47 protein-coding genes, 2 tRNA genes and 1 pseudogene are annotated in these 56,864 nt (G+C 71.3%); 26 read left to right on the forward strand and 24 right to left on the reverse strand.

Going from position 1 to position 56,864, the window contains the following annotated elements; translation table 11 throughout:
- Positions 1-73: 73 nt before the first annotated feature.
- From K8638_RS03420 to K8638_RS03430, 3 genes are all read right to left on the reverse strand, one after another.
- Positions 74-1,603, reverse strand: a complete 1,530-nt coding sequence (locus tag K8638_RS03420; RefSeq protein ID WP_223752949.1) for a hypothetical protein — start codon at positions 1,601-1,603, stop codon at positions 74-76.
- 89 nt (positions 1,604-1,692) lie between these two features.
- Positions 1,693-3,684 (reverse strand): hypothetical protein, encoded by a 1,992-nt coding sequence (locus K8638_RS03425; RefSeq protein WP_223752950.1) that lies wholly within the window; start codon positions 3,682-3,684, stop codon positions 1,693-1,695.
- Positions 3,684-6,191, reverse strand: coding sequence for a bifunctional UDP-sugar hydrolase/5'-nucleotidase (locus K8638_RS03430; RefSeq protein ID WP_223752951.1), 2,508 nt, complete (start codon positions 6,189-6,191; stop codon positions 3,684-3,686). The genes K8638_RS03425 and K8638_RS03430 overlap by 1 nt, the downstream gene beginning before the upstream one ends.
- A 143-nt stretch (positions 6,192-6,334) precedes the next feature.
- Here K8638_RS03430 and K8638_RS03435 point away from each other — a divergent pair, with 143 nt between their 5' ends.
- From K8638_RS03435 to K8638_RS03465, 7 genes and pseudogenes are all read left to right on the forward strand, one after another.
- Positions 6,335-7,015, forward strand: coding sequence for an NUDIX hydrolase (locus tag K8638_RS03435; RefSeq protein WP_223752952.1), 681 nt, complete (start codon positions 6,335-6,337; stop codon positions 7,013-7,015).
- Positions 7,016-7,113: 98 nt separating this feature from the next.
- Complete coding sequence (locus K8638_RS03440; RefSeq protein ID WP_223752953.1) at positions 7,114-8,577, forward strand: MFS transporter; 1,464 nt, start codon at positions 7,114-7,116, stop codon at positions 8,575-8,577.
- A 74-nt stretch (positions 8,578-8,651) separates the two neighbouring features.
- Complete coding sequence (locus K8638_RS03445; RefSeq protein ID WP_223752954.1) at positions 8,652-10,217, forward strand: hypothetical protein; 1,566 nt, start codon at positions 8,652-8,654, stop codon at positions 10,215-10,217.
- 54 nt (positions 10,218-10,271) lie between these two features.
- Positions 10,272-11,018 (forward strand): hypothetical protein, encoded by a 747-nt coding sequence (locus tag K8638_RS03450; RefSeq protein ID WP_223752955.1) that lies wholly within the window; start codon positions 10,272-10,274, stop codon positions 11,016-11,018.
- 135 nt (positions 11,019-11,153) lie between these two features.
- A complete protein-coding gene (pdhA, locus tag K8638_RS03455; RefSeq protein ID WP_223752956.1) occupies positions 11,154-12,278 on the forward strand; it encodes a pyruvate dehydrogenase (acetyl-transferring) E1 component subunit alpha in 1,125 nt (374 codons plus the stop codon).
- Positions 12,279-12,322: 44 nt separating this feature from the next.
- Positions 12,323-13,318 (forward strand): annotated as a pseudogene (locus tag K8638_RS03460) (pyruvate dehydrogenase complex E1 component subunit beta); the annotation flags it as partial.
- Between the two features lie 6 nt (positions 13,319-13,324).
- Positions 13,325-14,950 carry a pyruvate dehydrogenase complex dihydrolipoamide acetyltransferase gene (locus K8638_RS03465; protein ID WP_223752958.1) on the forward strand — a complete coding sequence of 542 codons (1,626 nt, stop codon included), beginning with the start codon at positions 13,325-13,327 and terminating at the stop codon, positions 14,948-14,950.
- A 64-nt stretch (positions 14,951-15,014) separates the two neighbouring features.
- Here the strand turns inward: K8638_RS03465 and K8638_RS03470 are convergent, their stop codons facing one another.
- On the reverse strand, positions 15,015-15,257 hold the full coding sequence (locus tag K8638_RS03470; RefSeq protein ID WP_223752959.1) for a hypothetical protein: 243 nt from the start codon (positions 15,255-15,257) through the stop codon (positions 15,015-15,017).
- Between the two features lie 189 nt (positions 15,258-15,446).
- Here K8638_RS03470 and K8638_RS03475 point away from each other — a divergent pair, with 189 nt between their 5' ends.
- The gene (locus tag K8638_RS03475) at positions 15,447-15,743 is read left to right on the forward strand and encodes a DUF2795 domain-containing protein (protein WP_223752960.1); all 297 of its coding nucleotides are present in this window, start codon (positions 15,447-15,449) and stop codon (positions 15,741-15,743) included.
- A 244-nt stretch (positions 15,744-15,987) separates the two neighbouring features.
- Complete coding sequence (locus K8638_RS03480; protein WP_223752961.1) at positions 15,988-17,145, forward strand: sensor histidine kinase; 1,158 nt, start codon at positions 15,988-15,990, stop codon at positions 17,143-17,145.
- Here K8638_RS03480 and K8638_RS03485 read toward each other — a convergent pair.
- A complete protein-coding gene (locus tag K8638_RS03485; RefSeq protein WP_223752962.1) occupies positions 17,117-17,701 on the reverse strand; it encodes a hypothetical protein in 585 nt (194 codons plus the stop codon). The two genes, K8638_RS03480 and K8638_RS03485, sit on opposite strands and share 29 nt — an antisense overlap.
- Positions 17,702-17,770: 69 nt before the next feature.
- Between K8638_RS03485 and K8638_RS03490 the strand changes: the two genes are divergently transcribed.
- Positions 17,771-18,742: a response regulator gene (locus K8638_RS03490; RefSeq protein WP_223752963.1), complete on the forward strand. Its 972-nt coding sequence runs from the start codon at positions 17,771-17,773 to the stop codon at positions 18,740-18,742.
- 114 nt (positions 18,743-18,856) lie between these two features.
- On the opposite strand, the gene K8638_RS03495 is transcribed toward K8638_RS03490, so the two are convergent.
- The 4 genes from K8638_RS03495 to gltX all read right to left on the reverse strand — a co-directional run bounded on the left by K8638_RS03495 (position 18,857) and on the right by gltX (position 21,078).
- A tRNA-Glu gene (locus K8638_RS03495) sits at positions 18,857-18,928 on the reverse strand.
- A gap of 111 nt (positions 18,929-19,039) precedes the next feature.
- Positions 19,040-19,110 (reverse strand) — tRNA-Gln (locus tag K8638_RS03500).
- 60 nt (positions 19,111-19,170) lie between these two features.
- Positions 19,171-19,581 carry a hypothetical protein gene (locus K8638_RS03505; protein ID WP_223752964.1) on the reverse strand — a complete coding sequence of 137 codons (411 nt, stop codon included), beginning with the start codon at positions 19,579-19,581 and terminating at the stop codon, positions 19,171-19,173.
- A gap of 57 nt (positions 19,582-19,638) precedes the next feature.
- Positions 19,639-21,078, reverse strand: coding sequence for a glutamate--tRNA ligase (gene gltX / locus K8638_RS03510; RefSeq protein ID WP_223752965.1), 1,440 nt, complete (start codon positions 21,076-21,078; stop codon positions 19,639-19,641).
- 99 nt (positions 21,079-21,177) lie between these two features.
- Here gltX and K8638_RS03515 point away from each other — a divergent pair, with 99 nt between their 5' ends.
- Genes K8638_RS03515 through K8638_RS03530 form a run of 4 tightly spaced genes read left to right on the forward strand, consistent with a single transcriptional unit; the run spans position 21,178 to position 24,305 of the window.
- Positions 21,178-21,744 (forward strand): hypothetical protein, encoded by a 567-nt coding sequence (locus tag K8638_RS03515; protein WP_223752966.1) that lies wholly within the window; start codon positions 21,178-21,180, stop codon positions 21,742-21,744.
- The gene (locus K8638_RS03520; protein WP_223752967.1) at positions 21,741-22,634 is read left to right on the forward strand and encodes a myxosortase-dependent metalloprotease, MXAN_2677/MXAN_2678 family; all 894 of its coding nucleotides are present in this window, start codon (positions 21,741-21,743) and stop codon (positions 22,632-22,634) included. Before K8638_RS03515 ends, K8638_RS03520 begins: the two co-directional genes overlap by 4 nt.
- Positions 22,631-23,578, forward strand: coding sequence for a myxosortase-dependent metalloprotease, MXAN_2677/MXAN_2678 family (locus K8638_RS03525; protein WP_223752968.1), 948 nt, complete (start codon positions 22,631-22,633; stop codon positions 23,576-23,578). Before K8638_RS03520 ends, K8638_RS03525 begins: the two co-directional genes overlap by 4 nt.
- 10 nt (positions 23,579-23,588) lie before the next feature.
- A complete protein-coding gene (locus tag K8638_RS03530) occupies positions 23,589-24,305 on the forward strand; it encodes an HAD-IB family hydrolase (RefSeq protein ID WP_223752969.1) in 717 nt (238 codons plus the stop codon).
- A 55-nt stretch (positions 24,306-24,360) separates the two neighbouring features.
- Here K8638_RS03530 and K8638_RS03535 read toward each other — a convergent pair whose 3' ends face one another.
- Positions 24,361-26,415, reverse strand: a complete 2,055-nt coding sequence (locus K8638_RS03535) for a protein kinase (RefSeq protein WP_223752970.1) — start codon at positions 26,413-26,415, stop codon at positions 24,361-24,363.
- A 247-nt stretch (positions 26,416-26,662) separates the two neighbouring features.
- On the opposite strand from K8638_RS03535, the gene K8638_RS03540 reads away from it, so the two are divergent.
- The 6 genes from K8638_RS03540 to K8638_RS03565 are packed head-to-tail and all read left to right on the forward strand — an operon-like array spanning position 26,663 to position 33,759.
- Complete coding sequence (locus K8638_RS03540; protein ID WP_223752971.1) at positions 26,663-27,226, forward strand: chemotaxis protein CheW; 564 nt, start codon at positions 26,663-26,665, stop codon at positions 27,224-27,226.
- The gene (locus K8638_RS03545; RefSeq protein WP_223752972.1) at positions 27,223-28,575 is read left to right on the forward strand and encodes a protein-glutamate O-methyltransferase CheR; all 1,353 of its coding nucleotides are present in this window, start codon (positions 27,223-27,225) and stop codon (positions 28,573-28,575) included. Before K8638_RS03540 ends, K8638_RS03545 begins: the two co-directional genes overlap by 4 nt.
- A gap of 33 nt (positions 28,576-28,608) precedes the next feature.
- The gene (locus tag K8638_RS03550; protein WP_223752973.1) at positions 28,609-30,219 is read left to right on the forward strand and encodes a methyl-accepting chemotaxis protein; all 1,611 of its coding nucleotides are present in this window, start codon (positions 28,609-28,611) and stop codon (positions 30,217-30,219) included.
- A 29-nt stretch (positions 30,220-30,248) separates the two neighbouring features.
- Positions 30,249-30,626, forward strand: coding sequence for a PleD family two-component system response regulator (locus K8638_RS03555; RefSeq protein WP_223752974.1), 378 nt, complete (start codon positions 30,249-30,251; stop codon positions 30,624-30,626).
- Positions 30,627-30,630: 4 nt separating this feature from the next.
- On the forward strand, positions 30,631-31,209 hold the full coding sequence (locus K8638_RS03560; RefSeq protein WP_223752975.1) for a chemotaxis protein CheW: 579 nt from the start codon (positions 30,631-30,633) through the stop codon (positions 31,207-31,209).
- Between the two features lie 9 nt (positions 31,210-31,218).
- Entirely contained in the window at positions 31,219-33,759 is a 2,541-nt protein-coding gene (locus K8638_RS03565) for a response regulator (protein WP_223752976.1), read from the forward strand.
- Between the two features lie 22 nt (positions 33,760-33,781).
- Here K8638_RS03565 and K8638_RS03570 read toward each other — a convergent pair whose 3' ends face one another.
- Positions 33,782-34,822: a HAMP domain-containing sensor histidine kinase gene (locus tag K8638_RS03570; protein ID WP_223752977.1), complete on the reverse strand. Its 1,041-nt coding sequence runs from the start codon at positions 34,820-34,822 to the stop codon at positions 33,782-33,784.
- A 288-nt stretch (positions 34,823-35,110) separates the two neighbouring features.
- Between K8638_RS03570 and K8638_RS03575 the strand changes: the two genes are divergently transcribed.
- From K8638_RS03575 to K8638_RS03590, 4 genes are all read left to right on the forward strand, one after another.
- Positions 35,111-37,102 carry an alginate lyase family protein gene (locus K8638_RS03575; RefSeq protein WP_223753398.1) on the forward strand — a complete coding sequence of 664 codons (1,992 nt, stop codon included), beginning with the start codon at positions 35,111-35,113 and terminating at the stop codon, positions 37,100-37,102.
- A gap of 64 nt (positions 37,103-37,166) precedes the next feature.
- The gene (locus K8638_RS03580) at positions 37,167-38,495 is read left to right on the forward strand and encodes a nucleotide sugar dehydrogenase (protein ID WP_225936985.1); all 1,329 of its coding nucleotides are present in this window, start codon (positions 37,167-37,169) and stop codon (positions 38,493-38,495) included.
- A gap of 188 nt (positions 38,496-38,683) precedes the next feature.
- Positions 38,684-40,360, forward strand: a complete 1,677-nt coding sequence (locus K8638_RS03585; RefSeq protein ID WP_223753400.1) for a TldD/PmbA family protein — start codon at positions 38,684-38,686, stop codon at positions 40,358-40,360.
- 120 nt (positions 40,361-40,480) lie between these two features.
- Entirely contained in the window at positions 40,481-41,401 is a 921-nt protein-coding gene (locus K8638_RS03590) for an OmpA family protein (RefSeq protein WP_223752978.1), read from the forward strand.
- A 10-nt stretch (positions 41,402-41,411) separates the two neighbouring features.
- On the opposite strand, the gene K8638_RS03595 is transcribed toward K8638_RS03590, so the two are convergent.
- From K8638_RS03595 to K8638_RS03605, 3 genes are all read right to left on the reverse strand, one after another.
- On the reverse strand, positions 41,412-43,274 hold the full coding sequence (locus K8638_RS03595) for a hybrid sensor histidine kinase/response regulator (RefSeq protein WP_223752979.1): 1,863 nt from the start codon (positions 43,272-43,274) through the stop codon (positions 41,412-41,414).
- 139 nt (positions 43,275-43,413) lie between these two features.
- Positions 43,414-44,337 carry a hypothetical protein gene (locus tag K8638_RS03600; RefSeq protein ID WP_223752980.1) on the reverse strand — a complete coding sequence of 308 codons (924 nt, stop codon included), beginning with the start codon at positions 44,335-44,337 and terminating at the stop codon, positions 43,414-43,416.
- Between the two features lie 5 nt (positions 44,338-44,342).
- Entirely contained in the window at positions 44,343-45,278 is a 936-nt protein-coding gene (locus K8638_RS03605) for a metalloenzyme (RefSeq protein ID WP_223752981.1), read from the reverse strand.
- Positions 45,279-45,309: 31 nt separating this feature from the next.
- Between K8638_RS03605 and K8638_RS03610 the strand changes: the two genes are divergently transcribed.
- Positions 45,310-46,395 carry a DUF4388 domain-containing protein gene (locus tag K8638_RS03610; RefSeq protein WP_223752982.1) on the forward strand — a complete coding sequence of 362 codons (1,086 nt, stop codon included), beginning with the start codon at positions 45,310-45,312 and terminating at the stop codon, positions 46,393-46,395.
- 18 nt (positions 46,396-46,413) lie between these two features.
- On the opposite strand, the gene K8638_RS03615 is transcribed toward K8638_RS03610, so the two are convergent.
- The 7 genes from K8638_RS03615 to K8638_RS03645 form a co-directional block, all read right to left on the reverse strand.
- Positions 46,414-47,562 (reverse strand): GTP-binding protein, encoded by a 1,149-nt coding sequence (locus K8638_RS03615; protein WP_223752983.1) that lies wholly within the window; start codon positions 47,560-47,562, stop codon positions 46,414-46,416.
- Positions 47,559-48,710: an anhydro-N-acetylmuramic acid kinase gene (locus tag K8638_RS03620; RefSeq protein ID WP_223752984.1), complete on the reverse strand. Its 1,152-nt coding sequence runs from the start codon at positions 48,708-48,710 to the stop codon at positions 47,559-47,561. The genes K8638_RS03615 and K8638_RS03620 overlap by 4 nt, the downstream gene beginning before the upstream one ends.
- A 37-nt stretch (positions 48,711-48,747) precedes the next feature.
- On the reverse strand, positions 48,748-49,692 hold the full coding sequence (gene murQ / locus K8638_RS03625) for an N-acetylmuramic acid 6-phosphate etherase (RefSeq protein WP_223752985.1): 945 nt from the start codon (positions 49,690-49,692) through the stop codon (positions 48,748-48,750).
- Between the two features lie 16 nt (positions 49,693-49,708).
- Complete coding sequence (gene rpmB, locus K8638_RS03630) at positions 49,709-49,900, reverse strand: 50S ribosomal protein L28 (RefSeq protein ID WP_169347799.1); 192 nt, start codon at positions 49,898-49,900, stop codon at positions 49,709-49,711.
- Between the two features lie 106 nt (positions 49,901-50,006).
- Positions 50,007-51,536, reverse strand: a complete 1,530-nt coding sequence (locus tag K8638_RS03635; RefSeq protein ID WP_223752986.1) for an NAD(P)-binding protein — start codon at positions 51,534-51,536, stop codon at positions 50,007-50,009.
- A 141-nt stretch (positions 51,537-51,677) separates the two neighbouring features.
- Complete coding sequence (locus K8638_RS03640) at positions 51,678-52,214, reverse strand: hypothetical protein (RefSeq protein ID WP_223752987.1); 537 nt, start codon at positions 52,212-52,214, stop codon at positions 51,678-51,680.
- Between the two features lie 455 nt (positions 52,215-52,669).
- Positions 52,670-53,356, reverse strand: coding sequence for an HAD family phosphatase (locus tag K8638_RS03645; RefSeq protein ID WP_223752988.1), 687 nt, complete (start codon positions 53,354-53,356; stop codon positions 52,670-52,672).
- 82 nt (positions 53,357-53,438) lie between these two features.
- On the opposite strand from K8638_RS03645, the gene K8638_RS03650 reads away from it, so the two are divergent.
- Positions 53,439-54,521 (forward strand): enoyl-CoA hydratase/isomerase family protein, encoded by a 1,083-nt coding sequence (locus tag K8638_RS03650; RefSeq protein ID WP_223752989.1) that lies wholly within the window; start codon positions 53,439-53,441, stop codon positions 54,519-54,521.
- Positions 54,522-54,544: 23 nt separating this feature from the next.
- On the opposite strand, the gene K8638_RS03655 is transcribed toward K8638_RS03650, so the two are convergent.
- The 3 genes from K8638_RS03655 to purM are packed head-to-tail and all read right to left on the reverse strand — an operon-like array spanning position 54,545 to position 56,750.
- Positions 54,545-55,054 (reverse strand): DUF523 domain-containing protein, encoded by a 510-nt coding sequence (locus tag K8638_RS03655; protein ID WP_223752990.1) that lies wholly within the window; start codon positions 55,052-55,054, stop codon positions 54,545-54,547.
- Positions 55,051-55,716 carry a phosphoribosylglycinamide formyltransferase gene (purN, locus tag K8638_RS03660; protein WP_223752991.1) on the reverse strand — a complete coding sequence of 222 codons (666 nt, stop codon included), beginning with the start codon at positions 55,714-55,716 and terminating at the stop codon, positions 55,051-55,053. The genes K8638_RS03655 and purN overlap by 4 nt, the downstream gene beginning before the upstream one ends.
- Positions 55,713-56,750, reverse strand: coding sequence for a phosphoribosylformylglycinamidine cyclo-ligase (purM, locus tag K8638_RS03665; protein ID WP_223752992.1), 1,038 nt, complete (start codon positions 56,748-56,750; stop codon positions 55,713-55,715). The genes purN and purM overlap by 4 nt, the downstream gene beginning before the upstream one ends.
- Positions 56,751-56,864: the final 114 nt, after the last annotated feature.

The raw sequence follows: 56,864 nt of genomic DNA on the forward strand, positions 1-56,864 counted from the left end.
GCACCGAACGAATCAACTTCGCTCGTCCTTTGAGCATGCCGGCCTTCACCTTTAGCTAATTTCCCGAAGCTGTTTAGAAGCGCGCCTGCAGCAGGGTGTTGAAGCCCAGCGCGTGCGGGTCCTCGAACGTGGGCTGGGCCACGCCGGTGACGTCGTCCCGGAACGTGGTCCGGTTGTTGTCGTACGTGTAGTAGACCTCGCCCACGGCGGCCACGGACTCGGACAAGTCCCAGCGGAAGGTGGCCTTCGCGGAGAAGATGGGCTCCGCCTCGCAGATGGCGCCGCCGCAGCGCTCCGGCAGGATGCTGAGCTGATTCACGTCACGCACCACCACCGTGCGCGTGCCGATGAGGTTCTCCGGCGGGTTGTTGCCGCCCACCACCGGGGTGGGGCTGCGGAACGAGGCCGGCTGCTGCACGCCCAGGATGAAGCCCGGCGTGAAGTGCAGCTGGGGGAAGTGGTAGTCCGCGCCCAGCGCCAGGAACATCTCCGGGTTCAGCGCCGTGCCCTCGGGGAAGTCCTGGAACGGGGGGAAGCCCGGCACGTCGAACTGGATATAGGAGAGGCTGCGGTACAGGCCGAGCAGGCTGAGGCGCAGGAAGTTCCACTTCGCGCGCGCCTGCAGCGCCAGCGCGGTGGCGTTCTGCGGCACGGTGGCGCCGAACTCGTCCGGGTCCTCCAGCGTCTGCGAGAGGAAGCTGCCCTCCAGCGACACGGAGTAGGACAGGCCGCCCGGGTACTGCTCCGGGGCGAAGAAGCGCTGGAACATCTCCGGGTCGTTCTTGTAGAGCCGGAAGTCCACGCTGATGCCCACCGGCACACCCACGTGGTAGACGACCTGGCCGGACACGCCCGCGGCATTCACCGGCGCCTCGATGCCCAGCGTGGCCAGGCCGGGCACCAGGCCCTTCTGGAAGTAGCCGGCGCCAGCCTCCACGCGCAGCGTCTCCAGGATGTCCCAGCCGGCACCGGCCAGGACACCGTAGAGCGTCTCCTCCTCGAGGATGAGCTCGTTCTGCACCAGCGCCGTCTTGCCGCCCACGTACGCGTACCACTTGTCACGCGTGAGCTGCAGCTTCACGCCCGGCACGCCGTTGGCCTGCGAGCGGGTGGTGAACGCGCTGCTGCCGCCCCAGGAGATGCGGTAGGCGTAGCCCAGGCGGAAGCGGTCCGCGGACACCGGGAAGCCGACGAGGGAGAGGCCCTCCTTCTCGCCCCAGCCCGGCGGCTGGTAGTTGAGGCGGATGTAGCTGGAGTTGTCGCGGATGTCGACGCCACCCGACGGGCGCTCCAGCACCAGCAGCGTCAGCGCCGCCTCGGTGGTGAGCCCCTCGAAGAACGCGGGCGCGCGCTTGTAGAGCACCACGTTCGACAGCGACTCGAAGCCGGAGAACCGGGTGTTGAAGTTGTCGTAGAACTGGGTGTTCTGGTTACCCGCGCCAAAGCGTGCGTTGGGGCTGTTGGGCGTCGTCTCGCCCGAGCCCGCAAGCACGTTGTCATCCGCGAAGACGAACGACAGGCGCGTGTCGACGAAGTCACCGGCCCAGGCGGGCGCACTCAGGGAAAGCAGCCCGGTCAGGGCCAGCGTCTGCAGCGTTTTCAATGTCCCTCTCCACGAAGCGGCCCGGGGGGAACCGCTCCTCCCCGCGCCCCGGCTCTCACCGGAGCGCGAACTTCTTCAACAGATGACGGTTACGGGTTGGCGCAAGGTTCGATGGGCCGCGGGCACTGCATGCCCGGGCCGGGGTGACAGCAGAGGTCGTCCTGGTCGCGAGGCAGCACCATCCACCGCGGGCGCGCGGCGCTGACCTGGCGCAGGTGGCCGGTGACGTCGAAGGTGGCCGCGCGCAGGTAGCGGCACTGCTGGGCGCGGCCCGTGTCCGGGTCGTCCTCGCGGCAGTCCACCACCAGGTCCGGCACCGCGTCCTTCGTCACCACGTTGATGCGGGTGCGCGAGTCCGCGCCCACCTTGCACGTCACCGCGCCGTTGGCCTCATTCTGGGCGGAGACCCACATGAAGGCCTGCGAGGCCGCCAGCGTGTGCTCGAACACGGTGTTCGCCTCCACGGGCACGTCGTCGCTTTCCGGCACGCTGCCGCCGCCACCGAAGCGCAGCAGCGCGGCCTTGTCGCACCAGACGTGCACCTTCATGCCGGGGACCAGCTCGCCGGAGACGGCCCAGGTGGTGGTGTCCGGGTTGCCGTCCACCGCCGCGGTGACGGACTTCACGCGGGCCGGCACCGAGCCGTCCAGGTTCGCCTCGGGCGCGCCCGTGGGGTTCATCTCCACCACGAACTGGCCGAAGCTCTCGAAGGTGTTCCGCTCCGTGCAGAGCTGGCCGGCGAACCGGCCGATGCCCAGCGTGCAGTCGATGTTGCACTGGCGCTCGGGGACGTCCGGGTCGCTGGGGCTGTCCGCGCCGCACCCGCCCCACGTCCCGCCACGCGTGTCCGCGCAGAAGAAGGGCACCTGGCCGTTGCCGTTGGCGTCACAGCTGTTGAAGACGCGCGGGAACTTCACCCGGCGAATCTTCACCAGCGAGGACTCCAGGCTCTCCATCTTGTAGTTGCCGTAGCTGTAGCCGCACAGCGGGTCGGTGATGTACGGCGAGCCGCTGTAGCCGCACAGCCGGCCGTTGATTTCCACCGGCTCCACGAGCTTCAGGTACTTGTCCCACTCGGTCTGGGGCAGCAGGCGCACGCGCTCGCGCACGCTCCACGAGGGGAAGGTGAGCTGCGTGGTGGCGGTGAACTCCTGCACCGAGCCGGCCACCGTCCACAGCAGGTCGCCCGGGTCCAGGCCCTCCGGGAAGGAGTAGTTGTAGATGTAGAGCGAGTTGAACCGGCCCGGCAGGTAGCCGGACGGCTCGGGCGTCTGGATGTTGGCGCCCTGGATGCCCGCCTCCCGCACGCGGCAGGAGGTGATGTCCGTCACGAAGAAGCCGCCGGGGTCCGTGCCCGTCACCAGCAGCGTGAGCGGCTGGTCGTTGTTCGGGTCGTCCGAGGCGCAGTTCTGCCGGAGGGCCGGCCCGGACTCGGGGCTGCGGCCGATGCGCATGTACGTGCCCTTGTAGGCCGTCTCCTGGTTGCCGTTCTGCGGCGTCTGCACCGCGGCGATGGTGGGCTCCTCGAACAGCAGCGTCCGGGACAGGCCCGTGGCATGGGTGCGCGTCGCCGGCTCCTCCGGGAGGTCGCCGGTCACCACCTCGCCCTCGGCGTAGTCCACCTCGGGCGGCTCGTCCTGCACCCACACGTGCATCTCGCCGTAGAGCTGTCCGGCGCGCACGGTGGCGGAGCCCTTGCCGCCCTCGAGCTTCGTCCAGCGGTACTTGTACTCGCCGGTGAGGTTGCCCGGGACGACGCGGAAGGACACCGGGCCGTTGAAGGACTCCATCAGCTGCCCGTTGACGTCCAGCGCGGTGATGTCGAGGTCGATCTCCACCGTGCCGCGGGGGATGAGGTACCGGCACCCCTCGGTGCCGCGCACCTCCTCGGGAACCTGGCCCTGGCCGCCATGGCGGGTAGCGCAGGCGTTCTCCACCGGCAGCATGCTGCGCGGGGTGGTGGCGGTGGAGTAGAGGCCCTTCACCTCCACCTGGAAGGTGCCGATGCCCTTGGGCTGTGCCGTCTCTTGGGTATAGCAGCCGGCCGCGGCGAGGGCCGACACGAGCACGAGTCGCTTCATCACTTCACCCTCCGGCCGATGCGGCCGTCTTCCACCGCGTCGGCGATGGACATGGAGGTGGGGTTCTCACAGAAGTTGCGCAGCTGCGGCGTCACGGTGCCGCACACGGGGTTCGTTCCGGCGAGCACATCCCGGCAGCTGCACCGCCCGGTGTAGGGGCCGGCGGCCGGTGCGCAGAAGGCCTGCACCTCGGCGGACGTGTCGAACTCGGACGGCACATTGCAGCCCTCGGGGTTGTAGCCGCGGTCGTCGAGGTCCCCGCAGGTGCAATTCTCGCCCACCTGCTTCCCGGCGACGCAGGCCAGCCGGGCCTGCTCGGGCGTGGTGACGTCCGGCGCATTGCAGCCCGCGGGGTCGAACCCCCGGCGGAGCAGGTCACCGCACGAGCAGTCACCCACCTTCACCGCGAGCTCGTCCTTGAAGGACTTCGCCGCGCGGCAGAAGCCCACGACCTGCTCGTCCACCACCCACTGCCCGTTGATGAGGTTGCCGCAGCGGGCGCCCGTCTTGGAGGTCTCCCGGCCCGCGAGGATGTCCTCGCAGGTGCAGAAGCCCTGCATGTAGCCGATGAGCGAGTCGCGCAGGGAGATGCCCGTCTCGATGCGCGTGGTGTTGCGCTTGAGCACGTTGAAGCCCGAGCCGCCCTTGGCGATGTAGTCGTTCACGGCAATCTTGTACGTGCCGTTGGGGTCCAGCGGCTTGCCGTTGATGACGATGTCCGTGCCCGGGTTGGCGTAGCAGCGGCCCTCGCCCGCGATGGAGGTCTCGTCCTCGATGCACTGCCAGGGGGCGTGGCCCGTGCGGTCCTCCTGGGGGCAGTCCTCGCCGCGCCGCGCCCGCTCGCAGGGGATGCGCAGGTCGTTGAGCTGCACCTGGGCGCAGTCCATGGTGAAGCGCGCGCCGGAGATCTGCGCCTGGCTGACGCAGCCGCGCTCGGAGGAGCGCTCGGCCACGAAGTTGAACATCTCCTGCATCTCGGCGCCGGAGAGGTACATGATGTTGATGGTGTTCTCGAAGGGGAACACGTTGAACATCGACTCCTGCGTCACCACGCCGGCGTAGAGGTTGTCGCGGATGCCCAGCGAGTTGGTGAGCGCCATCTCCGCCTCGACGCGGCGGCGCTTGCGCATGGAGTCCGCGGCGACGTTGCCCAGCGGCGAGTCCCCGCCCGTGGAGTTGTTGCGGCGCTGCACGTCGCGCGGGGCGTAGGAGAAGATGTTGGTGAGCTGCAGCTTCATGTCCATGCCCAGGATGTAGGGCTGGAGCAGCTGCGTGGTGTCCCGGTCCTCCTGGTCACGGCAGCGCTGGATGGCCGCGCGCACCTTCTCCTCCTGGATGAACTGGCCCTCCTCCCAGAAGATGTCCGGGTCGTAGCGGTAGTTGCGCATGGCGTCGTCGCACCAGAGCGCGTCCATGGGGAAGACGCGGTAGTCCTGGGTGACGACCTCGGCGCCCTCGCCCTGGCCGAGCTCCTCCGGCATCTTCACCACCAGGTCCAGGCGGCCCACGTACTTGGCGAACGCGCCGGAGTGCGCCAGCACCACCTGGCGGCCGCTGGGGTCCGACAGGAGCTGCGGCGGGTTGAGCACCACGTGCAGGTGGCCGCCCAGCACCACGTCCACGCCGGACACGCCGGGGATGAACACGCGCACCACCGACTTCTCGTCGCCTTCGGGGCCGAACCACTCCAGCACCTGCCAGGGGTTCTTCGAGCGCTGGACGAAGCTCCTGGCGCGGCCGTACTCGTAGTAGGCCTCATAGCCCTGGATGACGTCCTGGTCCTCGGTGAGGCCCAGGTGGCTGACGATGACGATGAGGTCCGTCACCGGGCGCAGCAGCTCCACGTACGCGCGCACCACCTCGTTCTGCTCCAGCGGGGTGGCCTGCAGGCTGTTGCCGCCCTCGACGATGGAGTTGAGCGAGGAGATGTTGGCCATGCCGATGACACCGACGCGCACGCCCTTGACGTTGCGGATGGTGTACGGCTCCGTCTCCAGCGCCGTCTGGTTGCTGCCCACCTGACGCCAGTCGCTCCAGATGTAGTTGGCGGCCAGCAGGGGGAAGGTGGCGTTGTCGCGCGCGCGCTGGGTGAAGTTGAGCGCGCCTGCGTCGAACTCGTGGTTGCCGACGACGGCCGCGTCCAGGCGCGACTGCGAGAGGAACTTGAACTCCGCCTCGCCCGTATTGATGTTGAAGATGGGCGCGCCCTGGAAGCAGTCGCCCGAGTCCAGGTGGATGACCCGGTCGCCCTTTTCGCGCTCCCGCTTCAGCAGCGCCGCCATGCGCGTCGCGCCGCCGAAGGGACCGGCCTCCGGGATGAGCCCCAGGTCCTGGTCCGTTCGCAGCGGGGCGAAGTCATAGGGGATGAGGCGCGAGTGGATGTCCGAGGTGTGGAGGAGCGTCAGGCGCACCTCCTGCCCCTCGAGGTGGTAATCCTGGCCTTCCACCACCGGCATGCATGAAGCCGTAGCCAGGGCGCAGGAGAGGCCGAGCAGGACGCGACGCATCAGAAGAGATTCCGTGTTTCAGGGGGTAGACGACGGTAAAGCCGGCGCAACGTACGGGATCATCCTCTGTCGGGCAAGCAACGCAGCCACGGCATTCCTACTCTGTCGCCATGGCGTCCCAATCCCCAGGAGAGCAGGCAGGCATGAAGCAAAGCCGTTCCAGTGTCACTGACATCGAGATCATCGAGGATTTCTCGGCTACCGCGCGCTGCGACGAGGGCTTCCTGCGAGTGCGGCGCCTGCGGTGCCGGAACCGGCGCGCGGACGGGTCCTCCTCTCCGGTGTACCGGGTGGACGTGGTGGACCGGCCCCGGCTGGACGCGGTGGCGGTGCTTGTCTTTCGACGTGGTGCGTCGGGGCTGGAGGTGCTGACGCGGATGAACCTGCGGCCCGCGGCGTACTTCCGGAAGGACAACCGGGGGGCGATGACGGTGCCGGACCCGTCCTCGGGCTACCTGCGGGTGGAGGAAATCGTCGCGGGGCTGCTGGAGCCGGAGGACAAGGGCGAGGAGGGCCTGAAGCGGCGCGCGGCGGAGGAGGTGCGCGAGGAGGCCGGCTACGCGGTGCGGCCCGAGGACATCCACCTGCTGGGGGGCTCGTTCTTCCTGGCGCCGGGCATCCTGTCGGAGAAGGTGTTTCCGGCGGCGGTGGACGTCACGGGGCTTACGCCGCTGGAGCCCGAGGGAGACGGCTCGCCGCTGGAGGAGGGCACGCAGCTGCACTGGCGCCCCATTCAAGAGGTGCTGGACGCGTGCCGCCGTGGGGACATCCCGGATGCGAAGACGGAAGTGGCCCTGACGCGGCTGCTTGCCCGCCAGGCTTGAGGCGCCGGACCGTCCAACGGCGCGCGGCTTGGGTTTCGCCGGGCCGCGCGCCGGGGTAGGGTGCGCGGCGTTTCGTCACCCACCGCAGAGGTTGCTGCATGTCGTCGCTGCCCCCCTGGCTTGCCCAGCTCCTGCCCATCCTCATCCTGCTGGGGGCCATCGCCCTCGTCCTGGCGCGCCTGCCCAAGGTGGAACTGGGGCACACGGACGCGTTCCGCCGCCGCCGCTTCTTCAACTGGTTCCCGCTGGGCATGACGTACGCGTTCCTCTACATGGGCCGCTACAACGTCAACGTGGCCACCAGCGCGCTGGGCGGCCGCACCAGCAACGCGGACTTCGGCACCATCTTCGCCTGGGGCACGCTCGTCTACGGCTTCGCCTTCCTCCTCAACGGTCCGCTGACGGACCGGCTCGGAGGGCGGAAGACCATCCTCATCTCCGCGGCCGGCTCGTCGGCGGCCAACGTCGCCATGGGCGGCGTGGTGTACGCGGTGCTGACGCAGGACTGGCAGCCGCCGGGGGGCCTCGTGGCGACGCTGTCGTTCCTCTACGCCGTCAACATGTACTTCCAGAGCTTCGGCGCGGTCTCCATCGTCAAGGTGAACGCGTCCTGGTTCCACGTGCGCGAGCGCGGCCTGCTGGGCGGCGTGTTCGGCATCCTCATCTCGCTGGGCGTCTACTTCGCCTACGACTGGAGCCGGCTCATCGTGAAGGCGGCGCCCACGTACTGGGCCTTCTTCGTGCCGGCCGCCATCCTCGCGGCCTTCGTGGTGCTGGACTTCTTCATCATCCGCGACACGCCGAGCCACGCCGGGCACCCGGACTTCGACACGGCGGACGCGTCCTCCGGGGACACCGGGCCCCAGCTCGGGTTGGGGGCGGTGCTGATGCGGATGCTCGGCAACCCCACCATCATCGTCATCCTCTGCATCGAGTTCTGCAGCGGCTTCATGCGCAACGCCATCATGCAGTGGTACCCCAAGTTCGCGAAGTCCACCGGCATCAGCGAGTCGTTCGTCGCGGCCAACTGGGGCATGCTGCTGTGCGTGGCCGGCATCACCGGCGGCATGTTCGCCGGCGTCATCAGCGACCGCATCTTCGACTCGCGCCGCGGTCCCGTGTCCTTCGTGCTCTACGCGGGCATGTCCCTGGGCGCGGTGGCTACCCTGTTCCTGCTCAACAGCGTGGCGCTGGGGTGGACGGTCATCTTCATGTCCCTGTGCGTCATCGGCGTGCACGGCATGCTGTCCGGCACGGCCAGCATGGACTTCGGCGGCAAGAAGAACGCGGGCGTCGCGGTGGGCATCATCGACGGCGCCGTCTATGCGGGCACCGCCCTCCAGTCCATCCTCCTGGGCAGGATTCTTCCCAGCGGCGAGCTGGCGAAGGACCCGTCCAACTGGGGCAACTGGCCGTATGCCATGCTGCCGCTGTCCTTCGCGGGCCTGCTGCTGGCCACCCGGGTGTGGAACGCGAAGCCCCAGCCCAGGGCCGCGCCGGCTCCCGCCACCCTCCCGGTGCCCGCGGAGACGCCGGCCTCCCGGACCGGGACGCGGGGGTAGATGCTTCGTGCTTCAACGGACGTGTCACGGCCGGGTCACTCCCGTGTGACAGACAGGTGACGTAGAGTGCGGGTGTGACCCAGGCACCCGCACCCTTGCAGAGCCGCTTCGAGGTCCACGACCGGAAGCAGTTCGAGATAAAGCTCGAGTACCAGCCCTCGGGCGTGGATGAGACGCGCTACGTCGTGGAGGCGTACCTCTTCCTGCCCGGGAGCCTGAACATCGACGCGGAGACGTACCCGCGCGCGGACTTCTACGCGGACATCCACAACTACGTGCGCTTCAAGACGCCGGTGATGGCGGTCGAGGAGCTGCTGACGTCGGACGCCTCGCCGCTGGTGAGGCTGGAGGCGTGGCTGCGCACGGGGATGGGCACGGAAGGGGACGTCGTCTACCAGGCGAAGCTGCTGTCGTGCGTGCTGCGCGGGACGCTGCGCCGGTTCGCCGTGGACGTGGAGTCCCGCTGCGAGGGACGCACCCCCCCGCCGGCCGAGGCGGGCGCGGCGCTGGAGGCGGACGTCCGGGCGATGCAGGCCGGGGTGACGCGGGTGCTGGAGCGCTTCCGCGCGTGGCTGCGCGCCGTGGGGGAGTTGCGGCTGCAGGAGCGCTCGCGCGCGTCGCTGCGGCTGGTGGACGAGTACGTCAGCCTGCTGGTGGAGGGCGGCTTCCGGCGCTCCGTGGCGGACATGAAGGCGCTGCCGCGCGAGGAGCCGTGGCTGGGGCTGCGCAAGGGGCTGATGGAGGCGGTGCTGCGCGAGGAGGCGTACCGCAAGGAGCACCAGCTTCGCAGCGTGCTGAGCCCCACCGGGGACAACGAGGAGTACATCCAGCGGCTGGGCTTCCTGAAGAAGTTCTGCATGAACGTGCTCTTCCTGTCCTCGAAGCGGAAGCAGAAGCGGCAGGGCTTCGAGGAGATGCTGTTCGCGTTCGCCGCGGGCGTGGCGATGACGTTCGCCACCGCGGTGGCCTTCTGGGCGCAGGCGAGATTCGCCCAGGCGAGCCTCAACTTCTTCCTCATCCTCGTCGTCGGCTACATGGTGAAGGACCGCATCAAGGAGGGCCTGCGGCGGATGCTCAGCCGCGTGGCGGCCACGCACCTGGCGGACCGGACGGCGGACCTGGTGGACCCCGTCACCGGGCGCGCCATCGGCACGTGCGAGGAGCGCGTGGACTACGGCTCCGCCGTGAAGGTGCCGGAGTCCGTGGCGGCGCTGCGCCACCGCGATGACCTGCTCACCGCGACGCAGGGCGAGCTGTCGGAGACGGTCATCCGCTACCGCAAGCACATCGACCTGGACGCGCGGCTGCTGCCACGCACGGAGCGCGGCCTGTCCGGCGTCACCGACATCCTCCGGCTGAACGTGGGGCGCTTCCTGCGCGACATGGACGAGCCGGAGCTGGCGCTGGAATACGTGGACCTGGAGGACCTGTCCGTGGGCCTCATCCGTGGCGCGAAGCGTTATCCAGTGGACGTGGTGTTCCGCTTCACCGTGGAGGAGGAGGAGAGGGACCGGCGGCAGGAGACGACGCAGCTCGTCCGGCTGGTGCTGGACCGCAATGGCATCCAGCGCATGCAGCACTTCCTGGAGCCGTCTCCGGGGACGCCGCCTGGGCCCGTGCCCTGGCGGTCGGCCGCCTGAGCGGCGCGGTTTCGGCGGCGCCCTCGCGCGGGCGCGGGTAATCTCCCCGCGCTCATGGCCTACGACGACTTCAAGAAGCGCATCCGTGACGACTGGCGGGACACCCTGCGTGGCATCCTGACGCGGGCCCGCTCGCTCGGTCCCCGGGGAGTGCTGGCGTTCGACCTGGACTCCACCCTCTTCGACAACCGCCCCCGGCAGGCCCGCATCCTCCGCGAGTACGGCGCCTCGCGCGCCCTGGACGCACTGAGCGTCTGCGCGCCCCACCACTGGGTGACGGGCTGGGACATGCGCGAGGCCATGCGGGCCTGTGGCCTGGACGAGGCCCAGATTGAGGCCCACTTCCCCGAGGCCCGCCGCTTCTGGGTGGAGCGCTTCTTCACCAGCGACTACTGCCTGGAGGACGTGGCGATTGAAGGCGCCGCCGCGTTCACCCACGCCGTGGTGGCGACGGGCGCGCTGCTCGTCTACGTGACGGGCCGGCACGAGGGCATGCGGACGGGCTCCGTCTCCTGCATGGAGAAGCACGGCCTGGCGCTCCCGGACGAGCAGCGGGTGCACCTCTTCATGAAGCCCACGCTCAAGGAGGACGACGACGCCTTCAAGCGCGACGCCCACGCGAGGCTGGGCCGGCTGGGGGCCGTGGTGGCCGCCTTCGACAACGAGCCCACCCACGCCAACGACTACCGGCGGAAGTTTCCAGAGGCCACCGTCATCCATCTGGCGACGGACCACTCGGGCCGCCCCGTGGAGTTGCTGGACGGCGTCATTTCCGTCCCGCACTTCGCACTCGATTCGTGACGCACCGCGCCTGAAAGACAGGCGCGGCACAGAATGGTTTGTATCGCTTTGAAGTCCCCCAGCCGCGCGCTATGAGGCGCACGGCATTCGCCGCCCCGGGAATGACAGGGGCGGCCTGCATGGAGGCATTCCGCGGTGGCCAGCCCGTACTCGAAGGAACAGCTGTTGACGATGTACCGGAAGATGTACCTCATCCGCCGCTTCGAGGAGCGCGCGGGTCAGCAGTACACGCTGGGGAAGATCGCCGGCTTCTGCCACCTCTACATCGGCCAGGAGGCCGTGGCGGTGGGCCCCAACGAGGCCCTCCGTCCGGACGACTACATGCTGAGCGCGTACCGCGACCACGGCCAGCCGCTGGCCCGTGGCAGTGACGCGGGCATGGTGATGGCGGAGCTGTTCGGCCGCGGCACCGGCTACAGCAAGGGCAAGGGCGGCTCGATGCACATCTTCGACATCGAGCACCACTTCTACGGCGGCTACGGCATCGTCGGCGGGCAGATTCCGCTCGCCGCGGGCATGGCCTTCGCCAGCCGCTACCGGAACGAGGACCGCGTCACGGTCTGCTACTTCGGCGACGCGGCCGCCAACCAGGGCTCCTTCCACGAGACGTTCAACATGGCGTCCAAGTGGAAGCTGCCGGTCATCTACATCTGCGAGAACAACCGCTACGGCATGGGCACGGCCATCTCCCGCACGTCCGCGGTGCCCGAAATCCACAAGCGCGCCGCGGCCTACGGCATGCGCGGCGAGCCGGTGGACGGCATGGACTGCCTGAAGATGTACGAGGCGGTGAAGGACGCCGCCGCGTACTGCCGCGCGGGCAAGGGCCCCGTGCTGCTGGAGGCCAACACGTACCGCTTCCGCGGCCACTCCATGGCGGACCCCGCCACCTACCGCTCCAAGCAGGAGGTGGAGGAGGAGCGCAAGAACGACCCCATCCCCAAGCTGCGCGACTACACGCTCAAGCAGGGGCTGGCCCAGGACGCGGAGTTCGAGGCGATTGAAGAGGAAGTGAAGGCGGTGGTGGATGCCGCGGTGAAGTTCGCGGACGAGTCCCCGGAGCCTGGCCTGGACGAGCTGTGGCGGGACACCATCGTCGCGGAGGGCGAGGAGGACGTGCGTCCCCGCGAGCGCGTGCTGGGCGTGAAGGTGACCCACTGGCCGAAGTACCCGAGCGGCCAGGAGCTGAAGGTGACGTGGGACCTCGAGCCCCGCGAGCAGGCCGAGCAGGCTGACAAGAAGGCGGGCCTGAGCCGCTAGCGCTCCCTCGCCCTGGACCCCAACCCTTTTTCGATTTCCCTTCGGAGCCGACGATGCCCGAGTTGATGTACCGCGAGGCGCTGAACCAGGCGCTCGCCGAGGAGATGGAGCGCGACGCCAACGTCTTCCTGATTGGTGAGGAGGTGGGCCGCTACAACGGCGCCTTCAAGGTGTCGCAGGGACTGCTGGACCGGTTCGGGAGCGCGCGCATCATCGACGCGCCCATCTCCGAGCTGGGCTTCGCCGGCATGAGCGTGGGCGCGGCCATGGTGGGCCTGCGGCCCGTGGTGGAGATGATGACCTGGAACTTCGCGATTCTCGCGATGGACCAGATCGTCAACAACGCGGCCAAGCTGCGGCACATGTCGGGCGGCCAGCTCCGCTGCCCGATTGTCTTCCGCGGTCCCGGCGGCGCGGGCGGCCGGCTGTCCAGCCAGCACAGCCAGGCGCTGGAGGCCAACTACGCCCACTTCCCGGGCCTGAAGGTGATTGCCCCGGCCACCCCGGCGGACGCCAAGGGCATGCTCAAGGCGGCCATCCGGGACGAGAACCCCGTCATCATGTTCGAGGGCGAGCGGCTCTACGCGCTCAAGGGCGAGGTGCCCGAGGGCGAGCACGTGGTGCCCATCGGCAAGGCGGACGTGAAGCGCGAGGGCACGGACGTCACCATCATCACCTGGAGCCGCATGTACTACTTCTGCATGGAGGCGGCCGAGCAGCTCGCCCAGGAGGGCATCTCCGCGGAGGTGCTGGACCTGCGCACGCTGAGGCCGCTGGACGAGGAGGCCATCCTCGCCAGCGTGCGGAAGACGAACCGCGTGGTCATCGTCGAGGAGGGTTGGGCCCTCGCGGGCGTGGGCGCCTCGGTGGTGGACATCATCCAGTCGAAGGCGTTCGACGACCTGGACGCGCCGGTGGAGCGCGTGACGGGGCTCGACGTGAACATGTCCTACGCGGCGAACCTGGAGAACGCGACCCAGCCGGACGCGCCCAAGATCATCGCCGCGGTCAAGAAGGTGCTGTACCGCGAGGGAGCCTGAACGCGTATGGCCATACCCATCCAGATGCCCAGCCTTTCCCCGACGATGAAGGAGGGGAAGATCGTCAAGTGGCTCAAGAAGGTGGGCGACAAGGTCTCCTCCGGTGAGGCGGTCGCCGAGGTGGAGACGGACAAGTCCAACCTCGAAATCGAGGCCTACGACGACGGCTACCTCCTGCAGATTGTCGTCGGCGAGGACCAGATGGCCGCCGTGGGCGCGCCCATCGCGTTCCTCGGCGCCAAGGGGGAGAAGGTGGAGGCCGGCAAGGCCGCCGCCGCGCCTGCTCCGAAGCCCGCGGAGGCCCCCGCCGCCGCGAAGCCTCCGGCCCCGCCGGCCCCCGCTCCCACGCCTCCCGCCGCGCCTGCCGCCGGTGGTGGCGGCCGTATCGCCGTGGCCATGCCGTCGCTCTCCCCGACGATGAAGGAGGGGAAGATCGTCAAGTGGCTCAAGAAGGTGGGCGACAAGGTCTCCTCCGGCGACGCCATCGCCGAGCTGGAGACGGACAAGTCCAACCTCGAAATCGAGGCCTACGACGACGGCACGCTGTCGGAAATCGTCGTCGGTGAGAACCAGACGGCGGCCGTGGGCGCGCCCATCGCGTACCTCACCGGCAAGGCGGGCAAGGCGGCTCCGGCTCCGGCGGCCGCCCAGGCTCCGGCGGCTCCGGCTCCCGCCGCGAAGGCGCCCGCGGCTCCGGCCGGTGGGCAGGTGGTGCCGCTGCGCCGCGAGGAGCCCGCCGTGGCGGGTGGGCGCCGGCTGCGTGCCAGCCCGCTGGCGAAGAAGATTGCCCGCGAGCGGGGCCTGGACATCACCCAGGTGCACGGCTCCGGCCCCTCGGGCCGCGTGGTGAAGCGCGACATCGAGGAGGCGCTGGCCAGGGGCGTCGCGGCTCCGGCGGCGGCGAAGAAGGCCCCGGCGGCGGTGCCCGGCGCGCGTCCGGCACCCGGCGTCCGGCCCGAGCCGCAGGTGGTGCCCCTCACGTCCATGCGCAAGGTCATCGCGCAGCGGATGACCGAGGTGAAGCCCGGCGTGCCGCACTTCTATCTCACCATCGAGGTGGAGATGGACGCCGCGGTGAAGGTCCGCGAGGAGGCCAAGGCGATGGACCTCAAGGTCTCCGTCAATGACCTCATCGTGAAGGCCGTGGCCATGGCGGTGCGCCGCTACCCGAAGATCAACGTGTCCCTGCAAGGGGACCAGGTCGTCCAGTACAACACCGTGGACGTGGGCATCGCGGTGGCGCTGGAGGAGGGCCTCATCACCCCCATCCTCCGCGACGCGGACCAGAAGGGGATGCAGGCCATCTCCACCGAGGTGCGCGAGCTGGCCGAGCGCGCCCGCAAGCGGGCCCTCAAGCCGGACGAGTACACGGGCGGCTCCATCACCGTCAGCAACCTGGGCATGTACGGCATCGACCAGTTCGTCGCCGTCATCAACCCGCCGCAGGCGTCCATCCTCGCGGTGGGCGCGGTGGCCGACAAGGCGGTGGTCGTCAACGGGCAGCTCGCGGTGCGCAAGATGATGACGGCCACGCTGTCGTGTGACCACCGCGTCATCGACGGCGCCATCGGCGCCGAGTTCCTGCGCGAGCTGCGCGGCCTGCTCGAGCACCCCACGCGGCTGCTCTTCTAGGCCGTTCTCACCCGCCCCCGTGTTCCCTCGCCAGAGGGGCACGGAGGCGGGGCAGGGGAGCGCGCTACTCCCGCGTCGGCTCCTTCGACTCCTCCATCTCCTGCTCGAGCCGGCGCTGGGCCTGTGTCACCTCCGCCTGCTCCTCGCGCGGGGTACCGGTGGGCAGGTCATGCTCCTCGCCTCGCGAGCGGCCTTCGATTCCGGGCCAGGGCTCTGGCCGCGTGGCCTGCACGTGCTCGATGTGCTCCACGTAGCCCCTCTCTCCGCCCGCGTCGCGCTTCTCCGGGCCCGCCTTCTTCTTCGCCATGGTGCTCGTCCTCCCTCGCTGGAATGGACTCCGACTCACTCCGTGGCGGTAACGGTGGGACGCCTCCCGTGGGCTGACCACCCGCGAGCAGGCGGTATGGCTCGCTCCCACGCCTGCCGGGCGTGCATGGCAAAAAAGCCCGGCAGCCGACCCGGTTCGCTGCTTAACTTCGTCCCAATGAATGACGACATGACACGCGAACGGCTTGCCCAGGGTGTGTCGGAGTTGGAGTCCCGCGTAGGCCAGCCGCAACCCCTTGCCCAGTCGCTGCACGAGGCGCTGCTGGGCGCGGTGTTCCCCCTCACCGCCGATGAGCTGACGTGGGTGGCCCGTGAGAACGAGGCGCCCCCCGTCCTGCTCTCGCTGCTGGGCGGCCTCCCCCGGGGGCTCTTCGCCTCCCTGGACGCCGTGGCCGTGGCCCTGGAGGGGGGCCTGTCCGTCAGCGACGCTCCCTTGGCGCGGGCGCCTGACGCCCCCACGCGCTGAAACCCGCCGCGCGCGGACGAGGCTGACAGCTTCGCAAATCCCGCGAGTGCTCCAGCCTTCACTGACACTGCAGGATTTCCTGGGGAGCCCCCCTTCTCACGGAGGGAGGGCGGGGGATGCGGCGCGTCAGGCACTCCCCGTATGCTGGGGGCGCGCCGCACCCGGAGAACGGAAGTGGGAGGAGGCGCTATCCTAGGCCCTACCAGCCTGGCCCCCTTGGGACACCCTGGCCAGGAGGAGCGTCATGAACCCGTCTGAACTCCCCGCGGTGCTCTACGTCGACGACGACGCCCTGAACCTGCGGGTCTTCGACGCGAACTTCGGGCAGCGCTTCCGCATCTTCCGCAGCTCGTCTCCGAGCGAGGCGCTGGCGTTGCTGGAGCAGCGCCGGGGTGAGATTGGCGTCATCCTCTCGGACCAGCGCATGCCTGGCATGACGGGCGTGGAGCTGCTGGAGCGCGCGCGCACCATTGCCCCTGACGCCAAGCGCATGCTGGTGACGGCGTACGCGGACATGCAGGCCGTCATCGACGCGGTGAACCGCGGCCAGGTGACGCGCTACTTCGTCAAGCCGTGGGACCGGGCGGAGCTGCAGGCCGCGCTGGACGACGCGCTGAAGATTGCCCGGCTGGAGCTGCGCATCCGCGAGGTGGAAGGGCGGATGATGAAGTCCGAGCGTCTGGCCACGCTGGGGCAGGTGACGGCGGGCATCGCCCACGAGCTGATGGGGCCGGTGGGCTACCTCTCGCAGAACGTGGTGTCGCTGCAGCGCGACCTGGGCAGCGTCATCCAGTACGTGTCGCGCCACCTGCAGTCGGACCCGAACCCGGCGGTGGCGGAGACGGTGGAGGATTTGCCCGCGCTCATCAAGGACCTGGCGGACGGCGCCGAGCACCTGCGGCAGGTGGCGCTGGGGCTGCGCGCGCAGGCGCGCGGCGAGGACATGGAGTCCACCGCGGACGTGTCGGAGGTGGTGTCCTTCGCGGTGAAGCTGGCCCGCGCCGAGGTGCGCGACAGGGCGCGGCTGACGAGCAACGGCGACCCGGTGCGCGTCACCTTCGGGCCGGTGAAGCTGTGCCAGGTGGTGCTCAACCTCATCGTCAACGCGTCGCAGGCCATGGCGGGCACGGGCCGGCAGGGCCTCATCGAGGTGCGGTGGACGGTGCGTCCGGAGGACGTGGTGCTCACCGTGGCGGACAACGGCTGCGGCATCCCCCTGGAGCTGCAGGACCGCGTCTTCCAGCCGCTCTTCACCACCAAGCCGGTGGGCATCGGCACCGGCCTGGGCCTGTCCATCTGCAAGGAGCTGGTGGCGCAGTTCGGAGGGACGCTGCGGCTGTCCTCCACTCCCGGTGAGGGCACGGAAATCGAAATCACCCTCCGGCGAGCCCCGCCCCTCTGAGTCCGAAGGCGTTGCTCAACATGCGCCACACGCGGCGCAGCGTCTCGCCCTCGGCGGGACGCACGTGCTCCACCAGCACCGCGCGGCGCGCGGGCTCGCCCTCCGGCGCGTACTCCACCACCAGCGCGTAGCGGGGGCCGGGGCGCTCCACCACGTGCACGGCCTTCACCGCGTCGAAGGGCACCAGCTCCGCGCGCGTGGCCCCGGGCGTCCACGCCAGCCGCTCCACCCGGAGCGACTCCGAGCGGAAGTGCAGCACGAAGCGGCGCCGGCCCAGCCGGGACTCCAGCCGCAGCGCCAGGCCCACCAGGAGCGCCGCGAGCACGGCCAGCGCCACGGAGGCGGCCGGCACCGCCCCGGCCTCCAGCCCCGCCAGCACGGCCGCGCCCACGGTGCAGCCGAATGCCACTCCCACGCACAGTCCGGGCAGCAGCCGCCGCTCCCACGGGGGAGGCAGGGACTCGCCCACCAGCCGGCCGCCGTCATAGCGCAGCCTCACGTCACCCAGCCGCCCGGGCACCCGGTTATCCAGCAGCGCGTCCTCGAAGCTTGCCACGCCCCCAGCATAACGGCCCTCGCAGGCGAGCCTCGAAGTTGGAAGAGAGCTGTGAGAATCTCCCTCTTCATGGATCTCCCGTTCGAGACCGGGGACGGCGAGGGTGGGGAGGGGGGGACGCTCGCCTCGACGGTGCTGGTGGTGGATGACGAGCCCGTCGTCCTGGACATCTGCGCCCGCTTGCTGGAGCGCGAGCCGGACCTGGCGGTGACGCTGGCCCAGAGCGCCGAGGAGGCGCTGCCGCTGCTGGCGGAGCAGCGCTTCGACGTGCTGGTGACGGACAAGAACCTGCCCGGCATGGGCGGCGTGGAGCTCATCGCCGAGGCGCGGCGGCTGCAGCCCTCCATGGAGGCGCTGATGATTACCGCCTACGCCAGCTCCGAGTCCGTCATCGCCGCCTTCGCGGCCGGCGCCAGCGACTACATCCTCAAGCCCTTCGACGACTTGCGGGTGCTGCGCGCGAAGGTGCGCGCCGCCCTGGAGCGCCGCACCTCGGGGATGCGTGTGCGCGAGCAGGCGCGGGAGGTGGCCCGTGAGGCCGCCATGCTGCTGGCCTCCGGCCAGGACGCGCCCGAGCCCGCTCACATCGCGCTGGAGGAGGAGCTGCGCGCCTACGAGGAGGCCGTGCGCATCGGCCTGAATGGCCGGGTGGCGGTGGTGGGCAGCGCCGAGGCCGTCGCCGTGCTGAAGGCGAACGGCTTCGACGCGCGGGCGCTGCCGCCGTACGCGCCCGAGCTGGTGGAGATGGACATCATCATCGTCGAGACGGGCGACCCGCAGTGGCGCACGCTCGCCGAGCGGCTCCAGCGTCAGACTCCGGACGTGCTGCTGCTGGCCAGCCCCCAGGCGGACCTGGGCGACCTGCTGGAGGCGATTACCCTGCGAATGGACCTGGTGGGCTTCGGCAGCACCCAGGGCGCCAGCGCGCTCCCGGAGAAGGTGCGGATGCTGCTGCTGCGCCGGGGCGTCGAGCGGGCACAGGACCGGCTCGCCGCCGCGCTCGCCATCTTCCGCCAGAGCATCCCCGCGTCCCCGGCCTGAGGGCCCGCCGGGAGGGAGGAGCGAAGCGGCCGCGCGCCGCCTCGCCACCCGCGCGCGATGCCGTGGCCCGCAAAGCGAAACGCCCACCTTCTTTTCAGAAGATGGGCGTCTCAGTGACCCTGCCGGGATTCGAACCCGAGTTTGTGCCGTGAGAGGGCACCGTCCTAACCGCTAGACGACAGGGCCGTTTGTTTCTTGTTTCAACCGCCGCTAACTGCCGATGCTTTCTACTTTTTTCGTCCGTCCTCGTCAACCATTTGTTTCTGCTGGTTGCTTCGGACTTCCGGGTGCTGCGAGCTGGGGAACTAGGATTCGAACCTAGATAAGCAGAGTCAGAATCTGCTGTCCTGCCGTTAGACGATTCCCCAAAAACTGCGGCGACTCTCTACCAACAGCGCCTCGGGACTGCAACAACTTCGAAGAGGCGTTTACTTCTTCCTGCTCGGCTTCGTCTCGGGCTTCTTCGCGGGCTTGCCTGCCTGCTGGACCGGGACGATGTAGATGCGAACCTCGTCGTTCGCCTCGTAAATGTTCAAGCCCGCGAAGTTCTTCCCCGAGGGATTGACGATGTGTACTGCCTTGACGCCCGGCTGGTTGACGATCTGCCGGCGAGGGTAGTTCGACGTCGAATACACCGAGCGGTAGTAGTCGAGCGTCGCCTCGAAATCGCGTGGCGCCCGGTAGCGGTTCTCGCCGACCTTCTGCGAGCCGTCCGGGAGCTGCGCGCCGCTGACCACCTCGGCGCCCGCCACCGACACCCAGAGGGCCAACAGCACCGCCCCGAGCGGGCGCGCCTTATAGAAATGCCGACCCAGGGTGTCAAGCGTGCGCGTCTTCATGGGGCCGAAAGATAGGTTCCGCATCCGCTGACGTCCACCGCTTCCTGGTCCTGACGTTCAGCCGCGGGTGAGCGCGGCGTCGATGCGGCGCAGGGCCTCGTCGCGCCCCACCAGGAGCAGCGTCTCGCCGATGCCCGGGCTGGTGGTGTTGCCGGTGACGGCCACGCGGATGGGCTGCGCCACCTTGCCCATGCCCACGTTGGCGGACTCGCTCACCGTCTTCACCACGCCGTCCAGCGGCTCCACCTTCCACTCGGGGAGGGCGGCGAGCGCCTCGCGCGCCTGGCGCAGCAGGTTGAGGGACTCGCCGGTGAGGTGCTTGGCGGCGGCCTTCTCGTCCAGGGTGACGCCGGAGCGGAAGTAGACGTTGGCGGCCGTGGTGGCCATCTCCTCGAGCGTGTTGGAGCGCTCGCGCAGGGCGCGCACCAGCGGCTCCAGGCGCGGGTCCCCCCTGGCCTGGATGCCCTTGGCCTCCAGGAAGGGCAGGAGCCGCTCGGCGACGGTGGCCTCCGGCAGCAGCTTCATCCACTGCTGGTTGAGCCACAGGAGCTTCTTCGGGTCCCACACGCCGGAGGTGGTGCCCACGTCGGAGAAGTCGAACCACTCCAGCATCTGCTCGCGGCTGATGACCTCGTCGTTGCCGTGGCTCCAGCCCAGGCGGATGACGAAGTTGAGCAGCGCCTCCGGCAGGATGCCGTTGCGCTTGTGCAGCATCACGTCCGCCTCGGGGTGCTTGCGCTTGGACAGCTTCTCGCGGTCCGGGCCGAGGATGAGCGGCAGGTGGGCGAACTCCGGCGGCTGCCAGCCCAGCGCCTGGTACAGCATGAGCTGCGGGAAGGTGGAGTTGACGTGCTCCTGGCCGCGGGCGACCAGGGTGACCTCCATCAGGTGGTCGTCGATGACGCAGCCGTAGTTGTAGAGGGGGATGCCGTCCGCGCGCAGCATCACCCAGTCATCCAGGTCCGAGTAGGGCTTGGTGATCTTCCCCAGCGCCTTGTCGTCGAAGGAGACGGAGCCCTCGCCCGACGGCATCTTGAAGCGGATGACCGCGTCCTCCGCGCGCTTGCCCGGGGGCGGCCCCTTCAGCTCGCGGCAGGTGCCCGGGTACTTGAAGGCGCCGCCCGTCTTCTCCGCGGCCTGACGCTGCGCATCCAGCTCCTCGCGGGTGCAGTAGCACCGGTAGGCCTTGCCCTCGGTGATGAGCCGGTCGGCGTGCTCGCGGTAGGTGTCCAGCCGCTGCGTCTGGAAGTAGGGGGCGTGGGGGCCCTCCTTGCCGGGGCCCTCGTCCCACTCCAGGCCCAGCCAGTTCAGGCCGTCCAGGATGGCCTGCACGGACTCCGGCGTGGAGCGGACCTGGTCGGTGTCCTCCATGCGAAGGATGAAGGTGCCGCCGAAGCGCCGCGCCTGCAGGTAGTTCATCAGCGCGGTGCGGGCGCCTCCGATGTGGAGGTAGCCGGTGGGCGACGGAGCGAAGCGGACGCGAGGAGAGGCAGGCATACTGGCGCGCGGATTAGCAGGGTGGGGGTGGGGAATCAACGCGGGACGCTACGGACGGACCGGAGCGGCTGGGGTAAGCTGACGGCAGGGAGAACGCGTATGTCGATTCGTCAGGTATTTCGCACGTGGATGCTGGTGGCCCTCCTGGGGGCCCTGCCGGCGGGCGCCACCACCCAGCTCAAGGTGGACCTGTCCCAGCTCGCCCAGGGCGCGGATGCCGTCGTCCACGGCGTCGTCCGCCGGGTGGAGAGCCGCTGGAGCGGCGACAAGATGCGCATCGTCACCGACGTCGAAATCCAGGTGACGGAGTCCCTCAAGGGGCAGCCGGGCGGCTCGGTGCTCGTCACCCAGCCCGGCGGCCGGGTGGGCGACGTCGGCCAGGTGGTGCATGGCCTCGCCTCCTTCGCCCCCGGCGAGGAGGTGGTGGTCTTCCTGGAGAAGCGCGGCGCGCGTGCCTTCCGTGTGTCCTCCATGGCCCAGGGCAAGTACCAGGTGAAGCGTGACGGCAAGTCCGCCCTGGCGGTGCCGGAGCCGTCGGAGGCGCTGCTGCTGGACCCCGTCACCCGCAAGCCGAGCGCGAGCGCGCTCCAGCCGATGACGCTGGAGGAGTTGAAGACGGCCATCCGCGCCGCGCTCCAGGCCGCGCCGAAGGAGCAGGCGCCGTGACGCCGCTCGCCTCCCTCATGGTGGCCCTGGCGCTGGGCCAGTCCTCGGCCCCCTACGTGCGCAGCCGCGTGGACGCGGGCGACACCCGGACGCAGTGCCTCTACTGGACGGCCGAGCGCATCACCTGGCACCAGAGCACCTACGGCAACCCGGCCACGGCCGGCGAGACCGAGTTCGAGGCGATGCGCCGCTCCTTCCAGAGCTGGCAGGACATCTTCGCCCAGTGCGGCAACCTCGCGCTGGAGGAGGGCCCCCGCGTCAACGCCCGGGAGGTGGGCTACACGCGCGAGGGCGACAACATCAACCTGGTGCTCTTCCGGGACCGGGACTGCCACGCGGTGGTGCCCGAGGACGACGCGTGCTGGGACGATGAGACGTGCTCCAACACGTACGACTGCTGGGAGGATGACGACAACACCATCGCCATCACCCTCACCACGTACGACGAGCGCTCGGGCATCATCTACGACTCGGACATCTCCTTCAACGCGGCGCGCTTCTCCTTCACCACGGCGGATGGCGGCACCTGCTTCCCGCCGGTGACGGCCAACTGCGTGGCCACGGACGTGCAGAACACGGCCACGCACGAGATTGGCCACTTCGTCGGCCTGGACCACACGTACGCGCTGGGCTCCACCATGAACCCGAGCGCCCCGCCGGGCGAGGTGTCCAAGCGCACCATCGACAGCGGCTCGCGCGACTTCGTCTGCAAGGTGTATCCCCAGGGCGGGGCCAGCCAGGCCTGCCTGCACCCGACGGTGGAAGCGGAGCTCGGCCCCAAGGGAGGCACGGGCTGCGCCGCCTCCGGCTCCGTCGCCGCGCTGCCCGCGCTGGCCGCGTGGGCGCTGTGGCTGTCGCGCCGCCGCCGTCGTGAGGAGGGTGTCCGGTGAAGAAGCCCCTGGCGCTCGCCGCCCTGCTGCTGGCGTCCTCTCCCGCGCTGGCGCAGGAGGAGCCGGTGCCGGTCTTCCGGCGCACCGCGGTGCCCGGACGGCCGCTGTGCCTCATGTGGCCGGGGCGCGACTACGTGTACCACCTGGACCCGGCGGGCAGTGCGCGCACGCCGGGCAACACCGAGGTGGCCGCCATCGAGGCGTCGTTCGCGTCGTGGCGGGCGCTGTCCGGCACGTGCAGCGACTACGCCTTCCGCCGGGGCGAGGACTGGAGCCTGCCGGTGGCGGTGGGGTACGACCAGGAGCTGCCGTTCAACAACTACAACATCATCACCTTCCGCGAGCGGGCGTGCCCCGCCGTGGTGCCCTCGGACGACCCGTGCTGGGGGGATGAGTCGTGCGGCAACGTGTACCGGTGCTGGGACCATGGTGAGGCCACCATCGGCCTCACCACCTCCACCTTCAGCTTCCGCGACGGGCGCGTGCTCGACTCGGACATCGAGCTGAATGGCTACTACCTCTTCACCACCGTGGACTCCCCGGTGTGCCAGGGCTCGCCCGCGACGAACTGCGTGTCCACGGACCTGGAGAACACCATGACGCACGAGATTGGCCACGTGGTGGGGCTGGACCACGTGACGGCTCCGGGCTCCACCATGGAGGCCACCGCGCCCCCGGGGGAGACGCGCAAGCGCCTCATCGACCCGGGGTCCGCCGCCGGCTTCTGCTCCATCTACCCGCGGGGCCTGCCGCCCACCCAGTGCATCATGCACGCCGAGGCGGGCATGGCCCTGGAGGCCGAAGGCCAGGGCACCGGCTGCGCGGCGGCGCCGGGGCCCCTGGCGCTGGGCGCCGTGCTGGCCGCCCTGTCGCTTGCCCGGCGGCGGGCGGGCGGGCGTGCGGCTGCCCTGGAGGCGGCTGCGACTGCGGGCGGGCGGGGTTAGAGGTAGGGGCGTGTCCGTCGCCTTCTTCGACCTCGACAAGACGTTGATTGCCGTCAACTCCGGCTCGCTGTGGGTCCGCCGCGAGCTGGAGCTGGGGCACATCACCCGCCTGCAGGCGCTGCGCGCCAGCCTGTGGATTGCCCGCTACCACCTGGGCTTCGTCTCCATGCAGGACGCGGTGGCGCGTGCCATCGCCCAGCTGGCGGGTTCGCTCGCCCGGCCCATCCAGGAGCGCACCGCCCTGTTCTACGAGGAGCAGGTGCGCCCCCTCTACCGCCCCGGCGCGCGGGTGGCGCTGGACGAGCACCGCCGCGCGGGAGACCAGCTCGTCCTGCTCACGTCCTCGTCGGGCTACCTGTCGGAGCTGGTGGCGCGGGAGCTGCGGCTGGACGCCGTGTTGTGCAACCGCTTCGAGGTGGACAGCGAGGGCCGGCATACCGGCCGCCCGCTGGGCATCATCTGCTTCGGCGAGGGCAAGCGCACGCTGGCGGAGGCCTATGCGCGCGAGGCTGGCGTGGCGCTGTCGGAGTGCGCCTTCTACACGGACTCGTACTCGGACCTGCCGGTGATGGAGGTGGTGGGGCGGCCGGTGGCCGTGCACCCGGACCACCGGCTCAAGCGCGAGGCCCGGCGGCGGGGCTGGCCGGTGGTGAGCTGGGGCGTGCCTCCGGGCGGCGCCCCGGCCACGCCTCCCGCGCCGCCGGTGGTTCCGTCCACCGGGGCCTGAGCCGGGCGCCCTCGAAGCGGCGCCCGGGCCCGGCCCGGCGGAGCGGCGGGAGACTTCAGCGGCGCGGAGCCACCAGCCGCATGCTGAAGGTGTAGTCCACGTTCACCGGGTGGCCCTGGTAGATGACGGGCTTGTAGGTGCGTGACTGGAGCGCCTCGATGACCGGCTTCTCCATGAAGGGCACCGACTTGATGGTGCGGCACTTCTCCACGCGGCCCTTGTTGGTGATGGTGCAGCGGGCGATGAACACGCCCTGGGCCTTCGCGGCCATCGCCTCGCGCGTGTAGACGATGTCCTTCGTCTGGTCGAGCATCTCCAGGCGGGGCATGTCCTCGCTGTAGGGCAGCACGTCGCCGCGCGCGGACGCCAGGGCCGCGGTGGGGAGCACCGGCACGGCGAGGCCGGAGGACACCGCCTTGGCCGGCGTCGCCGCCGCGGTGGCGCCCACCGCGCCCGCGCTGGGGGCGGGCTCGGGCTCGGGAGCGGGCGTGGGGGCCAGCATCACCGGCGCGGACATGCCGCCGGGCGTGGCCACCGGCTCGGCGGCCTCCACCTCGTCGCTGGCGGAGGACACCGAGGCCACCTCGACGCTCCGGCTGCCGCCACCACCGCCGCGGCGCTTCTGCAGCTTCTGCGACAGCACCACCTCACCGGAGCCGCCCGCGACGACGGTCTCCATCTGGTAGCCCTCCATCGCGAAGGTCAGCTCCACCGTGACGGAGCCGTCCTGGCCCGCGGGAAGCTCCAGGGTGAAGGGCGTGGTGCCCCGCTCCTTGCCCCGGTAGAAGACGCGCGCGCCGCTCGGCTGGCTCATCAGCTTGAAGCGCACCTTGCCGGAGTTGGGCGCCGCCGCCGGCTCCGGCGTGGGGGCGGGCGCGGCCGCCGCCGGGGCCGTGGCCACCGGCTCCACCGGCTTGGGCTCCTCGCCCTTGCCGCGCGTCATGAAGAGCACCGCGCCGCCGGCGATGAGGCCCGCCACCACCAGGCCGCCCAGGCCGCCCATCAGCAGCGTGCGCTGCCGGGCGCGCTGCACGGCCTTGGGGACCTCCACGCTGATGTCCACCGCCAGCGTGTCCCCGCCGGTGCCCTCGCTGGTGTTGCTGTTGCCCACGTTGGAGAACAGCGCCGGGGACGGGTAGGGGCCCGTCGTCGTCGCGCCGCCGGGGCGCTTGAAGATGCCGCTGTTGCCCCCCGAGGCCATGCTGGCCTCGCGCAGGCCCTCGAGCACCTCGTCCATCGTCTGGTAGCGCCGGGCCGGGTCCTTCTCCAGGCAGCGCCGCACCACCGCCTCGATTTCCGGCGGGATGTTGATGTCCGGGCGCACCTGCTGGAAGGTCGGCGGGGCTTCCTTGTAGTGGGCGAAGATGAGCTCGATGTGGTCCCTCGCGATGAACGGCGGGCGCCCCATCAGCATCTGGAAGAGGACGATGCCCAGCGAGTACACGTCGCTGCGCGCGTCGGTGACGTTGCGCGCCTGCTCCGGCGCCATGTACTGCGGCGAGCCGAGGAAGGTGCCGTTCTGGGTGATCTCCGGGGAGAGCTGTCCCTCCTGCGGCGCGGCCACCGACTTGACGAGGCCGAAGTCCAGCACCTTCACCAGGTCCTGATCCTGCTCGTTGAGGAGCATGATGTTGGCCGGCTTCAGGTCGCGGTGGACGATGCCCAGGCTGTGCGCCTCGCGCAGCGAGCGGCAGATCTGCTGGGCCACGGAGACGGCGCGCTGCCAGGCCAGGGGCCCCACCTGCCCGAGCACCTGGGCCAGCGTGCGGCCCTCCAGGTACTCCATGGCGATGTAGTAGATGCCGTCGTCCGTCTGCCCGTAGTCGATGACGGTGACGGTGTTGGGGTGGCGCAGCTTGGACGTCAGCGACGCCTCGCGCAGGAAGCGCTTCTGGAACCCCGGGTCCTTGCTGCTGGGGAAGTTGGGGTTGAGGACCTTCAGGGCAACCACGCGCTCCAGCGGAGTCTGCAGGGCCCGGTAGACCTTGCCCATGCCGCCTACACCGAGCGGCTCCAGGATGCTGAAGCGACCATTCAGGGTGCGGCCGATCAGCGGATCAGCGCCATTTCCAGCAGGCGCCTCGGGGTTCGACGCGTCGCCCTTGATCATTCGTGACCCCTGACAGCAAGCAACATGGATTCTCCAGGAGTGTGGCGACCTGGCATCAAACCACAAATTCTCGACGCGACGCACCCCTGGGGTGTCCACTCCAGCACGTCTGGTCGCCTGGGCCCCCGGATCCGACCCCTCGGGACGGTGTGGGCGGATGGAGGGGCTGGCCCGCATTGACGCTTCTCTTCCCCCCGGACTAGCGTGAGGGGTCCGGCGCTTCAGGTTTGAAGCGGCGGGCCGCAAGATGTCCGACACCCCCAACAATCCCGTGGACGCTCACGTGCGCCGAGTCACGGTGCAGGAGCGGCTGAGCGAGCTGGAGGCCGAGCAGGCCCGGCTGCGCCTTGAACTGGCCTCGCTGGCGGGGGAGCTGCGCCTGCCGGGGCTGTACCTCACCCTGGAGGCGGCGGGCACCAGCGCGCTGCTGGCGGCGGACTCGGTGCAGGAAGTGGTCCGGCTGGTGGAGCTGGAGCCGCTGCAGGGCGCGCCGCCGCACGTGGCGGGGACCTTCATCTACCGGGGCAGCCCGGCGGTGGCGGTGGACCTGGCGGTGCTGCTGGGCGTGCGCCGGCAGCCCGACCTGGACGCGCACCTGGTCATCTGCAAGGGCGCGCGCACGGTGGCGGTGCTGGTGGACCGCGTGAGGGACCTGGTGGAGGCGCCGGTGCTGGTGGATGGCACACCGGACGGCGAGACGCCCCTGCCCTGGGACGCCACCGGGCTGATGGCCGGGCTGTGCCGCACGCCGGAAGGGGTGCGCCCGCTGCTGCGCACCTCGGCGGTGCTGGTGGGGTCGGAGGGGTCGTGAGCGAGGCGGTGCTCGACGATGCGACGCTCGTCCGCGTCGAGGAGGTGCTCCGGGCGGCCTGCGGTCTGACGCTGGCGCGCAGCCTGCGGCGCTCGCTGGAGACGGCGCTGACGCGGTCCGCGGCGTCGAGCGGGGTGGAGCCGGACGCCTTCCTGCGGATGCTGCTGCTGCGCGAGTCGGCGGCGGTGGAGACCTTCATCGAGCACGCCGTCATCGGCGAGACGTACTTCTTCCGCCACCCGGAGCACCTGCGCGCGCTGGCGCGGTTCGGCATGGCGCACCCGGGGCCTTTCTTCCATGTATGGAGCGCGGGCTGCGCCAGCGGGGAGGAGCCCTACAGCATCGCCATGGCCCTGCTGGCGGCGGGCATGCCCGAGGGGCGCTTCCGCGTGCTGGCCACGGACGTGTCCAGCCGGGCGCTCCAGCGGGCGCGCGAGGGCGTCTACGGCCCCTGGTCGCTGCGCCGCATCGAGCCGGAGCTGGAGAAGCGGTTCATGGTGGCGCGCGGCGAGCAGCTCTCCGTGGTGCCCCAGGTGCGGCGCACGGTGGACTTCCGCCGGCACAACCTCGCGGTGGAGCCGCCGCCCGCGAGCGGGCTGAGCGCCATCTTCTGCCGCAACGTCCTCATCTACTTCCCGCCGGAGCTGGTGCGCGAGGTGCTGGCCCGCTTCGTCGAGGCGCTCGCCCCGGGCGGGCTGCTCTTCGTGTCGCCCGCGGAGGTGCCGCTCACCAACGGCCTGGGGCTGGAGCCGGTGGACGCCGAGGGCAGCGTGGCGCTGCGCGTGCCGCCTCCGGGCTGGACGCGTCCCCAGCCCCCGGCGCCCGTGGCCGCCCGCGTGGAGCGCCCCCGTCCCGCGCCTCGGCTCCCGTCCCGCGTCCCGCCACCCTCCGTTCCCCCGCCGGTGACCGCGGCGCCCGCGCCGCCGGAGCCCGTCCGGGTCGAGGCCGCGGCCGAGCCGCTGGCGCGGGCGGTGGAGGCGGCGCGCGCGGGCCGCTTCGAGGAGGCGGAGGCGCTGGCGCGCGAGGCGGCGAAGGGGCTGGTGCCGGAGGCGTACCTGCTGCTGGCGATGGTGGCCGAGGGGCGGGGAGACCTGAACGGGGCGGTGGAAGCGGTGCGCAAGGCGCTGTACCTGGAGCCGCAGCTCGCGCTCGGGCACGCCACGCTGGTGGCGCTCTACGGGCGGATGGACCGGCGGGAGGACGCCGAGCGGGCGCGGCAGAATGCGCTGCGCGCGCTGGACGGGCTGGATGACGAGCACCCCCTGCGTGGGGTGGAGACGATGACCGCCGGAGGCCTGCGGCAGGCCCTGGCGCCGAGGACGCAGGCCGGATGGCAGGGCGCGCGCTGAGCGGCTCGCGGGGACCGATAGGTGGGAGGCAACGTGGACGTCAAGGGGAGCAAGCTGACACTGCCGGGACAGGCCGCGGTGGGGAGGCTCAGCCTGAGGACCAAGGTCCTCGCCGTCACGGGCGTGACGGGTGCGCTGGTGGCCAGCATCCTCATCCTGGCGTTCTGGGTGCAGACGGGCCGCGCGCAGCGCGAGGACCTGTCCCGGCGGGCCCGCGCGGTGAGCGCCGAGCTGGCCGAGACGCTGGCGCCCATGCTGGCCTCGAGGACGGACCCGGGGCGCATCCAGGCGTCGGCGCACGGGGTGTTGCGCCACGTGCCGGACGTGGCCTACGTGCTGGTGCGCGACGCCGAGGGCGAGCTCCTGGCGGAGGTCGCGGAGGAGCGCTTCGCCGGCGAGGACCGGCCCGCGCCCGACAGCGACGTGGCCGTGGACCGCCGCTTCGTCACCCACGGCATGGGCGTGGTGGAGACCTCGACGCCCGTCTTCGCGCCCGATGCTCCGGAGGATGCACCCCGGCGGCTGGGCACGGTGCAGGTGGCGCTCGACGAGGCGGCCCTGGCCCAGGCGTTGCGGGGCACCACCCGCTTCACGATGGTGCTCGGCGTGCTCATCCTCGGGGGCTGCCTGCTGGGGGCGTGGCTGATGTCGGGGCTCCTCGTCGTCCCGCTGGAGCGGCTGGCGCGCGCGGCGGCGGGCTTCGCCGCGGGGGACCTGCGCCAGCAGATCGACACCGCGGGCCGGGACGAGATTGGCGACGTGGCGCGCAGCTTCGCGGCCATGGCGGACGCGCTCACGCACCTGTTGCAGGACCTGCGCGGCGCGGCGGCGGAGATGGAGCGCGAGGCGGCCGGCGTGCTGGCCACCTCCACGCAGCAGTCCGCCATGGCGCACCAGCAGGCGTCCGCCATCAACGAGACGAGCACCACGGTGGCGGAGATTGCCCAGACGTCCAAGCAGGCCACGTCCTACGCGGACTCGGTCATCTCCCAGACGCAGAAGTCCGAGGCGCTCAGCACCGAGGGACAGAAGGTGGTGGCGGAGAGCGTCTCCGGCATGGAGAAGCTGGGCGAGCAGGTGAAGGCCATCGCCCTGGCGATTACCGACCTCAACGAGCGCACGCTGCAGATTGGCGACATCATCAGCACGGTGAAGGACGTGGCCGAGCAGTCGAACCTGCTGGCGCTCAACGCCTCCATCGAGGCGGCCAAGGCGGGTGAGCACGGCCGGGGCTTCGCGGTGGTGGCCACGGAGATGCGCACGCTGGCGGAGCAGTCGCGCATCGCCGCGGACCAGGTGCGCGGCCTGCTCAACGAGGTGCAGAAGGGCACCCGGGCGGCCGTGCTCGCCACGGAGGAGGGCAGCCGGCGCGCGCAGGCGGCCATGGAGCTGGCGCGCGGCGCGGGCAGCGCCATCCTCGGCCTGTCGGAGGTCATCCGGGATTCGTCCGGCGCGGCCCGGCAGATTGCGGGCAATACCCGTCAGCAGACGATTGGCGTGGAGCAGATTGCCGCGGCCATGGGGGAGCTGACCTCCGCCATGGGAGACTCCGTGGAGCAGACCCGGCGCATCGAACAGGTGGCCGGCAACCTGTCGAACCTTTCCAAGCGGTTCTCGGACCTGGTGGGTAGGTACCAGCTATGAACGCAACGGTGACGGGAGGACGGCGAGCCATGAAGGTGCTCATCGTCGAGGACACGAAGACCATCACCAACCTGCTCCAGGTGTACCTGATGGGGTGGGGCCTGGAGTTCTTCGACGCGCCCAACGGCGCCCTGGGGCTCACGAAGGCGAGGGACTTGAAGCCGGACCTCATCATCTCCGACGTGCAGATGCCGGAGATGGACGGCTTCGCGCTGTGCGCGGCGGTGCGGGCGGACCCGAACCTGCACCACACACCCTTCATGATGCTCACCTCCCTGAAGGACGACGCGAGCCGGCAGAAGGGCAAGCTGGTGGGCGCGAGCGCGTTCCTCAACAAGCCGGTGTCCGTGGATGACCTGCGCTCGAAGGTGCGGGACATCCTGAAGCTGCCCGCCACCCGGTACTGAGCCCATGTCCGGCGACGACGCGAAGAACGACTATTCCGCGCTGCGGCGGCAGCTCGACCAGGCGCATGCCCAGCTCGACGGCACGCGGCGGGTGAGCGACGACAAGCGGCGTGAGGTGCTGAGCGCGCGCGCCCGGGCGCTGGCCGAGTCCCGCCACGAGGAGCGCCAGGAGGTGCTGTCGGTGCTGGCCTTCCAGGTGGGCGGCGAGCGCTACGCGGTGCGCATCGAGACGGTGGACCACGTGCTGGAGGCGCGTGGGCTGGCGTCGCTGCCCGGGGCGCCTCGGCACGTGCTGGGGGCGCTGGTGAGCCGCTCGCGCGTGGTGCCGGTGCTGGACCTGCGCCAGCTGCTGGGGCTGGAAGGGGGCGGCATGTCGGACCTGGGGAAGGTCGTGGTGGTGGAGCAGGGGGAGGAGTGCTTCGGGCTGGCGGCGGAGGCCGTGGAGGGACGCAAGGAACTGCCGAGGGCGGAGCTGTCGCAGCCGCCGCCGGGGCCCTTCCTCTTCCTGACGCCGGACCGGTTGACGGTGCTGGACCTGGAGCAGCTCGGAGGACCCTCCGCCGAGCCCCAGGCGCAGGAATAGGGACGGGCCATGGACGCACAGCTCTTGCGCAGCATCTGGCCGGTGTTCTCCGCGGAGACGCGTGAGCAGATTCAGGCCATCGGGTCGAAGGTGCTGGGGCTGGAGGGCCCGGTGCAGGAGCGCGAGCCGGACCTGCTCCCGTCGCTCAAGCGCCTGGTGCACAGCCTCAAGGGCTCCGCGGCGAGCCTGGGGCTGGACGACATCGAGAAGGTGGTGCACGCCATCGAGGACGGGCTGGCCCACTTCAAGCCGGAGGACCGGCTGCCCCGCGCGGTGGTGGAGTCCATGCTGCGCGGCCTGTCCGCCATCGAGAGCGCCATGGCGCGCGGCGATGCCGGCCAGTCCCCCGCGGTGGACGGGCTGGGCTCGCTGCTGGCGGCGCTGGGGCGCGAGGGCGCGGTGAGCGCTCCCGCGGGAGCCGCGAGCGGCGGCGTCGCGAAGGGGCTGGACGCGCTGGAGTCGCTGGAGGCCGCGCTGGGCGCGCTGTGCTCGCCGGACGTGCCGGACCGGGCGGCGGTGGTGCGCACGGCGGTGGACCGGGCCCGGGCGCTGAGGCAGGCGGCCGAGACGGCCGGGGTGGAGAAGGTGGCCTCGCTGGCGGAGGCCGCCGCGCTGGGCTTCACGCGCATGGAGCCGGGCGGGGACGCCGCGGGCCTGGCCGCTTCCGACGTGGCGGGCACGCTGGTGGACCTGCGCGCCGCGCTGGAGGCCTCGGGCGGGGCGGGCGTGGTGGAGCGCGCGGTGGAGGCGCTCCAGTCCGCGCCGGCACCCGGCTCGGCGGAGGGCTCGGGCGTGCAGGCGGCTTCCGGGGCCTCGCAGGAGTCGCGGGGCGCGGCGGACCGCACGGTGCGCGTGTCGGTGAAGACGCTGGAGTCGCTGGCCTTGCAGGTGGAGCTGCTGCTGTCGGGCCGGGCGCAGCAGGCGCGGCGGGGCGATGCGCACCGGGCGCTGATGGACGGCATGCACGAGGTGCTGCTGAACCTGGAGCGCGCGTCGTCGCAGCTCGTGCTGTCGGGTGGCGGGCCGGCGCTGGAGCCGCTGCGCGCGGGCGTGATGCAGATGCGCGCCTTGCAGAAGCGGCTGCTGGAGCTGGCGCGGGAGTCGCACCGCGACGGTGAGCAGCTCGCGCTGGTCGCGCAGGTGGCGCGCGATGACCTGCGGGACTTGCGCATGGTGCCGGCCTCGCAGGTGCTGGAGCCGCTGCGGCGCACGGTGCGCGAGGTGTCCGCGCGGCTGAACAAGGACGTGACGCTGGAGCTGGCCGGTGGGGACGTGCGGTTGGACCGGCGCATCCTCGACGCGCTGAAGGACCCGCTGCTGCACCTGGTGCGCAACGCCATCGACCACGGCATCGAGTCCGCGGCGGAGCGGCGCTCGGCGGGCAAGCCCGAGGCGGGGCGGCTGTCGGTGCGGGTGGAGCCGCGCGGCACGCGCATCGCCGTGGTGGTGGAGGACGACGGTGGCGGCCTGTCCCCGGAGCGGGTGCGGGCCACGGCGGTGCGGCGTGGACTGCTGACGGCCGAGGCGGCGGCGAAGCTGTCGGACGCGCAGGCGGCGCGGCTGGTGTTCCAGCCCGGCTTCTCCACGCGCGAGCAGGTGACGGCGACCTCGGGGCGCGGCGTGGGCCTGGACGTGGTGCAGGCCACCGCGCAGCGCCTGCAAGGCTCGGTGGACGTGGACTTCACGGCGGGACGGGGCACGCGCTTCACCGTGGACCTGCCGCTGACGCTGGCCGCGGCGCTGGGGCTGATGGTGCGCACGGGCACGACGGTGTCCGCGATTCCGTCCGACAGCGTGAAGCGGGTGCTGCGGCTGTCGCCGGACGACGTGGGCACGGTGGCGGGCCGGGTGGTGGCGCGGGTGGACGGAGAGCAGCTCACGTTCCTGCCGCTCGCGGAGTCCATTGGCCTGCCTCGGCTGCCGCTGGCGCTGGACTCGGGGAAGATGCAGAACGCGGCGCTGCTGGCCGTGGGGGATGAGCGGGTGCTGTTCGCCATCGACGAGGTGGTGGGGCAGCAGGAGATTGTCGTCCGCTCGCTGGGACGGCACGTGGCGAGTGTGCGGCACCTGGCCGGCGCGGCGGTGCTGGACGACGGCCGCGTGGTGCCGGTGCTCAACGCGGCGGAGCTGGTGCGGGCGGCGCGGCCGGAGACGCGCTCCGTGGGGACGCAGTCCTCGCGGCCGCGCATCCTCGTCTGCGACGACGCGCTCACCACGCGCTTCGCCATGAAGTCGCTGCTGGAGATCGCCGGCTACCCGGTGGTGACGGCGGCGGACGGCGAGGAGGCGTGGAGCGTGCTGGAGCGCTCTCCATGCCAGCTCGTGGTCAGCGACTGGCAGATGCCCCGGCTGGACGGCGTGGGGCTGGCCCGGCGCATCAAGTCCCACCCGACGCTGCACCGCACGCCCATCATCCTCGTCACCTCGCTCGACAGTCCGGAGGACCGGGCCGCGGGCCTGGAGGCGGGCGCGGATGGCTACCTCGTCAAGCGCGAGGTGGAGCGCGGGAAGCTGCTGGAGCTGGTGCGCCAGTTGCTGCCGGCGTCCTGACGGCCGCGCCGTGTCCATCGCCTCACCCGTCGGTGGGCTCCAGCGCCACGGGCACGGTGTCGTCCGCGGGCAGGTGCACCACCAGCCCGCCGCCCTCGTCCGTGGGCAGCGACAGTCCACCGCGCAGCCGCTGGGCGAGGTACCGCAGCACCGCCTCCGTCTTCTGCGCTAGGGCCCTGCCTCCGCGCGACTCCACGCGCAGCCGCCACATGCCCAGGTCCTCCGCCGGCTCCACGCGCACGGCCACCGCCGAGCCCGTGGACAGCACGGCGCGCGCGAGCGTGCGCACCAGCAACTCAATCGAGGCGCGCTGTCCCCTCACCGCCACGGGCCGGTCCGGGAGCGTCATCGTCACGTCCGGCACACGGCCGCTGCGCGCCGCTGGCGGGAACGCGCTCCGCAGCAGCGGGCGCAGGTCCTCCACGCCCTCGTCCACCACGCGCGCCAGCCGGCGCTCGACGAGAGCGCCCTGGTCGTTCGCCACCCGTAGCATCCGGTCCAGGTAGCGCTGCATGGACGGCGTCAGCGGACCCGCCGTGCCCTTCATCATCATGTCCACGTAGCCCTTCATCACCATCAGCGGCGTTCGCAGGTCGTGCGACGCCCGGGAGCGCCGCCGCTCCTGCTGCGCCACCACCCGCTCCAGCCGCTGCTTCGCCTCCAGCAGGCGTGCCTGCCGCGCCCCCGCGTCCACCTCGCGCGCGTGTGCCGCCATCAGTGAGCTTCCGAACAGGGCCAGCCGCGCGAGCACTTCCTGATCCGACGCTCCGGGCCGCTCCGGCCACACCACCAGCACGTTCCGCCGCGCCGCCGTGCCGGCCTGACGCGCCAGCACGCCCTGGCCCGTCCGCGCCACGCACGTGCGCCCATCATAGAGAGCCGCCCCGGAGGCGCCGGTCAGCCGCTGGGCCTCGCGCACCAGGGCGTCCAGCCCCGCGCGCGTGCCACACCGCAGCGCCCGTTCGGCCACCGCCGCGAGCACCTTCTCCACCCTTGCATCGAGGTCGTCCTCGATGCGCCGCCCACTCCAAGCACCCGCCCGCACGCGCCAAGGTATGGGCATGGACTGCCCGCGGCGCAACGCTGCCCAGCATGGGAATCGGGGGGGAGGCAGACGGAAGTCCTTTACCCATGCCGTACCCCGTCACTCCCGACTTTTTACCGGGAGGGTGGGTGGGGTGATCGCACAAACCCCTTCAACTCCTCGGGAGTACCCACTGGCCGGGCGATTGCTAACAGCACTCGCGACGGGTGGCGGAAGGGACGGATGGGGACTCTCGACTACTACGCGGCGATCGCTCGGCTCGCTCCAGGAGGATTGGCGCGAAGCGCGGTGCGGCGGGTGCAGGGCGTGGCCAGGCAGGCGCTGTACCGCCGGCGTGAGCGCGCAGACGAGGTGCAGCTGCTCCAGGCCTTCGGCGCGACGAGCGCGGCCGAGCTCGCGGAGCTGGCGCTCGGGCATCGCGGCTCTCGCATCTGGTGTGAGGTGTCCCAGCGGGCCTCGGTGCTCGAGGCGCTCTCCGCCATTCCGGGCGCCCGGGAGCGGGCCCTCGCTCGCGCCCACACCGCGCTCCGTCAGGAGTGGGACCTCTTCGGCACGCGCGTGGCCTTCGGCGAGGGCCGTCCGGTGGACTGGTCGTTGGAGCCGATCAGCGGCCACCGCTATCCCCTGGAGCCGGTGGAGCGGCTGCCGCACCACTCGACGGGGAAGGACCCGAAGTACCCGTGGGTGATGGGCCGGCTCGACAGCGCGGTGGCGCTGGGGCAGGGCTACTGGGTGGCGGCGTCAGGCGAGGAACGCACGCGGCTGGCCTCCGGCTTCGTGGCGCAGGTGTTGGACTTCCTGCAAGGCAACCCCGTGGGCCTGGGGGTCCACTGGACGTGTCCCATGGAAATCGCCCTGCGCGCCGCCAACGTGGCGCAGGCGCTGGCGATGTTCTCCGACGCGCCCGAGGTGCGGCGGCCGGAGTTCCTGGTGACGGTGCTGGGCGCGCTCGCCGAGCACACCGCGTGGGTGGAGGCGCACCTGGAGGACCGGGGTGCGGTGCCCAACAATCACCTCGTCTCCAACTACGTGGGCCTGCTGGTGGTGGGCCTGCTCTTCCCGGAGCTGCCGGGCGCGCCGCAGCAGGTGGCGCTCGCGGTGAGCGGCCTGCGCGAACAGGTGGAGGCGCAGGTCCACGTCGAGGGCACGTCCTTCGAGGGCTCCATTCCGTACCACCGGCTGGCGGTGGAGTTGTTCGGTCTCGCATACGTCGTGGCGCGGGGCGCGGGCGTGCCGCTGGGGGCGGCGTACGAGTCGCGGCTGCGCCGCATGTTCCACGCGGTGCGCGCGTGGTGCTCCGAGAAGGGCCTGGCGCCGCAGATTGGCGACAACGACTCCGGCCGTGTCTTCCCGCTGCGTGAGCGCGAGGACAACGCGCACGGCTACCTGGTGGGGCTGGGCGCGGCGCTCTTCTGCGACGCGGGTCTGGGCGGGGGTGAACTTCCGGACGAAGCGGCGTGGCTGCTGGGCCGCGCGGGGCTGGAGCGTTTCCGCGCGCTGCCCGCCGCACCGGCGCCAGTGTCGGCAAGTTTTCCGGAAGGTGGCTTCCACGTCTTGCGCGGCGCGGGGGCCGTTATCACTGTCAGCGCGGGCAAGCAGGGGCAGAGCGGAGTCGGGGGGCACAGCCACAACGACAAACTTTCTTTCGAGCTCCACCTCGACGGGCGCCCCGTCATCGTGGATCCAGGCACGGGTACGTACACGCGGGACCCGGCCACGCGGAACTGGTTCCGCGGCACGGCGGCGCACAACACGGTGCAGGTGGACGGCGCGGAGCAGGCGAGCCTGGATCCGGCGCGGCTGTTCGCGCTGCCGGAGGAGGCCCGCGCGCGGGTGGTGGCGTTCCTCCCCGGGGGCACCGTGGACAGGCTGCTGGTCCGCCACGACGGCTACCGCATGTTGCCGGCGCCGGTGGGCATCGAGCGCACGTTCCGGTTGGACCGGCATGAGCGCGCGCTGGCGGGGCGCGACAGGTTCATCGGCATGGGCCGGCACGCCGTGGTGGGCCGGTTCCACCTGCCGGACGAGGCGGCGCGTCTGGTGGCGCCGGACGCGCGGGTGCTGGCCCGCGCGGCGCGAGCGGCGGAGGGGCCGGTGGAGTTCGAACCGCTCGCGGCGGAGCTGGGCCCGGAGGGGGCGCCGCTCGCGTGGTTGGTGGTGGAGAAGGGACTGGCGCTGAAGCTGGCGCCTTCGAGGTTTTCGCCTGGGTACGGGCGCGTGGCGCCGTCGCTGGCGGTGGAGTTCCGGGGGCAGGTGGCGCCGCCGGTGTCGCTGAGGTGGGTGGTTGTCTTCAGTTGAAGTTGAAGTCGGGTCGGGGCGTGACCGTCTTCGGCGGCACGTCGCTTCATGAGAGGTGATGACGATGAGGGTGATGGTGAGCAGCCCGCTGCTGGACCGCATCAAGAAGCGGGACGCGAAGGTGGGCGTAGTGGGGCTTGGCTACGTCGGTCTTCCGCTGGGCATGGCCTTCGCGGAGGCGGGCTTCCCGGTGATGGGGCTCGACATCGACAAGCGGAAGATCGACAAGATCGAGAAGGGCGAGAGCTACATCAAGCACATCCCCAGCGCGCCGCTGGCGCAGCTGAGCAAGGCCGGCAAGCTGAAGGCGACCACGGACTTCGCGAAGGCGAGGGACATGGACTGCGTCATCATCTGCGTGCCCACGCCGCTCACGGCCTCGCGTGAGCCGGACATGAGCTACATCGTCCAGACGGGTGAGGCGCTCAGCCCGCACGTGCGCCGCGGCCAGCTCTTCATCCTCGAGTCCACCACCTACCCCGGCACCACCGAGGAGGTGCTCAAGCCGCTGCTGGAGAAGAGCGGCCTCAAGGCGGGCTCGGACTTCCACCTGGCCTTCAGCCCCGAGCGCGAGGACCCGGGCAACAAGAGCTTCAACACCAAGACGATTCCCAAGATCGTCGGCGGCTACTCGCCCGAGTGCGCCGAGGTGGCCTGCGCCCTCTACGGCAGCGCGCTGAAGGAAGTGGTGCCGGTGTCCTCCACCCGCGTGGCGGAGCTGGCCAAGCTGCTGGAGAACATCTTCCGCTGCGTCAACATCGCCATGGTCAACGAGATGAAGATGCTCTGCGACCGCATGAACGTGGACGTGTGGGAGGTCATCCAGGCCGCGAGCACCAAGCCCTTCGGCTTCATGCCCTTCTACCCGGGCCCGGGCCTCGGTGGGCACTGCATCCCCATCGACCCGTTCTACCTGACGTGGAAGGCGCGCGAGTACGAGTTCCACACCAAGTTCATCGAGCTGGCCGGCGAGGTGAACTGGCAGATGCCCTACTACGTGGTGCAGCGCACCATGGAGGCCCTCAACAGCCAGCGCAAGACGCTCAACGGCTCGAAGGTCCTCTGCATCGGCGCGGCCTACAAGAAGGACATCGACGACATGCGCGAGAGCCCGTCCCTGCGCGTGATGACGCTGCTGAAGGAGAAGGGCGCGGACATCGAGTACCACGACCCGTACGTGCCCGAGCTGCACAAGGGCCACGGCTTCAACATGGAGCTGAGGTCGGTGCCGCTGAACGCGGAGACGCTCGGCCAGTACGACGCCGTGCTCATCCTCACGGACCACAGCAACATCGACTACGGCATGGTGGTGGCGAAGTCGCGGGTCATCGTCGACACGCGCAACGCCACCAGGAACGTCAGCAAGGGCCGTGAGAAGGTGACCAAGGCCTGATTCGAGCCTGACGAGCCAGGGAGTTGCCCGGATACCGACCCTCCGGGCAAGGGTCCTCGTCTCTGGATGCCGGGAGGGGCGTCCGGAGGCGAGGACCTGCTCGTCTTGCGTCATGGGTCGGATACAGTGGCGGGGTGAGAACCCTCCTCCGTCCCGTATTCCCACTGCTGGCGGCCTCGGCCGTGCTGATGGCGGCGGCGCCCGCGCCGGATGCCCGCGTCAAGCTGCTCGACGCCATGGCAACCGAGCTGGCGCGCAACCAGAAGCAACTGAAGATGCAGAGCCACGAGCCGCCGTACTTCATGAGCTACCAGCTCAAGGACTACGAGCAGCAGGCCGTGGCGGCACGGTATGGCGCCGTCTTCATGGACGACGGCTACCGCGAGCGGAAGCTGTACGTCGACGTGCGGGTGGGCAGCTACGACTTCGACAGCTCCGTGCCGGAGGGCTTCGAGTTCAGCTTCTCCACCAAGGGCACCAGCTACATCGCCCGCAAGGAAGCGCCGCTGGATGACTCGCCCCTGGCGCTGCGCACCGCGCTGTGGCTCGTCACCGACGAGAAGTACAAGTCGGCGCTCTTCCAGTACCTGAAGAAGAAGGGCGAGGACGTCTACTCGGTGGAGGACCCGAAGCGGCCGCCGTCCTTCTCGAAGGAGAAGCCGAGCACCCACGTGCAGCCGCCCGTGCAGGCCCCCTTCAACCGGGAGCGCTGGGTGAAGCTGGCGCGCGAGGTGTCCGCCCAGTTCAACGCGCACCCGGAGTTGTTCGACTCGGAGGTGCGCGTCACCTCGGACAAGGTGACCCGGCTGTTCGTGTCCACGGAGGGCACGCGCCTCGTCACCGAGGACGTCATCTACGGGCTCCACGTCTCCGCGGTGACGCGGGCGCCGGACGGGCAGCTCCTGGATGACTCGCGGGACTTCTATTCGCCCACCGAGGCGGGGCTGCCGGACGACGCGAAGGTGCGCGAGGCCGCGGCGAAGGTCATCGAGGAGTTGCTCGCGCTGCGCGCGGCGCCGGCCATCGACCCGTACACGGGCCCGGCCATCCTCGCGCCCGAGGCCTCCGGCGTGCTCTTCCACGAGGCCGTGGGGCACCGGCTGGAGGGAGACCGGCAGGACGGTGACAACGAGGGCAAGACGTTCAAGGGGCAGGTGGGACGGCCGGTGCTGCCGCCGTTCATCACCATCCACGACGACCCGTCGCTGAAGGTGCTCAACGGGGAGCCGCTCAACGGCTACTACCTCTTCGACGAGGAGGGCGTGAAGGGCCAGCGGGTGACGCTGGTGGAGAAGGGCGTGCTGCGCAACTACCTGCTGGGCCGCAGGCCGGTGGATGGGTTCCTCCAGTCCAACGGGCACGGCCGCAGCCAGGGGACGCTCAAGCCGGTGGCGCGCATGGCGAACCTCCTGGTGGAGAGCACCCGGGCGGTGAGCGACGCGGAGCTGAAGCGGATGCTCATCCAGGAGGCGAAGCGGCAGGGCAAGCCGTACGGCCTCATCATCCGGGACATCACCGGCGGCAACACCAACACGTCCAACTACGGCTACCAGGCCTTCAAGGGCGTGCCTCGCATGGTGTACCGCGTGGACGTGAAGACGGGGCAGGAGTCGCTGGTGCGCGGCGTGGAAATCGTCGGCACGCCGCTGTCGGCGGTGAACCGCATCATGGCGTCCGGGCAGAAGCCGGGCATCTTCAACGGCTTCTGCGGCGCGGAGAGCGGCAACGTGCCGGTGTCCACCATCGCCCCCGCGATGCTGCTCCAGGAAATCGAGCTGCAGCGCGCGGTGGAGGGCAAGGACCGCCCGCCCATCCTCTCCAGCCCCGCGGCCCAGCAGGAGCCTCCCGTCCAGGCGAAGCCGTAGCCCGACGGGGGCGTGGCCGTTCGCGCCTCCCGGGGGGCTTCATGTGCAAGCCCCCGTTCCGCCCGGGGGGCCTCGCCTGTGCCGGAGGGCACTTGTGTGTGCCCCCCATGGCCTATTCTCATGCCGACGATGCGCTCCGTCCCGCTCCTCTCATTACTCGCCCTGGCCGTGGCCTCCGCCGCGAGCGCCCAGGCCACGCCCTCGGCCGGGACGTGGCTGGAGCTGCGCCATGAGGACCGGCTCGCGACGGCCGGGAGCTACGAGCTGCGCTCGGTGGAGTACCTGCTGGACGGCACGCCGCTGGCGACGCAGCCGGACGGTGGGCGGCACCCGCTGCCCCCGGGACTTCGCCAGCTCGACGTGCGCGTGGTGTACGAGGGGCGCTCGCGGGTCTTCTCGTACGTGGAGGGCTACCGCTTCGTGATGCGGGGCCGCGTCACCCTGGCCGCGCGGCCGGGCGACACGGTGCGGATTACCTCCACCGGCTACGAGCGCCAGGGCGTCACCGTGCAGTGGCAGCAGCGCCCGGCCTTCCTGCTCACGGGCCAGCCGCAGGAGGCCGTGGTGGGCATCGAATACGGGCCGGTGGAGAACACGCCGCTCGCGGACGCCGCCGCCGCGCGGCTGATGGACGAGCTGCTCGCGGAGGCCCGCCGCCGGACGCCGCCACCGTCATCGCGGGCGGAGGCCGTGGGCTCGTGTGAGCTGGCGCCGGTCTTCTTCGCCTTCTCCGACACGCGGCTCAGCCCCGAGGCGGAAGCGGTGCTGCGCCGCTCGGCGGCGTGCCTGCTCCAGCAACCGGGCCTGCGCGTGCGCCTGGAGGGGCACACGGACGCGAGCGGGCCGGAGTCCGTCAACACGTCCCTGGGCCAGGGGCGCGCGCAGTCGGTGGCCGCGTACCTCCTGTCGCTGGGAGTGCAGAGCGTGCGGCTCGTCCTGGAGACAGAGGCCGCCACGCGCCCGCCCTGCGAGGAGCACACCCCCGAGTGCCATGCGCGCAGCCGCCGCGTGGAGCTGGTCGCCGAGCCCGTGGGCCCCTGAGTCTCCCGGCTCAGTTGGGCAGCCGCGCGGAGATGGACGTCACCAGCTCGCGGAGGTGGGCGGGCTCGAAGGGCTTGGTGAGCACCGGGTTGCCCACCTGCTGGAGGAAGCGCTGCGTCTCCGGGGTGAAGGCGCCGCCGGTGATGAAGACGATGCGCTCGTGCAGCCCCGGCCAGGACTCCCGCACCGCGTGGTACACGTCCACGCCGGTCAGCTCCGGCATCATCAGGTCGCAGAGGATGACGTCGAACGTGGTGTCGGCGCGCAGCCGCTCCAGGGCCTCGCGGCCGTTGCCGGCGGTGACCAGCTCGTGCCCGCGCAGGAGCCGCTTCAGCATGTCCAGCACCCGGGGCTCGTCGTCCACCGCCAGCACCCGCTTCCCTCGGGAGGGGGGCGCCAGCTTCTGGGGCGGAGGCTCGGGCTCGGCCTGCTCGGCGCGGAGCAGGTGCACCTCCACGGTGGTGCCCTGGCCGGGCTCGCTCCGCACGGCAATCTTCCCGCCCAGCCCGGTGATGATGTCGCGGCAGATGGCCAGCCCCATGCCCGTGCCGCCGCTCCCCCGGCGCGTGGTGAAGAACGGGTCGAAGATGCGAGGCAGCACCTCCGGAGGAATGCCGCGGCCGGTGTCGGAGAGGGCCAGCACCACGCCCTCGTCCGAGGTGCGCACGCGGAGGGTGATGCGGTTCTCGGAGTAGCGCCCCTCGGGGATGGCCTGCGCCGCGTTGAGCACGAGGTTGAGCAGCACCTGGCCCAGCTTCGTCCGGGTGCCGCGCACCTTCGGCACGTCCCCGTCCTGCTCCCTCACCACCTGCGCGCGGTGGCGGAGCTGGTTGGCGGCCATGCGCAGGGTGGTGTTGATGACGGCGACGAGGTCCACCGCCTCCAGCTCCTCGCTGTCCTGGAGCGAGAAGGCCCCGAGGTCCGCGACGATGCGCCGGATGCGGACGGCGCCCTCCAGGGCCTCGTCCAGCACCTGGTGGCACTCGTCCTCCAGCCCCGCCGGCACCTGGGGGCAGGGCAGCCGCTGCTTCAGGTACTCCAGGTTCCCCGTCGTATAGGCGAGCGGGTTGTTGATTTCGTGCGCCAGGCCCGCGGCGATGATTCCCAGCGAGCGCGCGCGCTGCTCCTGCTCCTTCTCGTGGAGGAGCGCCGTGTCGCGCCGCTTGCGCTCCAGCGCGGTCACCAGCGCGCTGCCCGTCAGCCCCAGCAGGTGCAACTCCTCCGGGGTCCAGCTTCGGGCCTCGCCCACCGCGTCGAAGCCCATCCACCCGGCAAGCCGGCCCCCGAGCGACAGGGGCGTGTTGACGTACGCCTGGACCCGCCGCGCCGCGGCCAGCCGGTGCTCCGCCGCGGCCTCGGGCGGAAGCTTGGACGGGTCCGTGACGGTGACCGTCCGGCCCGCCTGGAACTCCTTCAGCGTCCACGCGAAGGCCTCGAGGGAGCGGCCCCGGGTGGCCTCCAGCCCGAGCGGCTCCGTCCCCGGAGCGCACCACTCGTACGCGTCCACCAGCCGGGTGCCGTCGTCGGACAGCAGGCCCACGTAGCAGCGCTGCGCGCGCACGTGCGCGCCGAGCAGCGCGAGCGCGGCCCGGATGCCCGACTCCATCTCGTCCGGGGGCAGGTTGAGCAGCCGGTGGGCCGTCTCCGCGATGAGCTCCCCCCGCTCCAGCAGCAGCTTCAGCTCGCCGCGCATCTGCCGCAGCGCGGAGACCTCCTGCCGCAGCGCCGCGTGAGCGCCCTCCGCGACGCCCGGGGCACCCGCCGAGCACAGCCGCTCCAGGGCCTCCTCGGAGCGCTGGAGGCGCTCCAGCAGCGTCCGCGAGTCCTTGGCCTCGCCGGACGGCTCCTGCCGTGCGCCTTGATGGTCGCCCATTCGCTTACCCCTCGGGTCCGGACCCCGGCGGCCCCAGTCGCCGTTCCAGATTCCAATCAGGCGAGAATAATGCCACCGGTTTGTGGTGCGGAGCCAGTGTTCAGTTCTGGAAACCGCAACCCGGCGACAGCTCGGCAGGTCAGGGGGCGGTGGGGGCGGGAACCGTGGGGGCGGGCGTGTCCGGGCGTGGGCGCTGAGGGCCGGGCTTCCGTCCTCCCTTGAAGCCGCGCAGGCGCACGTAGCGGCGGAAGTCCTCCAGGAAGGCGTCATGCTGGAGGCCCACCGCCTCGGCGAAGGCGTCGGGGAAGTCGGGGCCGCGGCTCATGGCGTGGAGGAGGTTGCGGACGGCGGCCTCGCCATAGCGGCGCACCAGGAAGGTGAAGGCGTGGTGGGCGGCGCCGTAAACGATGTCGCTCCTGCCCTGGTAGAGGGCCTCCGCCTGGGACAGCGGGTCGGCGGTGGGCTGGGTGCGCCAGAAGCGCGCGAGGTCCTCCAGGCTGGCGACGCGGTAGCCCTGCTCGGCGGTGTAGGAGGCCATGCCCTCGCGGAACCAGAGGGGGATGCGCTTGCGTGTCCAGCCCAGCCTGTCGGAGGCCACCTGGTACATGAGGCTGTGGGTGAGCTCGTGCAGCAGCAGCTCGTCCACCTGGGGCTGGCTGGCGCCGAGCAGCGTCCACGTGCTGGGGCTCTGGAGCTCAATCTGCTCGTAGCGGGCCCAGGCGCGGAGGAAGTCGTGGCCGGGGCGGTTGGCGGCGCGCTCCAGGGCGGCGTGGTTGGGGTGGATGACGATGGTGACGGAGTCGTCGAAGGCGCCCCAGCGGGCCAGGCGCGGGAGGGCGCGCTCCACGGCGAGCTTCACCTGGGTGGCGGCGGCGGCGTCACGCTCCCGGTACTCGACGTCGATGCGGGGGCCCACGGGGGCGCGCTGGCGGGTGCCGTCGGCGGACTCCGCCTGGGCAGGGGCCTCCGCCGACGCGGGCACGGTGGTGCTGAGCGTGCGCGCGCAGCCGGAAAGCCAGAGCAGGGCCAGCAGCGCCAACCTGTGATTCCAGTTCCGCTTCACGTGTCTCACACCGCCCCGAGCCAGCGCAGCACCGCGCGCCCCACGTCGGCCACGGTGGAGAAGGACTCCACCTCCGGCGAGGGCGGTCCGAAGTAGAGCACGGGCACGGGGTGGACGGTGTGGCCGCGCGTGGACAGGTCCTCCACATTGCCGTGGTCACTACACACGAGCACCCTGGCGTCCGATGGGCGGGCCGCCACCACGGCCCGGGTGAAGTCGTCGAAGGTGTCCAGGGCGGACAGGGCGGCGGTGAGGTCCTGCGCGTGGCCGGCCTCGTCCGCGAGGTAGTGCTCGAAGTAGGTGAAGTCGGCGCCGGAGGCGACGTGCCAGAAGACGCTGGCGGCCTCCTCGGGCGTGCGCGAGGGGGCGGGCAGGCCGTGGGCGCGGGCGGCGGCGCCGGTGATGTCGGGGGTGAGGCCGTCCCCGGCGCGCGCGTCGTCGAGCGTCCGCAAGGGGACACCTCCGGCGGTGAAGGCCAGCTTGGCGGCGGAGGGCTTCACCTTGCGGCGCGCCTCGGCGGGGAGGGTGAACTCCGGGGGCGAGGTGCTGTCCCGGCGGGGCACGCCCATGGCGTCCAGGTACGGGGCGGGGTAGGCGTTGGCGAAGGTGGCGGTGCGGCCGGCGGCGGCGAGCCGGCGGACGATGGAGCGGTCCGCCATCAGCCCGCGCAGGGGCGCGTTGGGGTAGCCGAGGACGTGCCGGCCGAGCAGGGCGGGGGCGGGCTCACCGGTGAGGATGGCCGTCTGGTTGGACGCGGACTGGGGACGGCCGGCGACGCCGAACGTCGTGTCCACGGGGACGAAGAGGCCGCCGTGCGGAAGCGGGGGGCTCGGGGCGTCCTGGAAGCGGGAAAGCAGGTGCTCCCGGTGAGCAAGCGGATTGATGGCCGGGTCCTTCCGGCCGATGCCCACCCCGTCGATGAACAGGACCGCGACGCGCACGGCTGGCGACTGTATCCTCGAATGTGACTGCATGGCCCTCCACGGCGACCTCTTCAGCTACCCGCTTCCCGAGTTCCTTCAATGGTTGGACAGCTCCCGCAAGACGGGAACGCTCCAGCTCTCCTGGGAGGCCGGCGAGCGGAAGCTCTTCGTCCTCTCCGGACAGGTGGGCGCCACGGCGTCGGAGGGGCTGCGGGGCAGGGTGGCGCGGCTCCTGACGCTGGCGAAGCTGGCGTCGGGGACGAAGGTGCTGGCGGCCTTCGACGAGCTGTCGCGCACGCCGGACGTGGACGCGGCGTTCGACTCGCATGGCGTGCAGTCGCGGTGGGTCCGGGATTTGGGGCGCGAGGAGTTGTTCGCCGCGATGACGGACCTGACCATCGCCGCGCGGGGGACGTTCCACTGGACGGAGGACGCGGACCGCTCGGGCGAGGACTGGGTGCCGTCGGACATGAGCATCCGCGAGTTGCTCTTCGAGTCGCTGCGCTGGGTGGATGAGCAGCCCGACGTGGACAAGGCGCTGCCGATTGATGCCTTGAGCGTGCGCGCGCTGGCTCCGGCGAGCCCGAGCCAGCCGCTGATGCACCGAATCATCCTGACGCTGTGCACGTCGCCGCAGAACCTGGGGCGGCTGCGGCTGTCGATGGGGGTATCGCGCTCGTCGGTGACGCGGCGGGTGTATGAGCTGCTGAGGGCGAAGCTGGTGGAGGTGGAGGGGGCGCCGCAGGTGGAGGCGGACCCGGTGGCGGAGATGCTGGAGAAGGGCGCGGTGCTGATGCGCGAGGGCCAGTTCGACGCGGCGGGCATCGTCTGCGCGTCCCTGCTGGCCAGCGACCCCGCGGACCGGCGCGTGCGCGAGTTCGCCCGGCTGGTGCAGCGCGAGCACGTGGCGGCGCTCTACTCGGAGATGCCCCCGCTGTTGATTCCCCACATGGTGCATGACCCGCAGGGCCTGGCGCTGCTCAAGCCGGAGGAGCGGCAGATTGCGGGACTCGTCAGTGGCACGTGGGACGTGTCCACGCTGGTGCTGGCCAGCCCCGCGCGGGAGCTGGAGACGCTGAAGACGCTGGCGAAGCTGCAGCGGATGGGGCTGCTGCAGCTCACGTATCCGCGCTGAGCCTCCAGCGCGGCGCGGCTACTCCGCGTTGGGCAGCCCCACCGCGTTGAGCCGGACGAAGACCTGCATCAGCACGTAGAGGGCGAACGCGGCGTCATCCACGCGGATGTGCTGCTGCGTGGCCAGGCCCTGGAACCGGAGCAGGTCCGCGCCGTCGACACGGAGCAGGTAGGCCTGCTGCGCCAGCGAGCCCTCACCGGCGAAGGCCAGCGCGCGGCGGATGGCGTCCGTGCACGCGGTGACACACGTCGCGTACTCACCGGACATGAACGCGGCCTCGGCGGCCCGCGCGTGGTCGAACATGTCGCCCGAGGCCAGCGCGCTCGCCGCGCCCAGCAGCTTCGGGCCGGTCTGCGTCGCGGAGACGGGGGACACCTCCACGCGAGGCTGGGGCACCACGGCCACGGGCGCCACGCGCGGCACTGGCGCCGTCGCGAGGGCGGGGGCAGGGCCTCCACCGAAGGACACCTGTGGCCCCGGGGGCGGCTGCTGCCGGTTCTGCAGGTGCTGGGTGAGCTGCGCCTCCAGGCCCGCGGGCTGCGCGCCCGCCCCCGGAGTCGTGGGGCGCGGCGGCGGCACGATGCGCTTGGCGCGCAGGTCCTTGATGACCAGCCGGGTAATCGCCTTCAGCGTGTCCAGCACCCCGCGCCCGTTGGTGGCCGCCGTCTCGAACTCGGGCACGCCGCGCGGGTTGAGCTCCTTGCGGAGCACCTCCACCGGCAGCACGCTGTCCAGGTCGCGCTTGTTCCACTGCATCACCAGCGGGAAGCGGTCCAGCCGGATGCCGTGCTCGAAGAGGTTCTCCTCCAGGTTCGCCAGGGACTCGCGGTTGGCGTCCATGGCCTCCGGCTGCGAGTCCGCCACGAACACCACGCCGTCGGCGCCCTGGAGCACCAGCTTGCGGGTGGCGTTGTAGAAGACCTGGCCGGGCACGGTGTACAGCGCGAGCCGCACCGAGCAGTCGCCCACGCGCTCCACCTTCACCGGCAGGAAGTCGAAGAAGAGCGTCCGGTCGCCCTCGGTGGCGATGGACATCATCTCGCCGCGGTGCGCGGGGCGCACCGTCTCGTAGATCTTCCGCAGGGTCGTCGTCTTCCCCGACAGGCCGGGCCCGTAGAAGACAATCTTCGCGGCCACCTCGCGGGCCATCAGGTTCACGCTGCTCACGGTGTCAGCTTACCTAGAACGACTCGCCTCCTCGCGCCAGTTGCCGACGGAACATTCGCCGGAGTCCCCACCAGATGCTCGGCCGCCAGGAGGGCGAAGAGGGCGGCCTCCTTCGCGCCTTCCGGGAAACCCAGCGCATCCAGGGTGTGCACCGGGAGGGGCGCCAGCCGGGCACGCAGCCGTTCCATCAACGCTGGATTCCGAGTCCCTCCCCCCGAGGCATACATCCCCTCCATCCGGGGAAAGCGCGGTACCAGCCAGGTTTCATACGCCCGCGCGATGCTCTCCACCGTGAGCTCCAGCGCCGTGGCGACCAGGTCGTGGGGCCGCTCCGCGTACCGCGCCCACAGCCGGTCCACCAGCACCTCGCCGAAGCTCTCCCGCCCGGCGCTCCGGGGCGGCGGCAGGGCCAGGAAGGGGTGCGCCAGCAGCTCCGCCAGCAGCTCCGGAATCACCTGTCCCCGCCGGGACAGCGTGCCGTCCAAATCACACGCGAGCCGCCCCTGCGTGACGCGCCGGGCCAGCCCGTCCATGACCATGTTGCCGGGCCCGGTGTCGAAGGCGAGCGTGTCCTCGAGCCGCGCGCTGACGGCGCTCACGTTGCCGATGCCGCCGATGTTGAGGAGGGCGCGGGGCTGCGCGCCACGGAACACGGCCCAGTCCAGGTAGGGCACCAGCGGCGCGCCATGGCCTCCGGCGGCCATGTCCCGGGTGCGGAAGTCGCTGACGACGGGGACGCCGGTGCGCTCGGCGATGATGGAGGGCTCGCCAATCTGCAGGGTGGACGGTGTCGTGTCCGCGCCCGGGGGCACGTGGGCCATGGTCTGTCCATGCGAGCCGATGGCGGCCACCTGCTCCGGAGACACCCCGGCCCGCTCCATGACCCGGAGGGCCGCGTCCGCGAAGTGCTCACCCAGCTCGAAGTCGAGCCGGCTCAGAGAGCCCGCGTCCTGCGGCCCCAGCACCCGCGCCACCAGCTCGCGAGGGAAGGGCACCGACACATGGGCCAGCAGCTTCAGGCGCACGGTGTCGCCCGTCCCCGTCACCTCGCACAGGGCGGCCTCCACGGCGTCCACGCTGGTGCCGGACAGCAGGCCCACGCACAGGCGAGGCGGGCGAGGGTCCGGAATGGGAGGCGGCAGGCGCATACCGGGAGTGTAAGGCCCGGGGCCCACGCTCCGCTCCCTACCGGGGGGCACCCGGACGGCGGCGACGGGTGCCCCGCCGTCGGGAGGGCGAGAGGGCACGCAGGCCCTTCGCCTGGAGGCGTTTCCGGGCCTCCTTCGCGTCCAGCCCGGTGAAGTGCATGGCCAGCGCCAGCTTCACCTCGCCGCCCGCGGCCTCCAGCAGCCGCGACGCGTCACCAGCGGGCAGCTCCGTCAACTCCGCCACCATGCGCGCCGCGCGGGCCCGCAGCTTCGCGTTGGCCGGGCGCACGTCCACCATGCGCCCCCGGTACACCTTGCCCAGGGACACGAAGGCGGCCGTCGTCATGGCGTTGAGGATGAGCTTCGTCGCGGTGCCGGCCTTCAGCCGCGTGGAGCCGGCCACCAACTCCGGGCCCGTGCGCGCCAGCACCACCGTGTCGGCGACGGACTTCGCGCCCGGAGGGTTGCAGCACACCAGCACCGTGTGCGCGCCCCGCCGCTTCGCCTCGCGCAGCGCGCCCAGGACGTACGGCGTGGAGGCGCTCGCGGAGATGCCGCACACCACGTCCTCCGGGCCCGCCTTGAAGGCGCGCACCGCGGTGATTCCGGCTTCGAGGTCGTCCTCGGCGCCCTCCACGGCACGCGTCAGCGCCCGGCGTCCACCGGCGATGGCGGCCTGGACCCGGGAAGGAGGGACTCCGAAGGTGGGCGGGCACTCGCTCGCGTCGAGCACGCCGAGCCGCCCGCTGGTGCCGGCCCCGACGTAGAGGAGCCGACCGCCTGCCCGCAATGCGTCCGCCACGGCCCGCGCCGCCTCCGCGATGGCGGGAAGCGAGGCACGAACCGCACGGACGGCGGCCAGGTCTTCGTCATGCAGCCGGCGGACGACGGACCGGATGGAAAGCAGATCCAGTTCGTCCGCGCGGGGATGAAGCCGCTCGGTGGGGGGCAGTGCCGGCGGTGAGGCGCGAGACGTGCCCACCCTCGAGTGTCCGGGCCTAGGCGGCCTTGGTCACCTTGCCGGCCTTGATGCAGCGGGTGCACGCCAGCACGCGCTGGGTGCTGCCCTCGACGCTCGCCCGGATCTTCTGGAGATTGGGGAGGGTCCGCTTCTTGGTCTTGTTGTTCGCGTGGCTGACGTTGTTACCGACCAGCGGACGCTTGCCACAGATGTCGCACTTCCACGCCATGACCTCTAACTCCTTGAAAACTGGGGCGTCGGACGCCTGCCGATGAAAAGAGCGGCGGAACCTGCCAGATCCCGGCCTGGAAATCCAGCCTTTCGTCGGGTCAGGATCAGCCCTTGAGCGGATCCTTCTTCTTCAACATGTCCTGCACCATCCGGGCGGCCCGGATTCCGGCGATCAGCTCGCCCTCCAGGCCCAGGCCGGGAAGGACCTCCCGGCTGGCGAGGAGGATGTTCTTCGCCGGGGTTCGCTGGGGCAAACCCGTGACGCCCAGGAAGGCTTCCGACTCGAAGCTGTAGAGGGGGTGCGGCATCAGCCGGCTGCCCCGCACGCCACCGGCGTCCAGGTAGGGCGCGGAGCGCAGCAGCCGGTGCTGCGCGGTGAAGGGCATCAGCGCGTCCAGGTGCTCGTCGATGCGCGCGGCCACGCCTTGCAGGTGCTCCTCGCCCAGGTCGCGGTAGGAGGCCGGGACGAAGACGCCGGCGCACACCACGCGCACGCCCTCCGCCTCCTTGCCTTCCTTGCCGCCGGGCCCGGGGGCGGTGTGCGCCAGGTGGACCTGCACGAGCAGTGGGCTCAGCTCGGGGTCGCCGGTGTCGACCAGGGCCAGCTCGCCCAGGCCGCGCGGCAGGGCCGACTCCGGCACCACCCAGTTCACGGTGAAGAGGAGCGACTTCGTGGAGGACTGGTCCAGGTGCTCCATCAGGCCGCGGTTGTGCTTCTTGTCCGTCACCAGCCGCCGCAGCGCGCCCGCGTCCGTGGCGGCCACGAGGCACGCCGCGCGGTACACGGTATCCGAGCGCAGCAGCTTCATGCCCGCGAACTTGCTGCCGTCGAAGGTGAGCTCCTCGACGATGGAGCCGGACGGGCTGTCGCGGCCGAGGACGTCCCCGCCCAGCTCCACCACGCGCCGGGAGAGCATCTCGCGCAGGCCCTCGCGCCCGCCGGAGAAGCAGGAGGGGGAGGACAGCACCTGGGAGAGGGGCCGCGTCTGCGCCAGCGGGGACTCGGGGTTCTCCAGGTGGCTGATGAAGGGCAGCAGGCCGCGGAGCAGCTTCACGGGGGCGGAGTCCCCGGCCAGCCGGGGCGTGGCCTCCAGGCCGGGGTGGGCCTTGATGAGCTTCTTCAGGCCCCAGCCCTCGAAGAAGCCGTCCGGGGGCAGGGGCGGGGCGGCCTTGAAGAAGGCGTCGGTGGCCTCGTGCTGGGCGGTGGCGCCGGCCAGGCCGCCCAGGAGCGCCTCGCCCTCCTCGCCCAGCTCGCGTGTCACCTCGGCCTTGCGGCGGGCGGCGTCGGCGTGCAGGTCCATGCGGCTCTTGGGGAGCAGGAGCTGCAGGTCCGGGACGTGGGGCCGGAGCGCGCGCTGCACGCTGGCGGTGAGGCCCAGCTCGGTGAGGGCCTCCTCCACGGTGGGCATCGTCTTGAGCGGGGGCGCCACGAAGGGGGCGTAGGGGAGGACGTAGCCCCCGTGCTCGTAGCCGTGGCCCATGCCGTCGTGCTCCACCAGCAGGACGCGGTGGTTGCGCTTCGCCAGCAGCGCGGCGGCGAGCGCGCCACCCAGCTGACTGCCGAGCACGATGACGTCATACACGTGCCGGGACGGGCCCGAGGGAACCTTGAGTTTGGCTGTGGACGTCGCCATGGGCGCGCAACACTACACAACGTCCTCGCCGCTGGCGCCCTTTTGGCGCATGGGCCGGGTGTGCGCGGAGGGATGGCCCCCACTGGTGCGGCCGGACCCGGGGCCCGTGGGCCCGCCGGCCGGGGCTCGGAGGAGGGGCCCTTACCGGCCCCGGATACGGCCCACGAGCCAGTCGCTCCCCGCTACGATGATGTAGACCGCGCACGCGATGACGAGGGCGAACTTCACCGTGGCGCAGGCGCCCGCGAGCCCGGTCAGGAACGCGCCAGGGCGCACGGCGGGGGTCTCCAGGATGCGCAGCAGGGCCGCGTTCTCGACGACATCGAACAGGCCCGCCAGCCAGGGCGCGGGCGCGAGGCCGAGCCCGAGCCGCTGCAGCCAGCCGCGAGTGCCGCGCGCCCCGAGCACCACCAGCCCCATCAGGAGCGTCGCGTAGGCGATGATGAACGGGAAGTCGACCCACACCGAATACCGGGCGGCCTCCTGCTTCTCCGGGCCCCAGGCTTCGAGGAGTGACAGGGCTCGTTCGGGCGTCCAGACGAACTCGAGTGCGATGATGTCCTCGCCCCGCACCGGCATCCGGCTTCCGATGAGGATGCCACCGGCGCTCGCGGCCACGGTGAGCGCGATGAGCGCCGCCTTCTTCGGGGACTCCAGGAGCTTCCGCGGCCAGGACATGGGCATCTGCCTTCAGCGTGGGCGTGAACGGCTTCCGGGAGAGTGACAGGTCCCCGCCGACGCGAGCAATGATGGCGGCCCCGCATGCCTCTTCACCGGCCCCGTGGACGGCTGACGGTGGAATGGACGTTCCGTTCCACTGCCTCGCCCATCCCGGCGAGGCCCGTGCATGGGTCGTACGCGGTCCTCCCGGAGCGGCTTCCGGTGGAATGGACATTCCGTTCCGCCGCCTCGCCTTTTCTGGGGCGCCCCGCGCCTGGAGCGAACTCGGTCCTCCTCCGGGGCGGCTTCCGGTGGAATGGACGTTCCGTTCCACTGCCTCACCTTTTCTGGGGCGCCCGGCGCCCGGAGCGAACGCGGTCCTCCTCCGGGGCGGCTTCCGGTGGAATGGACGTTCCGTTCCACGCCTCGCCCATCCCGGCGAGGCCCGTGCCTGAAGCAAGCCGGGTCCTGAATCAGGCCGCCATGGCGAAGAGGCGGGACTCCAGCTCCGGGGGCAGCGCGGTGAAGTCCGGGAGAATCCACTGGGCGCCGGCATCGCGGAGCTGCTCGGCGGAAGCCCCGGTGGTGATGCCCACCACGGACATGCCCGCCTCTCGCGCGGAGATGACGCCGAGGATGGCGTCCTCGAAGGCGAGGCACGCGGAGGGCTCCACGCCCAGGGCCTTCGCGGCGGCCAGGAAGATGTCGGGCGCCGGCTTGCCCCGCGTCACCTCCTCGGCGCCGACCACGCGATGGAAGAGGGAGCGGATGCCGAGCCCGTCCAGCACCAGCTCACGGTTCCCCTGGGGCGCGGCGGTGGCGACAGCCACGGAGACGCGGGCCTCACGCAGGCGGGTGATGAACGCCTCGGCCCCGTGGTGGAGCTTCAGGTGGGGCCGGTACAGGGTCCGGTAGTGGGACTCCTTCTCCTCGGCGAGCCGGGCCAGCTCCTCATGGGAGAGGGCGCGGCCGAGCAGCACGGGGAGGATTTCCTCGTTCTTCCTGCCGGCGAACCGCGTCTGGAAGTCCTCGGCCGTCAGCGACAGCCCGAGCTTCCGGGCGAGTGCCACCCAGGCTTCATTGTGGAAGCCCATGTTGTCGACGAGCGTCCCGTCCATGTCGAAGACGACGGCGCGCAGGGGAGCCATGGAAGAGGTCATGGCGCCCCCATAGCGCGTCCACGAACGGAGTGGCTCACGGAATCCGCGCATGGAGGCCGCCTGCCTGATATCCCCTCCGAGCATGAGTGATGACGTGCTGCTGGAGACGCGGGGGGCGGTGGGCGTGGTGACGCTGAACCGTCCGAAGGCGTTGAACGCCCTGGACCTGGGGATGTGCCGGAGGCTGCACCCCCAGCTCGACGCCTGGGCGGCGGACCCGGCCGTGAAGGCGGTGGTCATCCGGGGCGCGGGCGGCCGGGCCTTCTGCGCGGGAGGCGACGTGCGCGCGGTCGCCGCCTCGCTGGGCGCGGCGACGGGCGGAGCGCGGGAGCGGCTGTCCCGCGAGTTCTTCCGCGCCGAGTACGCGCTCAACCACCGCATCCACCACTTCCCCAAGCCCTTCATCGCGCTGGTGGACGGGGTGTGCATGGGCGGCGGGCTGGGGCTGTCCATCCACGGGGCGTACCGCGTCGTCACCGAGAAGCTGGTCCTGGCGATGCCGGAGACGGCGATTGGCCTGTTCCCCGACGTGGGCGGAGGCTGGTTCCTGCCGCGCTTCCCGGGCGAGTCGGGCACGTACCTGGGGCTGACGGGCGCGAGGTGCGGCGCGGCGGACGCGCTGTGGCTCGGGTACGCCACGCACCACGTGGAGTCGGCGCGGCTGGACGCGGTGCTGGAGGCGCTGGCCGGGGCGGAGTGGGGGCGTGGCGCCGCGAAGGCGGTGGTGGAGCGGGTGCTCGCGGGCTTCCACGCGGACGCGGGGACGTCGACGCTGGCGGTGCAGCACCCGGCCATCGACCGGTGCTTCGCGGCGGAGCGGGTGGACGACATCCTCCAGGCGCTGGAAATGGAGGGCACGGCGTGGGCCCAGGAGACGTGGGCCACGCTGATGCGCATGTGCCCCATGAGCCTCAAGGTGTCGCTGCACCAGCTCCGTATGGGGCGGACGCGCGACTACGACGAGATGGTGGGCGTGGAGTACCGGCTGAGCCAGGCGATGACGGCGCGCGCGGACTTCCGCGAGGGCATCCGCGCGGTGCTGGTGGACAAGGACAACAAGCCGCGCTGGCACCCTGCCACGCTGTCCGACGTCGCGGACGCGGACGTGGAGGCGTGCTTCGTGCCGCTCGGCGGGGACGCGCTGGAGCTGCCGGAGTCGCGCTGAGCGGCTCCCGGCGGGGGCGGGGACTACAGGTCCTCGTCACTGAGGACGGTGATTCCCTCCGAGCGCAGCAGGGCGGCGGTGATGCCCTCGCCGGTCCGCAGCTTCCCGGCCTCGTACACGCGCTGGGTCCCGCAGGAAGGACTCTTCTCCTTGAGCAGGGCCACCGTCGCGCCGAACTTCCGCGCCGCCTCCAGCGCCAGCCTCGCGCCCCGGAGGAAGGCCTCCGTCCGGTCCACGCCGCCCTCGCGCTCCAGCGCCCGCGCCCGGCCCGCCCACACGTCCACGCCCGTGCCGCCGCTCATCTCCACGGGAGGCCGCGGCACCGGCAGGCCCGAGCCCACCTCCGGGCACATCGGCACGACTTCCTTCCCCTCCAGCGCCGCCAGCACCTTCTCGGAGCGCTTGGAGCGCCCGTCGAACCGGCACGCCTCGCCCACCAGGCACGCGCTCACCAGCACCACCCGCGCCTCGCGCAGGGCCGCGACGCGCTCCTCGCGGGAAGGGGGCTCCGGAAGCACCAGCTCCACCGTCATCGCGGCGCCCCCGGGCTGCGCAGGGACAATTCGCCCACCGTCGCCTGCGCGTCCACGCGCGTCCGAGTCCCGTCCAGCGCCACCTTGCCCGTCACCGCCAGCCGCACGGCCAGCGGGTAGAGCCGGTGCTCCTCCGTGAGGATGCGCGCGCTCAGGCTCTTCTCGTCGTCGTCCGGCAGCACCGGCACGGCGGCCTGCGCGATGATGGGGCCCGTGTCCGTGCCCGCGTCCACGAAGTGCACCGTGCACCCGGCGACCTTCACCCCGCGCTCCAGCGCCTGCCGCTGCGCATGGAGCCCCGGGAAGGACGGCAGCAGCGACGGGTGGATGTTCAGCACCCGCCCCGCGTAGTGCCCCAGGAAGTCCGCGCTCAACAGGCGCATGAACCCCGCCAGGCACACCCACTCCACGCGCGCCGCGTGCAGCGCGTCCAGCAGCGCCTTCTCGAAGTCCGCCTTGGACGCGTACGCCTTGTGGTCCACCACCACCGTGGGTACGCCCGCCTTGCGCGCGCGCTCCAGGGCGAAGGCCGTGGGCACGTTGGACACCACGCAGGCGACCTCGGCCGGGAAGTCCTCCCGCGCGGACGCGTCCAGCAGCGCCTGCAGGTTGCTCCCGCTTCCGGAGACCAGCACTCCCAGCCGCGCCCGCTGGCCGCTCATGGCTCGATGACCGCCGTGGCCTCGCCCTGGCCCGCCTCCACGCGGCCGACCTCGGACGCCTGGATGCCGCGCCCGCGCAGCACGCCCAGCGCCGCCGCCACGTCCTCCTTCGCCACCACGAGGACGAGGCCCAGGCCCATGTTGAACGTGTTGAACATCTCGTCCCGGGCCACGTTCCCCCGCTTCGCGATGAGGTCGAAGATGGGCGGCTTCGTCCACGTCTTCTCGCTCAGCACCGCGCGCGTGCCTTCCGGGAGGCACCGGGGCAGGTTGCCCGGAATGCCGCTGCCGGTGATGTGGGCCATGCCCTTCACCTTCACCGACTGGAGCAGCGCCAGCACGTCCTTCACGTAGATGCGCGTGGGCTCCAGCAGCGCGTCCCCGAGCGGCCGGCCCAGCCCTTCCGGCGTGGAGTCCAGCGGCAGCTTCGCGTCGTCCAGCAGCACCTTGCGCGCCAGCGAGTAGCCGTTGCTGTGCAGGCCGGAGGAGGGCAGGCCGATGAGCGCATCACCGGGCTTCACGCTCTTGCCGTCGATGATGGCCGAGCGCTCCACCACGCCCACGCAGAAGCCCGCCAGGTCGTACTCGCCCCGTGCGTAGAAGCCCGGCATCTCCGCCGTCTCGCCGCCCAGCAGCGCGCAGCCGGACTGCTCGCAGCCCAGGGCGATGCCCTTGACCACCTCGGCCGCCGCGTCCACCTCCAGGCGTCCGGTGGCGAAGTAGTCGAGGAAGAACAGGGGCTCGGCGCCGCAGGTGAGGATGTCGTTCACCGACATGGCGACCAGGTCGATGCCCACCGTGCCGTGGCGCCCCGCGGAGAAGGCCACCTTCAGCTTGGTGCCCACCCCGTCCGTGCCGGCCACCAGCACCGGCTCCTTGTACTTGCCGGGCGGCAGGGCGAACAGGCCGCCGAAGCCACCCACCCCGGCCACCACCTCGGGGCGCATGGTGCGCGCGGCAAAGGGCTTGATGCGCTCGACGAACGCGTCGCCGGCCTCGATATCCACTCCGGACTGCTTGTAGGTCGTTCCCACGGGCGGCCTTCTACCCGCCACCGCGCCCGTTGTCTCGGGCCGCGGCGGGCGGGTGTCGTCTTTGAGTCCCTCCAGGCCCTGGCCGGGACTTCCTCCTCCGACATGAAGGTGCCC

Origin of the sequence: Myxococcus sp. RHSTA-1-4, assembly GCF_020037125.1 — a bacterium.
Lineage (GTDB): Bacteria > Myxococcota > Myxococcia > Myxococcales > Myxococcaceae > Myxococcus.

Bases quoted from the DNA above. Each gene is read 5' to 3' on its own strand.
- K8638_RS03440 (WP_223752953.1), top strand. From the start codon at position 7,114: ATGTCGTCGCTGCCCCCCTGGCTTGCCCAGCTCCTGCCCATCCTCATC.
- K8638_RS03635 (WP_223752986.1), bottom strand. From the start codon at position 51,536: ATGGCGACGTCCACAGCCAAACTCAAGGTTCCCTCGGGCCCGTCCCGG.
- K8638_RS03505 (WP_223752964.1), bottom strand. From the start codon at position 19,581: ATGAAGACGCGCACGCTTGACACCCTGGGTCGGCATTTCTATAAGGCG.
- K8638_RS03570 (WP_223752977.1), bottom strand. From the start codon at position 34,822: ATGCCCATACCTTGGCGCGTGCGGGCGGGTGCTTGGAGTGGGCGGCGC.
- K8638_RS03580 (WP_225936985.1), top strand. From the start codon at position 37,167: ATGAGGGTGATGGTGAGCAGCCCGCTGCTGGACCGCATCAAGAAGCGG.
- gltX (WP_223752965.1), bottom strand. From the start codon at position 21,078: ATGCCTGCCTCTCCTCGCGTCCGCTTCGCTCCGTCGCCCACCGGCTAC.
- K8638_RS03560 (WP_223752975.1), top strand. From the start codon at position 30,631: ATGTCCGGCGACGACGCGAAGAACGACTATTCCGCGCTGCGGCGGCAG.
- K8638_RS03585 (WP_223753400.1), top strand. From the start codon at position 38,684: ATGGCGGCGGCGCCCGCGCCGGATGCCCGCGTCAAGCTGCTCGACGCC.
- K8638_RS03515 (WP_223752966.1), top strand. From the start codon at position 21,178: ATGTCGATTCGTCAGGTATTTCGCACGTGGATGCTGGTGGCCCTCCTG.
- K8638_RS03555 (WP_223752974.1), top strand. From the start codon at position 30,249: ATGAAGGTGCTCATCGTCGAGGACACGAAGACCATCACCAACCTGCTC.
- K8638_RS03640 (WP_223752987.1), bottom strand. From the start codon at position 52,214: ATGTCCTGGCCGCGGAAGCTCCTGGAGTCCCCGAAGAAGGCGGCGCTC.
- rpmB (WP_169347799.1), bottom strand. From the start codon at position 49,900: ATGGCGTGGAAGTGCGACATCTGTGGCAAGCGTCCGCTGGTCGGTAAC.
- K8638_RS03430 (WP_223752951.1), bottom strand. From the start codon at position 6,191: ATGCGTCGCGTCCTGCTCGGCCTCTCCTGCGCCCTGGCTACGGCTTCA.
- K8638_RS03540 (WP_223752971.1), top strand. From the start codon at position 26,663: ATGTCCGACACCCCCAACAATCCCGTGGACGCTCACGTGCGCCGAGTC.
- purN (WP_223752991.1), bottom strand. From the start codon at position 55,716: ATGAGCGGCCAGCGGGCGCGGCTGGGAGTGCTGGTCTCCGGAAGCGGG.
- K8638_RS03645 (WP_223752988.1), bottom strand. From the start codon at position 53,356: ATGACCTCTTCCATGGCTCCCCTGCGCGCCGTCGTCTTCGACATGGAC.
- K8638_RS03650 (WP_223752989.1), top strand. From the start codon at position 53,439: ATGAGTGATGACGTGCTGCTGGAGACGCGGGGGGCGGTGGGCGTGGTG.
- K8638_RS03595 (WP_223752979.1), bottom strand. From the start codon at position 43,274: ATGGGCGACCATCAAGGCGCACGGCAGGAGCCGTCCGGCGAGGCCAAG.
- K8638_RS03470 (WP_223752959.1), bottom strand. From the start codon at position 15,257: ATGGCGAAGAAGAAGGCGGGCCCGGAGAAGCGCGACGCGGGCGGAGAG.
- K8638_RS03450 (WP_223752955.1), top strand. From the start codon at position 10,272: ATGGCCTACGACGACTTCAAGAAGCGCATCCGTGACGACTGGCGGGAC.
- K8638_RS03590 (WP_223752978.1), top strand. From the start codon at position 40,481: ATGCCGACGATGCGCTCCGTCCCGCTCCTCTCATTACTCGCCCTGGCC.
- K8638_RS03535 (WP_223752970.1), bottom strand. From the start codon at position 26,415: ATGATCAAGGGCGACGCGTCGAACCCCGAGGCGCCTGCTGGAAATGGC.
- K8638_RS03620 (WP_223752984.1), bottom strand. From the start codon at position 48,710: ATGCGCCTGCCGCCTCCCATTCCGGACCCTCGCCCGCCTCGCCTGTGC.
- K8638_RS03655 (WP_223752990.1), bottom strand. From the start codon at position 55,054: ATGACGGTGGAGCTGGTGCTTCCGGAGCCCCCTTCCCGCGAGGAGCGC.
- K8638_RS03435 (WP_223752952.1), top strand. From the start codon at position 6,335: ATGAAGCAAAGCCGTTCCAGTGTCACTGACATCGAGATCATCGAGGAT.
- K8638_RS03565 (WP_223752976.1), top strand. From the start codon at position 31,219: ATGGACGCACAGCTCTTGCGCAGCATCTGGCCGGTGTTCTCCGCGGAG.
- K8638_RS03610 (WP_223752982.1), top strand. From the start codon at position 45,310: ATGGCCCTCCACGGCGACCTCTTCAGCTACCCGCTTCCCGAGTTCCTT.
- K8638_RS03465 (WP_223752958.1), top strand. From the start codon at position 13,325: ATGGCCATACCCATCCAGATGCCCAGCCTTTCCCCGACGATGAAGGAG.
- K8638_RS03490 (WP_223752963.1), top strand. From the start codon at position 17,771: ATGGATCTCCCGTTCGAGACCGGGGACGGCGAGGGTGGGGAGGGGGGG.
- K8638_RS03480 (WP_223752961.1), top strand. From the start codon at position 15,988: ATGAACCCGTCTGAACTCCCCGCGGTGCTCTACGTCGACGACGACGCC.
- K8638_RS03425 (WP_223752950.1), bottom strand. From the start codon at position 3,684: ATGAAGCGACTCGTGCTCGTGTCGGCCCTCGCCGCGGCCGGCTGCTAT.
- K8638_RS03475 (WP_223752960.1), top strand. From the start codon at position 15,447: ATGACACGCGAACGGCTTGCCCAGGGTGTGTCGGAGTTGGAGTCCCGC.